At 39.7% G+C, this 57,671-nt stretch carries 51 protein-coding genes (2 of these 51 cut by a window edge); 39 read left to right on the top strand and 12 right to left on the bottom strand.

The window, feature by feature from the left end; genetic code table 11:
* From P3L37_RS17095 to yghU, 6 genes are all read right to left on the bottom strand, one after another.
* A protein-coding gene (locus tag P3L37_RS17095) for an outer membrane usher protein (RefSeq protein ID WP_162598846.1) crosses the window boundary here: on the bottom strand, positions 1 to 266 show its 5' portion. Its footprint begins 2,257 nt before the window's first position; only the first 266 of its 2,523 coding nucleotides appear in the window; its start codon is at positions 264 to 266; its stop codon lies off the left edge, out of view.
* A gap of 89 nt (positions 267 to 355) precedes the next feature.
* The gene (locus tag P3L37_RS17090; protein WP_109912800.1) at positions 356 to 793 is read right to left on the bottom strand and encodes a fimbrial protein; all 438 of its coding nucleotides are present in this window, start codon (positions 791 to 793) and stop codon (positions 356 to 358) included.
* A 167-nt stretch (positions 794 to 960) separates the two neighbouring features.
* Positions 961 to 1,497: a fimbrial protein gene (locus P3L37_RS17085; protein WP_109912761.1), complete on the bottom strand. Its 537-nt coding sequence runs from the start codon at positions 1,495 to 1,497 to the stop codon at positions 961 to 963.
* Between the two features lie 136 nt (positions 1,498 to 1,633).
* The gene (locus P3L37_RS17080; RefSeq protein WP_109912760.1) at positions 1,634 to 1,897 is read right to left on the bottom strand and encodes a helix-turn-helix domain-containing protein; all 264 of its coding nucleotides are present in this window, start codon (positions 1,895 to 1,897) and stop codon (positions 1,634 to 1,636) included.
* A gap of 38 nt (positions 1,898 to 1,935) precedes the next feature.
* A complete protein-coding gene (locus P3L37_RS17075; protein ID WP_109912759.1) occupies positions 1,936 to 2,202 on the bottom strand; it encodes a helix-turn-helix domain-containing protein in 267 nt (88 codons plus the stop codon).
* A 586-nt stretch (positions 2,203 to 2,788) separates the two neighbouring features.
* Positions 2,789 to 3,628: a glutathione-dependent disulfide-bond oxidoreductase gene (yghU, locus tag P3L37_RS17070; RefSeq protein WP_109912758.1), complete on the bottom strand. Its 840-nt coding sequence runs from the start codon at positions 3,626 to 3,628 to the stop codon at positions 2,789 to 2,791.
* Positions 3,629 to 4,124: 496 nt separating this feature from the next.
* Here yghU and P3L37_RS17065 point away from each other — a divergent pair, with 496 nt between their 5' ends.
* From P3L37_RS17065 to P3L37_RS17035, 7 genes are all read left to right on the top strand, one after another.
* Entirely contained in the window at positions 4,125 to 5,642 is a 1,518-nt protein-coding gene (locus P3L37_RS17065) for a class I adenylate-forming enzyme family protein (protein WP_109912757.1), read from the top strand.
* 67 nt (positions 5,643 to 5,709) lie between these two features.
* Positions 5,710 to 7,278, top strand: coding sequence for an acyl CoA:acetate/3-ketoacid CoA transferase (locus tag P3L37_RS17060; protein WP_109912756.1), 1,569 nt, complete (start codon positions 5,710 to 5,712; stop codon positions 7,276 to 7,278).
* Between the two features lie 26 nt (positions 7,279 to 7,304).
* Positions 7,305 to 8,042 (top strand): 3-oxoacyl-ACP reductase FabG, encoded by a 738-nt coding sequence (gene fabG, locus P3L37_RS17055; RefSeq protein ID WP_004907760.1) that lies wholly within the window; start codon positions 7,305 to 7,307, stop codon positions 8,040 to 8,042.
* Positions 8,043 to 8,051: 9 nt separating this feature from the next.
* Positions 8,052 to 9,236, top strand: coding sequence for a thiolase family protein (locus P3L37_RS17050; protein ID WP_109912755.1), 1,185 nt, complete (start codon positions 8,052 to 8,054; stop codon positions 9,234 to 9,236).
* Positions 9,237 to 9,359: 123 nt separating this feature from the next.
* Positions 9,360 to 10,700 (top strand): MFS transporter, encoded by a 1,341-nt coding sequence (locus P3L37_RS17045; RefSeq protein ID WP_109912754.1) that lies wholly within the window; start codon positions 9,360 to 9,362, stop codon positions 10,698 to 10,700.
* A gap of 33 nt (positions 10,701 to 10,733) precedes the next feature.
* Positions 10,734 to 11,897, top strand: a complete 1,164-nt coding sequence (locus tag P3L37_RS17040; protein WP_102138109.1) for a glycerate kinase — start codon at positions 10,734 to 10,736, stop codon at positions 11,895 to 11,897.
* 14 nt (positions 11,898 to 11,911) lie between these two features.
* Positions 11,912 to 13,066 (top strand): CdaR family transcriptional regulator, encoded by a 1,155-nt coding sequence (locus P3L37_RS17035; protein ID WP_004907773.1) that lies wholly within the window; start codon positions 11,912 to 11,914, stop codon positions 13,064 to 13,066.
* 12 nt (positions 13,067 to 13,078) lie between these two features.
* On the opposite strand, the gene narL is transcribed toward P3L37_RS17035, so the two are convergent.
* Together narL and narX are read right to left on the bottom strand one after the other, a co-directional pair.
* Positions 13,079 to 13,735: a two-component system response regulator NarL gene (gene narL / locus P3L37_RS17030; protein ID WP_004907776.1), complete on the bottom strand. Its 657-nt coding sequence runs from the start codon at positions 13,733 to 13,735 to the stop codon at positions 13,079 to 13,081.
* 21 nt (positions 13,736 to 13,756) lie between these two features.
* Positions 13,757 to 15,499, bottom strand: coding sequence for a nitrate/nitrite two-component system sensor histidine kinase NarX (gene narX / locus P3L37_RS17025; protein WP_109912753.1), 1,743 nt, complete (start codon positions 15,497 to 15,499; stop codon positions 13,757 to 13,759).
* A 331-nt stretch (positions 15,500 to 15,830) separates the two neighbouring features.
* Between narX and P3L37_RS17020 the strand changes: the two genes are divergently transcribed.
* From P3L37_RS17020 to narI, 5 genes are all read left to right on the top strand, one after another.
* On the top strand, positions 15,831 to 17,231 hold the full coding sequence (locus P3L37_RS17020; protein WP_102138107.1) for a NarK family nitrate/nitrite MFS transporter: 1,401 nt from the start codon (positions 15,831 to 15,833) through the stop codon (positions 17,229 to 17,231).
* A 67-nt stretch (positions 17,232 to 17,298) separates the two neighbouring features.
* Positions 17,299 to 21,060 carry a nitrate reductase subunit alpha gene (locus tag P3L37_RS17015; protein WP_272667416.1) on the top strand — a complete coding sequence of 1,254 codons (3,762 nt, stop codon included), beginning with the start codon at positions 17,299 to 17,301 and terminating at the stop codon, positions 21,058 to 21,060.
* The gene (narH, locus tag P3L37_RS17010) at positions 21,060 to 22,601 is read left to right on the top strand and encodes a nitrate reductase subunit beta (protein WP_109912751.1); all 1,542 of its coding nucleotides are present in this window, start codon (positions 21,060 to 21,062) and stop codon (positions 22,599 to 22,601) included. Before P3L37_RS17015 ends, narH begins: the two co-directional genes overlap by 1 nt.
* The gene (narJ, locus tag P3L37_RS17005; RefSeq protein ID WP_004907791.1) at positions 22,598 to 23,323 is read left to right on the top strand and encodes a nitrate reductase molybdenum cofactor assembly chaperone; all 726 of its coding nucleotides are present in this window, start codon (positions 22,598 to 22,600) and stop codon (positions 23,321 to 23,323) included. The genes narH and narJ overlap by 4 nt, the downstream gene beginning before the upstream one ends.
* Positions 23,320 to 23,997 carry a respiratory nitrate reductase subunit gamma gene (gene narI / locus P3L37_RS17000; RefSeq protein WP_004907792.1) on the top strand — a complete coding sequence of 226 codons (678 nt, stop codon included), beginning with the start codon at positions 23,320 to 23,322 and terminating at the stop codon, positions 23,995 to 23,997. The genes narJ and narI overlap by 4 nt, the downstream gene beginning before the upstream one ends.
* Positions 23,998 to 24,112: 115 nt before the next feature.
* Here narI and P3L37_RS16995 read toward each other — a convergent pair whose 3' ends face one another.
* On the bottom strand, positions 24,113 to 24,895 hold the full coding sequence (locus tag P3L37_RS16995) for an IclR family transcriptional regulator (protein ID WP_004907793.1): 783 nt from the start codon (positions 24,893 to 24,895) through the stop codon (positions 24,113 to 24,115).
* A 245-nt stretch (positions 24,896 to 25,140) separates the two neighbouring features.
* On the opposite strand from P3L37_RS16995, the gene P3L37_RS16990 reads away from it, so the two are divergent.
* The 27 genes from P3L37_RS16990 to P3L37_RS16860 all read left to right on the top strand — a co-directional run bounded on the left by P3L37_RS16990 (position 25,141) and on the right by P3L37_RS16860 (position 53,559).
* A complete protein-coding gene (locus P3L37_RS16990; RefSeq protein WP_042851494.1) occupies positions 25,141 to 26,136 on the top strand; it encodes a 2-dehydro-3-deoxygalactonokinase in 996 nt (331 codons plus the stop codon).
* Between the two features lie 33 nt (positions 26,137 to 26,169).
* On the top strand, positions 26,170 to 26,796 hold the full coding sequence (locus tag P3L37_RS16985; RefSeq protein WP_109912749.1) for a 2-dehydro-3-deoxy-6-phosphogalactonate aldolase: 627 nt from the start codon (positions 26,170 to 26,172) through the stop codon (positions 26,794 to 26,796).
* 18 nt (positions 26,797 to 26,814) lie between these two features.
* Positions 26,815 to 28,251 (top strand): N-acyl-D-amino-acid deacylase family protein, encoded by a 1,437-nt coding sequence (locus P3L37_RS16980; RefSeq protein WP_272667415.1) that lies wholly within the window; start codon positions 26,815 to 26,817, stop codon positions 28,249 to 28,251.
* 13 nt (positions 28,252 to 28,264) lie between these two features.
* Positions 28,265 to 28,657: a RidA family protein gene (locus P3L37_RS16975; protein ID WP_004259329.1), complete on the top strand. Its 393-nt coding sequence runs from the start codon at positions 28,265 to 28,267 to the stop codon at positions 28,655 to 28,657.
* 24 nt (positions 28,658 to 28,681) lie between these two features.
* The gene (locus P3L37_RS16970; protein ID WP_004907804.1) at positions 28,682 to 30,133 is read left to right on the top strand and encodes a sodium:solute symporter family protein; all 1,452 of its coding nucleotides are present in this window, start codon (positions 28,682 to 28,684) and stop codon (positions 30,131 to 30,133) included.
* A gap of 20 nt (positions 30,134 to 30,153) precedes the next feature.
* The gene (locus P3L37_RS16965; protein ID WP_109912747.1) at positions 30,154 to 31,407 is read left to right on the top strand and encodes an amino acid deaminase; all 1,254 of its coding nucleotides are present in this window, start codon (positions 30,154 to 30,156) and stop codon (positions 31,405 to 31,407) included.
* Positions 31,408 to 31,651: 244 nt separating this feature from the next.
* Positions 31,652 to 32,611: a D-2-hydroxyacid dehydrogenase gene (locus P3L37_RS16960; RefSeq protein WP_109912746.1), complete on the top strand. Its 960-nt coding sequence runs from the start codon at positions 31,652 to 31,654 to the stop codon at positions 32,609 to 32,611.
* A gap of 30 nt (positions 32,612 to 32,641) precedes the next feature.
* Complete coding sequence (locus P3L37_RS16955; protein ID WP_004259316.1) at positions 32,642 to 33,451, top strand: class I fructose-bisphosphate aldolase; 810 nt, start codon at positions 32,642 to 32,644, stop codon at positions 33,449 to 33,451.
* 36 nt (positions 33,452 to 33,487) lie between these two features.
* Positions 33,488 to 34,528, top strand: a complete 1,041-nt coding sequence (locus tag P3L37_RS16950) for a zinc-dependent dehydrogenase (protein ID WP_004907811.1) — start codon at positions 33,488 to 33,490, stop codon at positions 34,526 to 34,528.
* Positions 34,529 to 34,548: 20 nt separating this feature from the next.
* The gene (locus P3L37_RS16945; protein WP_109912745.1) at positions 34,549 to 36,051 is read left to right on the top strand and encodes a xylulokinase; all 1,503 of its coding nucleotides are present in this window, start codon (positions 34,549 to 34,551) and stop codon (positions 36,049 to 36,051) included.
* 135 nt (positions 36,052 to 36,186) lie between these two features.
* The gene (locus P3L37_RS16940) at positions 36,187 to 37,509 is read left to right on the top strand and encodes an MFS transporter (RefSeq protein WP_004907815.1); all 1,323 of its coding nucleotides are present in this window, start codon (positions 36,187 to 36,189) and stop codon (positions 37,507 to 37,509) included.
* 80 nt (positions 37,510 to 37,589) lie between these two features.
* A complete protein-coding gene (locus P3L37_RS16935; RefSeq protein ID WP_004907817.1) occupies positions 37,590 to 38,735 on the top strand; it encodes a glycerate kinase in 1,146 nt (381 codons plus the stop codon).
* A gap of 175 nt (positions 38,736 to 38,910) precedes the next feature.
* Positions 38,911 to 40,068 (top strand): sugar diacid recognition domain-containing protein, encoded by a 1,158-nt coding sequence (locus tag P3L37_RS16930; RefSeq protein ID WP_109912742.1) that lies wholly within the window; start codon positions 38,911 to 38,913, stop codon positions 40,066 to 40,068.
* A 1,485-nt stretch (positions 40,069 to 41,553) separates the two neighbouring features.
* Positions 41,554 to 42,084, top strand: a complete 531-nt coding sequence (locus tag P3L37_RS16925) for a fimbrial protein (RefSeq protein WP_004907820.1) — start codon at positions 41,554 to 41,556, stop codon at positions 42,082 to 42,084.
* A gap of 79 nt (positions 42,085 to 42,163) precedes the next feature.
* The gene (locus P3L37_RS16920) at positions 42,164 to 42,715 is read left to right on the top strand and encodes a fimbrial protein (protein WP_109912690.1); all 552 of its coding nucleotides are present in this window, start codon (positions 42,164 to 42,166) and stop codon (positions 42,713 to 42,715) included.
* Positions 42,716 to 42,735: 20 nt separating this feature from the next.
* Positions 42,736 to 45,426, top strand: a complete 2,691-nt coding sequence (locus P3L37_RS16915) for an outer membrane usher protein (protein WP_004907825.1) — start codon at positions 42,736 to 42,738, stop codon at positions 45,424 to 45,426.
* Between the two features lie 35 nt (positions 45,427 to 45,461).
* Positions 45,462 to 46,214, top strand: a complete 753-nt coding sequence (locus tag P3L37_RS16910; RefSeq protein WP_109912689.1) for a fimbria/pilus periplasmic chaperone — start codon at positions 45,462 to 45,464, stop codon at positions 46,212 to 46,214.
* Positions 46,215 to 46,227: 13 nt separating this feature from the next.
* The gene (locus P3L37_RS16905) at positions 46,228 to 46,809 is read left to right on the top strand and encodes a fimbrial protein (RefSeq protein ID WP_004907828.1); all 582 of its coding nucleotides are present in this window, start codon (positions 46,228 to 46,230) and stop codon (positions 46,807 to 46,809) included.
* A complete protein-coding gene (locus tag P3L37_RS16900; RefSeq protein WP_004907830.1) occupies positions 46,802 to 47,356 on the top strand; it encodes a fimbrial protein in 555 nt (184 codons plus the stop codon). Before P3L37_RS16905 ends, P3L37_RS16900 begins: the two co-directional genes overlap by 8 nt.
* Positions 47,357 to 47,366: 10 nt before the next feature.
* Positions 47,367 to 47,852, top strand: coding sequence for a fimbrial protein (locus P3L37_RS16895; RefSeq protein WP_227024197.1), 486 nt, complete (start codon positions 47,367 to 47,369; stop codon positions 47,850 to 47,852).
* Complete coding sequence (locus P3L37_RS16890) at positions 47,852 to 48,382, top strand: fimbrial protein (protein ID WP_272667413.1); 531 nt, start codon at positions 47,852 to 47,854, stop codon at positions 48,380 to 48,382. The genes P3L37_RS16895 and P3L37_RS16890 overlap by 1 nt, the downstream gene beginning before the upstream one ends.
* Positions 48,383 to 48,399: 17 nt before the next feature.
* Positions 48,400 to 49,242, top strand: a complete 843-nt coding sequence (locus P3L37_RS16885) for a hypothetical protein (protein ID WP_004907835.1) — start codon at positions 48,400 to 48,402, stop codon at positions 49,240 to 49,242.
* A 14-nt stretch (positions 49,243 to 49,256) separates the two neighbouring features.
* On the top strand, positions 49,257 to 49,526 hold the full coding sequence (locus P3L37_RS16880) for a helix-turn-helix domain-containing protein (protein ID WP_004907837.1): 270 nt from the start codon (positions 49,257 to 49,259) through the stop codon (positions 49,524 to 49,526).
* A 368-nt stretch (positions 49,527 to 49,894) separates the two neighbouring features.
* A complete protein-coding gene (locus P3L37_RS16875; protein WP_004907838.1) occupies positions 49,895 to 50,863 on the top strand; it encodes a siderophore ABC transporter substrate-binding protein in 969 nt (322 codons plus the stop codon).
* A gap of 3 nt (positions 50,864 to 50,866) precedes the next feature.
* Entirely contained in the window at positions 50,867 to 51,829 is a 963-nt protein-coding gene (locus P3L37_RS16870) for an ABC transporter permease (RefSeq protein WP_004907840.1), read from the top strand.
* Positions 51,816 to 52,799 (top strand): iron chelate uptake ABC transporter family permease subunit, encoded by a 984-nt coding sequence (locus tag P3L37_RS16865; RefSeq protein ID WP_109912688.1) that lies wholly within the window; start codon positions 51,816 to 51,818, stop codon positions 52,797 to 52,799. Before P3L37_RS16870 ends, P3L37_RS16865 begins: the two co-directional genes overlap by 14 nt.
* Position 52,800: 1 nt before the next feature.
* Positions 52,801 to 53,559 carry an ABC transporter ATP-binding protein gene (locus P3L37_RS16860; protein WP_004907844.1) on the top strand — a complete coding sequence of 253 codons (759 nt, stop codon included), beginning with the start codon at positions 52,801 to 52,803 and terminating at the stop codon, positions 53,557 to 53,559.
* Between the two features lie 381 nt (positions 53,560 to 53,940).
* Here P3L37_RS16860 and P3L37_RS16855 read toward each other — a convergent pair whose 3' ends face one another.
* The 3 genes from P3L37_RS16855 to P3L37_RS16845 form a co-directional block, all read right to left on the bottom strand.
* Positions 53,941 to 55,404: a hypothetical protein gene (locus P3L37_RS16855; RefSeq protein WP_109912687.1), complete on the bottom strand. Its 1,464-nt coding sequence runs from the start codon at positions 55,402 to 55,404 to the stop codon at positions 53,941 to 53,943.
* A 39-nt stretch (positions 55,405 to 55,443) separates the two neighbouring features.
* Entirely contained in the window at positions 55,444 to 57,012 is a 1,569-nt protein-coding gene (locus P3L37_RS16850) for an SLC13 family permease (protein WP_109912686.1), read from the bottom strand.
* A gap of 90 nt (positions 57,013 to 57,102) precedes the next feature.
* On the bottom strand, positions 57,103 to 57,671 hold the 3' portion of the coding sequence (locus tag P3L37_RS16845) for a hypothetical protein (protein ID WP_109912685.1). The gene runs 64 nt beyond the window's last position; only the last 569 of its 633 coding nucleotides appear in the window; the start codon falls outside the window, past its right edge; the stop codon is at positions 57,103 to 57,105.

Here is a 57,671-nt window from a genome sequence, read left to right as displayed (position 1 = left end):
TCTGAGTTATAATAAAAAATACTTTGCTCAGATAATATATTCTTGTTTACATGAACACTAAAAGTGTATTCTCCTGGCATAAAATAACCAGTTTTAGAGAAACGGCTTAGATCAATATTAGCACGATCATTTATATCTAAAATATCTGTATTAAATTCTATATTAGTAGAGGCGAATCCAGTATTACAGATGATAGTTATCATGCCAGCTAATATATATAATCGATTAGCTGATGATAATTTAATATGGATTTTATGATGCGCCATTATACTTGACCTTATTCAAACTCATTTATAATAAGAGAAGGTGTCTCCTATTTGGAAAAATGTTCATGTGGACAGCGTTATTTTCGATATTACTCATAATCTAATTTATACTTTATTAGACTAAAGTAATTACCTGGTTCTAAAACTTTATTATTTCTTATTAATCGTAGGTTGTAATTTAAATCACGATTGCCATCAGTTAATTCTTGCGATGACATTACCTTTCCTGGATAAACGACTTCACCATCAGCACTACTAATTTCAATGCCAAACCCTTCTGCTTGTCCATTGACAGTAAACAAATTACCATCATGAACTCCATCAAATGTTACTGTAAAATATTGCCAGTTTGGTTTTTTTGTTTCAGTTCTTTCGAGTACACAATTAATTAATTTTATTGAAAATTTTTTTTTGTTACTTTGGCCATCACGAATCATTTGCGATATAGATAAGCTTCCCATTTCAATGGTTTGATCTCTGCTACTTATATCAATAGAACAGGCGGTCTCAATAATACTTCCATTCATTGTAATTAATGATTCAGCCGAACAATATGATGACAAACTAGTTCCTAATAATAGAATGAATGTCAACCATGAAAATTTATATAGCATATTTTCGCTCTATCATTATGCCCAATGAACCTAAAAACCTATCCATGTGTTTTTAGGTTAAAATTAGAAGGTGGCTAATTTTATTCGTAAGATAAAGTGAAGTCTGCTACGGAACTGAATTCACCAGCAGTAATAGTTGAAACATCACCACCATTACCTTTCAGGTATGCAGAGAATTGTAATGTGTTACTACCATCCTGAATTTGTTGGAATGGCGTTGCTGTATTAATCGTAACAACTTCACCGTTACCGCTAGTGATTTGAACGCCTGCACCACTACCTGTACCTACAATACCTAACGTTTTATTATCTTCATCGAATGCAGCAGATGCACCAGTAAAGGTTAATTGAACACCTTTAGTTAAGCTGCTAACGTTACAGTTTTGTAGTGCGATCTCAAATGCCTTAGGTGATGATTTTCCGCCATCGGCTAAAGCCATATTAGAGATTTGGCCTAATTCAATTGTTTGGTCAATACTTTCTGGTGCAATTGAACATGGTGCTTCAATAATCGCACCTTTAAAAGTAACTTTACCGTGGCCTTGGTCAGCCGCATTTGCTGCAGAAGCGCCGCCTAAAACTAATAAGGTTGCCATTGCAATACTTTTGATTTTCATCAATCTTTTCCTTTACTGTTAAATATATAAATATGATTATTGTTAATCTCATTATGTTAATTTCATAGTGAGATTAATTAATAACAATCAGAGTTAATTGCTATTAATTAATAATAATTTCGTTTGTCATTGAATATTACAATAATGCTCTTGAATCATTGATATATAAGATTTCTTTTTCAATTTCTGACTTTAATTTAGATAAATCTAGGTCAATATGGATTGTTAACTCGATTAATTTTTCAAAACTTAGTTTTGTTGCTCCTCGCTCATATCTTGATACTTGTTGTTGACTTACATTTAGTTTTTTTGCTAATTCAGCTCCACTAATTCCTTTTTTCTTTCTCAATCTTTTTATTAAATATCCTAATTTTATATTTACATTTTCTTCATCATTCATTTGCTTTACCTAAATGTGAGGATTGAAAATATGATGAGTTAATCTTTTTTAAAGAAGTAACAGACATCTACCTTAAAATACACGGATATCAACATGATTTTAGATGTTGATATATCACTAAGGCCATTTTCGTAACGTGATAATTGTTGTTGAGATATACCTATAATTCTGGCTAAATCAGATCCACTTAACTGATATTCTGATCTTAGCAATTTAATTTTTTTACCAATATTCTTGGCAACTATATGCGTAATGTTTTTTTTGTTTTCTAAAACAGTTAAGCAAGTAAAAATAGAGTCCTTCATTTTATTAGGATACCAATTTAAATTTCAATTTTTGGATTGCTGTTTAATTTGTGAATATAGATTACTCTTGATAAAGGTATTTTCTAAATATAAATAATCAGTATGCTAAATCGATAAAATCGATTAATTACAATACATGTATCTAATTACAAGCTAAATAAGTGATGCTCTAATAATGACTTGTTTAATAGCTTGAATCTTAAATAAAAATAAAAAACATTATCAATTGAATGGTTATTTTTATAACATATTGTTAATATGATTTTTTTTGAAACAAAATATCAATATAAGATTATTCTTACTAAAATGGTTGTGAATTTTGCATTTATTAAGATATTTCTGTTCATTTTGGAACATTATTTTTGGAGGGATACTAATAGAATTAGTATTAATTGTATAAATAAGACTATCTGAATGTGATTTATTACCTTCATATTTAGATATTTTAATGGGGATATGTTATTTAAACAGTTGTGACTTTAACCAAGGGTATTTGGTTTTAGGGGAATAATACTGTGCTAGTTGGGGAATACTGAGACTTAAAATCGATAAATCTCAGTATTGGTAATGGTAATAAACTTAATAACTAGCTTATATCACTCGCATCGTGGCGTTCGCGTACTTGTTGTGCAGGGTCACCTTGTAGGCGATTAACCCGGCGACCTCGCTGTACTGCTGGGCGTGCATAGATTTCATCAGCCCAACGAATAACATTTTTATATTCATGGACAGATAGAAATTCTGCGGCATCATAAAGCCAACCTTTCACTAATGCACCGTACCATGGCCAGATGGCGATATCAGCGATGCTGTAGTTTTCCCCTGCAACATATTTATGTTCTGCTAAACGCTTGTCTAACACATCTAATTGACGTTTAGTTTCCATGGCAAAGCGGTTAATTGGGTATTCAAACTTTTCAGGTGCGTAGGCATAAAAATGCCCAAAACCGCCACCAGCAAAAGGTGCTGAGCCCATTTGCCAAAATAACCAGGATAAGGTTTCAGCTCGTTCCGGCTGAGTTGTGGGTAAAAAAGCAGAAAATTTTTCGGCTAAATAGGTCAGAATCGAGCCTGACTCAAATACTCGGATAGGCTCCTTGCCGCTTCTGTCGACTAAAGCGGGAATTTTTGAGTTAGGGTTAATTTCAACAAAACCAGAACTAAATTGGTCGCCTTCACCAATGTTAATTAACCAAGCGTCATATTCTGCCTCTTTAATGCCAAGGGCTAATAACTCCTCTAACATGATAGTGACTTTTTGCCCGTTCGGCGTTCCTAAGGAATATAGCTGTAGTGGGTGCTTACCTATAGGTAAAGATTTTTCGTGAGTTGCACCGGAAACTGGACGATTAATATTGGCGAATTTTCCGCCGTTACCTTGCTCCCATTGCCAGACTTTTGGGGGAATATAGGGGGTGTTTGCCATGAGTTATCTCCTTAACCGTTTGCAAAGGTGGCGATTTTTTTCTCATCAATTTTTTCATTATGAAGGTCTTACACTGTAGCAATCTCTAGTGAATTCTCCACTGTTTTTATCGTATTTGGTTTGGTGGGAGGGCTAAATAGCACAGAGTGCAAGAACATATAGAGGATAAGCAGATGAGTTAAGTATTACTGCTGAGCGACTTTTTAGTCTGGGGGGCATTGTTTATACGCACAATCATAGTTGAGTTATTCATCGAAATTAATATGTATTTTGAATGGTTAGATAATAACAAAAGGTAAATATCTTCATGTTCAATAAAAACCAGCGCTTAAAATAAGACGTAAGTAACAAAATTGTTAACAAATTCGTTGTGCAGATCACTAATTCAAATAAAAAAAGGGTGTGAATAATTTGTGAAGATTGGCACTAATTTGCTGGAGTGTATTTTATACATTGATAGCATATCAGTCATATTCAGGTGTATCGGAGTGTGTCCATGCTTGCGCCAAATTCAAACATCTACCAAAGCTTATTACAAAGAGCAAAAGTGCAGCCAGACGCTGTTGCGATTGTATTTGAAGAGCAAAGTTGGAGTTATCACCAATTACTTGAGAAAGTAAACCAAACAATGTTGTGGCTAACTACAGCCGCACAGTTGAAAAAAAGTGATCGGATAGTACTCGGCTGGGGAAATACGATTGAATTTTGCCAATTATTTTATGCTGCTGTAGGGCTGGGCATTCAGGTCATTCCTTTAAGTACTAAAATGAAAGAGTTTGAAGGCAAAGAGCATTTATCTTGTATTAATGCGGATGCTATTTTTTGGGATGACACATATCAACCATGGTTAGCTCAGTTCAGTACAAAAGGGATGAGTCTTTCTCAGTGGCGTAATCTAATACTTATTGAAGAAATTAACTTTACCAACCAAGTTAATGAGGAAGACCCCGCGGTTGTGATATTTACTTCGGGTACAACAGGTGCACCAAAAGGTGCGGTGATCACACACAAGAATATATTGTCTGCAGTATATGCCTATCAGGAAACATTAAAGTTATCTGAACACGATAAAACAATTTTAGCAGTACCGATTTATCATATTACTGGGCTTTCTGCTATTTTAGCGTTATTTATTCATATTGGTGGGACGGTTTATCTTCAAAAGAAATTTAATGCAAAAGATATTATTTCAACAATTGCAAAAGAAAAAATCACATTCTTACATGGTTCTCCAACTGTGTTTATATTATTAATTCAAAAAATAAAAGAAAATAAAAGTATTAATCTGGAAAGATTTAATTCATTAAAAATGATTGCTTGTGGTGCAGGTCATTTGAATGAAGGCACGATTAAAGAGCTTTCTTATCTATTCGCTAAAACATCCATTCATTCTATTTATGGTTTGACAGAGACATCATCCCCAGCCACCGTATTTCGTGAAGATATTCGGTACAGTGATAAAAAGGCGAGCTCAGGCACTCCGGTTCCTGGGTTACAGGTGGCCATAAGAGATGATAAAGGTGAAGATAAACCTGCTAACAGTACTGGCAATATCTGGGTTAAGGGGGATGTTGTTATCCAACGTTATTGGCCTGATAGCCCTGCGAATAGCACGTCGTTTAATGATGGTTGGTTTTTTACCGGCGATATTGGTTATAGGGATGATGATGGTTTCCTTTATATTCAAGATCGAATTAAAGACATGATTAACCGTGGTGGAGAAAAAATATATTCTATTGAAATCGAAGATTTGATTTCTAATTACCCAGGCGTTAATGAGGTCGCGGTCATTCCAATTGAAAGTACAATATATGGCGAAGAACCCATTGCATTTATTATTCCTGAGAACCAAGTATGTTTAACCAGTAAAGAAATTATTGAATGGTTAAAAGATAGAGTGCCAACGTATAAAGTTCCAGTAAGAATTATGTTTACACGTAATTTCCCTAGAACTTGGAATGGGAAAATAAGTAAGAAAGATTTGAAATTACGCTATTACTCTTTAAATAACTAAAATCTAAATTAGTTTTTAATTAATCAAAAAGGGGCTATGAAATATTAGCCTTCAGGTAGGTTTTATCATGAATAATAAATTTATTTCTAAACAAGATGCCGCTAAATTAATTAATAATGGCGATACAATTTGTACTGTGGGAATGACATTAACCAGTGCTGCTGAATCTATTTTATCGGCAATTGAACAACGTTTTTTATCCGAGGGCGTACCAAATCAATTAACTCTCGTTCATGCGGCTGGGCAATGTAACCGTATTCGCGGGAATCAACACTTTGCCCATGAAGGAATGGTGAAACGGATTATTGGTTCTCATTGGGGGTTAGCGCCTAGATGGATGCAGATGATTAATGACAATCAAGTCGAAGCGTATTGTCTTCCGCAAGGGCAAATGGTGCATTTATATGGCGCAATGGCCGCAGGCTTACCAGGACGCTTATCCAAAGTGGGGTTAGGGACATTTATCGACCCTGATCTTGAAGGCGGGAGGATGAACGTTAAAACGTTGGCGCTTCCTCCTTTAGTTGAAAAAGTGAATTTCAAAGGGGAAGAATGGTTATGGTACCCAGAAATTCCTTTAGATGTGGTGGTGATCAGAGGAACCCATGCGGATAGTAAAGGTAACCTCACCACCGATGAAGAAGCCATGGCGTTAGAAGTTTTACATGCGGTACTGGCTGCTAAACGCTTTGGTGCCAAAGTAATTGCACAAGTGAAGTATTGTGTTGAAGAAGGGACTTTACATCCTAAGCGTGTCACGGTTCCCGCCAGCTTTATTGACCACATTGTCGTGTGTGATAACCCTGAAGAAGACCATCGCCAATCCTCAAGCTGGTTTTTTGACCCAACGCTATGCGGTGATATTCGTACGCCTATCCAACAAACTACGCCATTACCTTTAGATATTCGCAAATTGATTGGGCGAATTGCATGCCGTTATCTATATGAAAACTGTGTGATTAATTTAGGAACGGGAATTCCAAACGATGTTATTGGTTCAATTATTCAGGAAGAAAATGCAACCAAGCGGGTTGATATTACCGTGGAGTCAGGGATCTGGGGGGGCGTTCAAGCCGGCGGTATTGATTTTGGCATAGGCCGTAACTTGTCAGCGATGATTAGTCACCAAGACCAAATGTTGTACTACAACGGGGCAGGCGTTGATATCACCTATATGGGCGCAGGGGAAATGGATGCCAGTGGTCATGTCAATGCGACATTGTTAGGCAATATTTGCCCTGGTGCAGGTGGGTTTATTGATATTACCCAAAATGCTCGGCACGTAGTGTTTTGCTCGACGTTCACGGCAAAAGGGTTAGATATTCGTTGTGAAAATGGGCAATTAACTATTGTGCGGGAAGGGGATATTAGAAAGTTAGTTAACCAAGTACGGCAAATTTCATGGAATGCGGATGTCGCACGAAATATCAACCAAACCATGCATTTTGTCACGGAGCGTGCGGTGTTCACTTTAGGGGGGAAAACACCAGTACTGGTTGAAATTGCCCCCGGTATTGACCTAGAGCGTGACATTCTTGCCCATATGGACTTCGTACCTGAAATTTCGCCTGATCTGAAAGTGATGGACTCTTCATTATTTGAAGAGGCGCCTTTTGGTCTGATTTCGTATTTGTAGTTTCAATATTAAAGAGGAATTTATCCATGTTAGTAAAAGATAAAGTTGCCATTGTGACGGGTTCTGCAAGAGGTATTGGTTTTGCGATTGCTCAGGTACTTGCAGAAGAAGGGGCAAAAGTTGTTATTTCTGATTTAGCCATGTCATCAGGTGAAGAAAGTGCAAAACAGCTACAAGAACAAGGCCATCAAGCCATTTTCATTCCTTGCGACATTGCTAAACGTGAAGAGGTGAATGCCTTATTTTCTAACGCATTAGCACATTTTGGGGCGATTGATGTACTGGTGAATAATGCGGGGATCAACCGAGATGGCATGCTGCATAAATTAACGGAAGATGATTGGGACAAAGTGATTGATATCAATCTGAAAGGGACATTTAACTGCATGCAAGAAGCGGCAAAATTAATGCGTGAGCAAGGAAGTGGCCGAATTGTCAATATTTCCTCGGCGAGTTGGCTTGGGAATGTTGGGCAAGCCAACTATGCCGCGTCCAAAGCCGGGGTTATTGGTCTGACTAAAACGGCTTGCCGTGAACTAGCCCGTAAAGGTGTCACAGTAAATGCGATTTGCCCAGGATTTATTGATACAGATATGACTCGTGGTGTACCTGAAAAAGTTTGGGACATCATGATTAGCAAGATCCCTGCGGGTTTTGCTGGCGATCCACGTGATGTCGGCCAATGTGTTGCATTCTTAGCCTCTGATAAAGCGCGTTATATCAATGGGGAAGTGATCAATGTTGGCGGCGGAATGGTGTTATAGGGGGAAATAATGAAACAAGCGAATGATATTGTCATTGTCAGTGGTGTGAGAACAGCAATTGGCACGATGGGAGGAAGCTTTGCAAATACGCATCAACACGACCTTGGGGCCGCGGTTATTCGTGAAGCCGTGAAAAGAGCTGGAATTGCTCCCGAAGATGTCGATGAAGTCATTGTGGGTAATGTTGGGCAAATTGCAGAAAGTGGTTTTATCGCCCGTATTTGCCAGCTGCGAGCTGGGCTACCAAAAGAAACTACAGCATATTCGGTTAACCGCCAATGTGGTTCCGGGTTACAAGCTTTAGCCGATGGCATGATGTTACTGCAGACTGGTCAATCCGATGTTGTGGTGGCATGCGGTACAGAAAATATGACGATGCTGCCGTACTACTTACGCAAAGCGCGTTATGGCTACCGCATGGGGAATGATGTGCTCGAGGATGGATTAACGTCCATCCTAACTTGGCCAGAGGGCCCTTATCACAACGGAATGACTGCAGAAAACGTTGCAGAACAGTTCAATATTACCCGCGAAGAGATGGACGATTTTGCATGGGACAGCCAGCAAAAAGCGTTAAAAGCGATTCAAGCGGGTTATTTTGCTGACCAGATATTGCCAGTAGAAATACCGGAAGGCCGTAAAGGCACACGTATTTTTGATACCGATGAACATCCACGTGATACACCACGTGACAAATTGGCTAAGTTGCGCCCTGCATTTAAAGCCGACGGTGTGATCACGGCGGCAAACTCGTCAGGGATTAATGATGGCGCTGCGGCATTAGTGATGATGCGACGTGAAGAAGCAGAAAAACGTGGTCTGAAACCAAAAATGAAAGTGGTCGATTGGGCAGTTGCGGGTTGTGAAGCTGCCATTATGGGCTTTGGGCCTGCACCAGCGACGCGCCGACTCATGGAAAAGCTCAAGATGAATGTAAAAGACATTGACTTAATTGAGCTAAATGAAGCATTTGCGGCACAAGCTATCGCAGTTATGAATGATTTATCTCTTGATAGCACTAAGGTGAATGTGAATGGTGGCGCAATTGCTTTGGGTCACCCAGTGGGTGCCAGTGGGGCTATTTTGCCCGTGAAGTTAATGTATGAAATGGAACGCCGTCAGGTTGCCACCGGGTTAGTCACGATGTGTATTGGTGGTGGCCAAGGGATTTCAATGTTGTTCGAAAGAGAATAAGAAAAACTGCAAGCAGAAAGCCCGACGTGGGGCGTCGGGCTGTTGCTGAAGTAAAAGCTACAGGTATGGGTCACTTAGAACCAAGAGCCGTACCTGTTTCACTACAACATGAGGATCTTATCTATGTTTTCTACAAATGCAAAGTTAGATTATGCGGCTCAGGGGAAAAAAACCAACGCAAAGATATACCGTAACCTGATGCCGTTGTTGATTTTAGCGTACATTATTAGCTTTATTGACCGAACGAATATTGGCATGGCAAAAAATGCGATGTCGATTGATTTAGGATTATCTGCAACCGCATTTGGTATCGGAGCAGGGCTTTTTTTCCTAACCTACTCAATTCTTGAGATCCCAAGTAATTTGATCATGGAAAAAGTAGGCGCGCGTTTTTGGATCACGCGGATCATGATCACGTGGGGGTTATTATCTGCGGCGATGGCATTTGTGACAGGGCCGACTTCTTTTTATATCTTACGGTTATTACTGGGAGCAGCTGAAGCGGGTTTATATCCCGGGGTTATTTTATATATGACATATTGGTTTAGCCAAGAGGAACGAGCTAAAGCAACGGGGTTATTTTTACTTGGGGTCTGTCTTGCGAATATTATTGGAGCACCGCTAAGTGGCTTATTGCTGAGTATGGATGGCTTATTAGGTTTCCATGGTTGGCAATGGATGTTTGTTATTGAAGGTTTACCCGCGGTGATCCTCGCATTTGTTGTGTGGTTTGTGTTGCCGAATAAACCGGAAGATGCGAAATGGTTAGATGAGGATGATCGGAATTATATTAAATATAAACACGACCAAGATAAAAACAGCATTAGTGTGAGTAATAGTAAATTCTCACTTAAGGCGGCATTTAAAAATAAAGCCTTTATGATGATTGTTGCTATCTATTTTACTCACCAGTTCTCCGTCTATGGTTTAAGTTACTTTTTGCCTACTATTATAGGTGAGTATGGCAAACTGACACCGATTCAAATTGGCTTATTAACGGCGATCCCTTGGATTTCAGCTGCAATTGGTGGCATTTTTGTGGCGAGAAAAGCCAATACACCGCGTCGTTCATCACGTATTTTAATTTCAGGTTATGCCGTGATGGCGGTTGGATTAGTGATAGGTGCACTGGGAGGCCCAGTTGTCGGCTTAATAGGCTTTTGCTTGACTGCATTTATGTTTTTTGTGGTTCAATCGATTATTTTCTCTCTTCCACCCACTTATATGAGTGGCAGTATGCTGGCGGGAAGTTTAGCATTATTGAACTGCTTAGGATTATTTGGTGGTTTCCTCGGCCCGTTTATTCTTGGTTTTTTTGAGGATTACACTGGAACAGCGACTTCTGGATTATGGTTTGGTGTCGGTTTGTTAGTTATCGGAACGATTATTGCTTCACGAGTGAATACTAACGGTATGAGCGAACCTCAACCATTACAAGTATCGGCTTCAGTGCAAAGCAAATAATTCAACATCGCCATTTACAATAGGAAAGTCTGCATGAAAATTGTTATCGCACTTGATTCCTTTAAGGGAAGTTGTTCTGCAAGGTTAGCATGTCAAGCCGTTGCTGAGGGTTTCAAGCGTGTATCCTCTGAATTAGATATGACGTTATTACCCATATCTGATGGCGGAGAAGGTTTGTTGGAGTCACTGGAACATAGCCCGGCGCTTTCTGGTGTAACACCTTACATTTTTAGCTGTACTGGACCTTATGGTAGTAAGGTTGATGCAGGATTATTAGTGCTGGAGGAAAAAACTGCTTTTATTGAAATGGCACAATGCTGTGGGCTGGAATTAGTTCAACGCGAGCACCGTCGCGTTGAAAATGCCTCGACTTATGGTTTGGGGGAAATGGTCAAGCATGCACTCGATATGGGTTGCTCTCGTATTGTCATAGGGATAGGAGGAAGTGCAACTAATGATGGTGGTGCAGGGTTTGCTCAAGCATTAGGTGCTTTGTTTTATGATAAAAATTCTCAGCTTATTGAGGCGCCAATTTGCGGTAAAGACCTCATTAATATTGCAAAGATTAATTTTGATAAATTTGACTCGCGAGCCGCTAAGGTTGAATTTAATGTTTCTTGCGATGTTGAAAACCCTTTATTAGGCAATAACGGCGCGACTTATATTTATGGTCCTCAAAAGGGAGCGGACAAAGCCACACTTGATCAGCTTGAAATGGGAATGGCTCACTATGCGAAATTAATGTCAGCAATAACGGGAAAAGATGTTTCGCTGGAGGCGGGCAGTGGCGCTGCGGGTGGATTAGGTGCGGGGCTTCGTTGGTTTGTTTCGGCAAAGCTCGAAAAAGGAATCGATCTCGTTTTGGGGCTCCTTGGTGCGAAATCCTATATTCAACAAGCGGACTTAGTCATTGTAGGAGAAGGGCGGCTTGATAGCCAAAGTGCGAACGGTAAGGCTCCTGTGGGAGTGGCTCGTATGGCCAGTCATTATGGTGTGCCTGTTATTGCGCTTTGCGGAGGATACAGTGAAGATAGCCGTATCCTATATCAACATGGTATTAGCGCAATGTGGTCATTGTGCCCTGGGCCGATTTCCCTTGAGCAAGCCATGACAAATGGTGAGCGTTACTTGGCAGATACAGCAGAAAATTTGCTGCGAACCGTACTAGCGAATCCGAATAAGCAAATAAAACCCTAAAGTGAGGCGGTAAGATGCTACTGACTGAAAAATTAGCCAATGATATTGTCACGCGTGCAATGGGGATTATCCATCACAACGTCAATGTGATTAATAGTCAGGGCGTGATTATCGCCTCAGGGGAAAAAAAGCGTATTGGTGAAATTCATGAAGCCGCAGTGGAAGTGATTCGCTGCGGCAAACGGATCACTATTTACAATGAAAATGAAGCACGAGCTTATTCGAATGTAGCTCCGGGGATAAACCATCCGATTGTTGTGGCAGATAAAGTGGAATTAGTCATTGGGGTGAGTGGTGACCCTGTTGTGATCCAGCGTTATGCCGAGCTTGCCATACTGACGGCTGAGCTGCTAATTCAACAAGAAATTGAGCGGCGTAGTATTAACTGGCAGCACCGTTTGCGAGATATGTTATTTGTCCAGTTTATAGAAAGTACAACGCAAGCACAGGGGCGCAGTGCGTTACTCAAACTGCATAACTCTGGTTTTGCATTCACTTTACCGACTATTCCTGTGATTATTAATATTGAAGCTATTCAGTATCGTCCTGAAATACTCGATACGATCATTACTGAATTATCAGCCATGGAAAAAAGTGATGTGTTATTGCTTAATAGCCGCGAAATTTTGATGCTATTTCCATCAACTCATTATCAAAATGAATCATTTATTCCTAATCTTCATTTCATTCTAGATAGCCAGCTTAGCCAATATTATATTGGTGTTGGTGTCCAGGCAGATACGCAGGAACATGTGAGGGATGCCGTTCATTTCGCACGTTCAGTCATTGAAGTTGGCCGGCTAACTGTGCCCGATAAACAAGTTTTTCTATTTAAAGAAATGGCATCTTTATGCCTCTTTAATGAATTGGAAAATAGCTATCTATTTAATTTCTTTTTGGATATTTGCCATAAAATATTGTTGCATGATTCGGGGGATATTTTAATTGAAACCCTTGAGTTATTCCTATCGCAAAATGGGGAAATAGGCAGTACCGCACAGCAATTAGGCATTCACAGAAATACATTAAGTTATCGGTTACAGCAAATTAAAAAGCAAACCAGTTTGGACCCGACAAGGTTTACGGATCTGATTCAATTATCTGTTGCTATGCATGGCTATCGTCGACGTTACCCAAAACAACAGCCATGGCTTGATGCATTAAGTTAAGGTGCAGTGTCATTACTTTTGTTGTAAAACCCAAATAGCCGCTTCAACGCGTGATTTTAAATTGAGTTTCTTTAGTAGGTGTTTGACATGGACTTTGACGGTGCTCTCTGTGATTTGTAATTTATTAGCAATCATCTTATTTGATAGCCCCTGAGAGATTAAATCTAAGATATGGGTTTCTCTTGGGGTTAATGCCGATAAATTATGCTCTGTAGAGGCTCGGTTATCTCTTAAGGATTCAGCTAAAATAGAGGCGAGCGTTGGGCTAACGACCATTTTACCACTTGCTGCTTCTTTTAATGCAATAATTAATTTTTCGGGTTCCATGTCTTTCAGTAAATAGCCATCAGCACCTCGTTTTAATGCATTAATTAAGTCTTCACCGTAATTGGATACTGTAAATAAGATAATACGGCCTGAAAGTTCGCGGCTACGTAAACTATCGAGTACTTCAAAGCCATTCATACCCGGCATATTGAGATCTAATAGGATTAAATCGGGGTCTTGCTCTTCAGCAATTTTAATACCCGTTATTCCATCGTCGGCTTCACCAATTACTTTTAATGTGGGTTCTAAACTAATTAATTGTTTAACTCCGTTACGTAGCATCGGGTGGTCATCAATCAGTAAAATGGTGGATTGCCCAGTTAGTTTATTTTCATTTTTCATTAATGAGTTACTCCAATTCAATTAAGCCACAGTCAGTGGAAATTCGACATTAACAGTAGTGCCTCCTTGAACTCTTGGCGAAATTTGATATTTCCCATTTAGGCTCAGAGCTCTCTCTCTCATAATAATCAATCCGTAATGGTTATTTTTTGTTGGCTGAGGCTGAATCCCTTCCCCATTATCTTCTATCGTCATGGTGATTAATCCGTTATTTTCAATTAATGAGACTTGTGACCAGTTTGCATTAGCATGTTTGAGAATATTGCTTAAAGCTTCTCGGATTATCTGGATAATATGGATAGATTGATGTGGGGAGAGGCTTTTTGCTGGAATTTGGTAATTCAATCCAATTTGAAAACCAAGGCGCTGACTGAATTCTTGGATTGTGCTTTCTAAAGCCGGGAATAAGCCGGGTTCAGTTAATTTTAGCCTGAAGGTTGTTAAAAGTTCACGTAATTGGCTATAAGCGGAATTTATTTCATTACGCATTTCGTTTAATAGTTCTTGGTGCTTAGTTGGCAATGTTTTAGGTTGCATTTGCAGATAACTAATTTGCATTTTGAGACAAGATAATGATTGTGCGATTGAATCATGCAATTCTCTCGCAATCGCCGAGCGTTCATCCATAATCAGTAACTGCTGTTGTTGTTCTAATTGGTGCTCCATCGCTAGCATTCCAGCAATTTGTTTAACTAGCATCAGCACTAAATTATTTTGCTCTTCAGATAATGGCTGATTTATATCTATTTCAGCCAAAATCATGCCATAACGCTGTAAGTTATCGGAAATCTCCCATGATATTACTTTAAGTTGTTCAGTTACCTTGGGTGACTTGAGAGAGTGCTCTTCGTTTTCTGGGCAATGAATTTCATGAAAGTAGGTATCATTATTTTCTTCGTATAGTCTCAAGCTGATATTCTGTAGCGGTATTAAGCTTTTAAGCTCAGATAATACTTTTTCTAACCTGACTGATAATGGCCCAATGGCATGTAAGGTGCGATTAGATTGGTATAAATAGAGTAATACTTTATTTTTATTTTGCAGGTCAGCCGTTTTTTCGATAACTCGGGATTCTAATTGATGGTAACTTTGTGCAAGCTCATCCGACATTTGATTTAACGTTTGGCCCAGTGAATTTAGCTCATCTTGTTTTTTGCCTGCAGGAAAGCGCTGACTAAAATCTTGGTGACTAATCGCATTCACCATATGAAGTAACTTAAGCCAAGGTGTATAAATTTTCTTTCTAAAATGGCAGATAGCAAAAATAAGTAGCAACGAAACGAGGCTAATAAATACCATTTGAGTGATTGCTACATAGGTTATCTTTCGTTCTGTTTTTTCATCAATATTGCGAACTAATGCATCAAGCTTATTAACAAAAGTAACGACCGCAAGCCGTGCATCATTAGGCGAAACTGCATGGTTAAGTGCAGGTTTTAATTCTGTAACCCAATATTGATAAATCTCAGAAAATTGCTGTTTTAAATCTTCTATTTCGACGACTTGTGTCAGTTCATCGCTTAATAAATTTTTCTCAAGTTCACTTACATATACGTCAGAATATTGGTTGAGTGGTACTAATGAAAGTAAATGATAGCTTTGCATCCGCAATGAGCCTGATTTATTAATTGCATGTGCATTTCCTTGCACACTAATGATCATACTATTTGAGATTGTCATGCCAATAATACCGAGTACGGCAATCAATAACATTAAACCAATAACTTGGTTAATGATTGAAAATCGGTGATAAGCAATAGACATAAATAATCCTTTCTACGGTACATGTTTATTCATTATTTTTGATAACGTAGATATTGTTTCTCTATTATATAAAATTGAATATGCCACTTCGGTATTACTCCTTAATATCCCATTAAAATATTCGCTTTAAATTCCAATACATAAAATTACCGAGTAATAAATTTTTTTGTTTTAATTCAATTTGTTATTGGCTTGTACTCCTAATACCCCTCTAGTGGTTAACGAAAAAAAACGCGAATATTTCATTTAAGTCTCTCTTGATTTAGATCAGCTTCACGGTGGTCTATTCGCCACACACTGCGAACAGAAATTGTATTTATCGGGGTGATTTATGTCTCAACGAGATAATGTTAATAACGTAGTTGCACCGTCAAATAACGGAGTTATACAGGATTGGCGTCCTGAAGATACTCGGTTTTGGCAGCAAACAGGGCAGCGTATTGCAAATCGTAATTTATGGATTTCTATTCCATGTTTATTGCTCGCATTTTGCGTATGGATGTTATTTAGTGCAGTTGCAGTTAACTTAAATAAAGTGGGTTTTAATTTTACGACAGACCAATTATTTTTATTAACCGCATTACCTTCCGTTTCAGGCGCTTTATTAAGAGTCCCTTATTCATTTGTTATTCCTATTTTTGGTGGGCGTCGCTGGACGGCGATTAGTACACTATTTTTAGTGATCCCATGTATTTGGCTAGGTTATGCGATTCAAAACCCTGCCACGCCTTATCAAGTCTTTGTCATTATTTCCCTACTTTGTGGTTTTGCTGGCGCTAACTTTGCGTCCAGTATGGCCAACATCAGCTTCTTCTTTCCTAAAGCTCGCCAAGGCGGGGCACTTGGTCTAAATGGTGGGTTAGGTAATTTAGGGGTCAGTGTCATGCAATTGGTGGCTCCTTTCATTGTAGGTGTTGGCGTATTTACTTTTGTGGGTGGAGCTGGAGCGGCTCAGCCGGATGGCTCAACGTTGTGGTTAGAAAATGCCGCTTGGATTTGGGTGCCATTTCTGCTGCTTTTTACTGTGATGGCTTGGTTTGGCATGAATGATTTAGCGGCGAATAAGGCATCTCTTAAAGCGCAGTTACCTGTTTTGAAACGGGGTCATCTATGGGTATTAAGCCTGTTATATCTGGCAACATTCGGCTCATTTATCGGTTTTTCTGCCGGTTTTGCTATGTTATCGAAAACGCAGTTCCCAGACGTCATTATTTTGAAGTTTGCCTTTTTTGGCCCTTTCCTCGGAGCTCTAGCTCGTCCAGTCGGCGGCATGTTGTCTGACCGTTTTGGTGGTGTGAAAGTCACATTACTGAACTTTGTGGTCATGGCGGTTTTCTCCGGCTTGCTATTTTTTACGTTACCAGAAAACGGCCAAGGAGGCTCTTTTGGAGCATTTTATGGCGTATTTATGGTGTTGTTTTTAACGGCAGGGCTAGGTAGTGGCTCAACCTTCCAAATGATTGCTGTCGTTTTCCGTAAATTAACTATGGACAAAGCCATCTTAAGAGGAGCTTCAGAGCAAGAAGCCCAAAAAGAGGCGGTAACAGAAAGTGCTGCGGCTCTAGGGTTTATTTCTGCAATTGGGGCAATAGGTGGCTTCTTTATTCCAAAAGCGTTCGGTACATCACTAACACTGACGGGGTCACCGGCAGATGCGATGAAAGTGTTTTTTGTATTTTATCTTTCCTGTGTGTTTATCACATGGCTGGTATATGGCCGTAAACACAAATAATAACAAGTCATAAAAATCAATTTTAGCAATGTACGGCGCCGGTCGCCGTCTCTTTGGAGGCAATCCGATGAGCAAGTTTTTAGATAGATTTCGGTATTTTAAGCAGTTAGGCGAGACCTTTTCAGGTGATCACGGGCAAGAATTAAATATAAACCGTGATTGGGAAGATGGTTATCGTAGCCGTTGGCAGCATGACAAAGTCGTGCGTTCCACCCATGGTGTTAATTGTACTGGCTCTTGTAGTTGGAAAATTTATGTCAAAAATGGGTTAGTCACTTGGGAGACCCAACAGACGGATTACCCACGCACTCGCCCAGACCTACCTGATCATGAACCAAGAGGATGCCCTCGTGGGGCGAGCTACTCTTGGTATTTATATAGCGCAAACCGTGTTAAATACCCAATGATGCGTAAGCGCTTACTTAAATTGTGGCGTGAAGCAAAAGCAGAGCATCAAGACCCTGTTGCAGCGTGGCTATCTATTATCAATGATCCGCAAAAGGCACAAAGCTATAAACAAGCTCGTGGTCGCGGTGGTTTTGTTCGTTCAAGTTGGCAGGAAGTGAATGAACTGATTGCAGCGGCAAACGTCGCGACGATTAAAGAATTTGGTCCTGACCGCATTGTTGGCTTTTCACCAATTCCTGCGATGTCGATGGTTTCCTATGCCTCGGGCGCGCGCTATTTATCATTAATTGGTGGCTCATGCTTGAGCTTTTATGACTGGTATTGTGACTTGCCACCTGCATCCCCAATGACGTGGGGCGAACAGACTGATGTACCTGAATCTGCGGACTGGTACAACTCATCCTACATTATTGCTTGGGGTTCTAACGTTCCGCAAACCCGTACGCCAGATGCTCACTTCTTTGCAGAAGTCCGCTACAAAGGGACTAAAACAGTCGCGGTGACGCCGGATTACGCGGAAATTGCCAAATTATGTGACCATTGGTTGAACCCGAAACAAGGAACAGATAGCGCCATGGCAATGGCGATGGGGCATGTGATCCTCAATGAGTTCCATGTAAAACGTGAAGCAGAATACTTCCGTGAATATGTGCGAACTTACACCGATATGCCTATGTTGGTGATGCTCGATAAGCACGAAAATGGTGCCTATGTTGCTGGCCGTATGCTACGCGCATCCGATTTACACAATTCATTAGGCGAAGAGAAAAATGCCGAATGGAAAACCATCGCGATTGATGAAGAGACGGGCGAATTATGTGCTCCACAAGGTTCAATGGGATTCCGTTGGGATGATAGCCAAAAATGGAATTTAGAGCCGCGTGCGGGACAAGATGCACATGACATAAAAATGAAACTCAGCTTGGCAGATAGCCATGATGAATTTGTTGAGGTTGGCTTCCCATACTTTGGTGGTTTAGAAAGTGAGCATTTTCAAAGCGTTGAACTGAAAGACGTCTTACTGCATAAATTACCTGCGAAACGTATTCAGCTTGCCGATGGCAGCGAGTCACTGGTTACTAGTGTGTATGATTTGATGCTTGCTAACTACGGTATTGACCGTGGTTTTGGTGATGAAAACTGTGCGGTTGATTACGATGATATGAAAGCGTATTCACCGGCGTGGGCAGAAAAAGTCACTGGGGTTAGCCGCCAAAATATCATTCGTATCGCCCGTGAATTTGCGGATACCGCAGAGAAAACTCACGGTCGTGCGATGGTGATTGTCGGGGCAGGGATTAACCACTGGTACCACATGGATATGACCTACCGTGCGATTATTAATATGTTGATTTTCTGTGGTTGTGTTGGGCAAAGTGGCGGCGGCTGGTCTCACTATGTTGGGCAGGAAAAATTACGTCCACAAACGGGTTGGTTACCTTTAGCATTCGGTTTGGACTGGCAGCGCCCACCTCGTCATATGAATAGCACCTCTTTTTTCTATAACCATTCAAGCCAATGGCGTTACGAAACGGTGGGAACAGAAGAGTTGCTGTCGCCTCTAGCCGATAAACACGCCTTTAGCGGCAGTTTAGTTGATATGAATGTACGTGCAGAACGCATGGGGTGGCTGCCGTCAGCGCCACAATTAAATGTAAACCCATTAAATATTGCGAAGAATGCACAAAATGCAGGTATGTCACCCACAGACTATACTGTTAAGCAATTGAAAGAAGGGAATATTCGCTTTGCAGCAGAGCAACCTGATGATCCTCAAAATTTCCCACGTAACCTGTTTATTTGGCGTTCAAATTTATTGGGGTCTGCAGGGAAAGGTCATGAATATTTATTGAAATATTTATTGGGTACTGAAAATGGTATTCAAGGCAAAGACTTAGGCCAACAAGGCGGCGTCAAACCTGAAGAAGTGGAATGGCAAGATAAAGCGGCAGAAGGGAAAGTTGACTTAGTGGTGACTCTCGACTTCAGAATGTCGAGCACCTGCCTGTTCTCGGACGTTATCTTACCGACCGCTACTTGGTATGAAAAAGACGATATGAATACCTCGGATATGCATCCATTTATTCACCCATTGTCAGCTGCGGTCGACCCAGCTTGGGAATCCAAAAGCGACTGGGAAATTTATAAGGGGATTGCCAAAGCATTTTCTGAGGTCAGCGTTGGGCACTTAGGCAAAGAAACGGATGTGGTGACGTTGCCGATTCAACATGATAGTGCAGCCGAGATGGCACAACCGTTTGATGTTAGAGATTGGAAAAAAGGGCAGTGTGAGCTTATTCCAGGGAAAACAGCGCCACATATTATCTGTGTTGAGCGTGACTACCCAAACACTTATGCACGTTTTACCTCTCTTGGCCCACTCATGGATAAACTGGGTAATGGTGGTAAGGGCATCAGTTGGAATACGCAAGATGAAATTGATTTCCTGAAAAAGCTCAATAAAACTCAGCCTGAGGGGGCTAATGCAGGGCGACCAAAAATTGAAACAGCGATTGATGCCGCAGAAGTCATTTTAACACTCGCGCCTGAAACTAATGGGCAAGTGGCAGTAAAAGCATGGGATGCGTTAAGCAAAGTAACGGGCCGCGACCATACTCATCTTGCTCGTTATAAAGAAGACGAAAAAATCCGTTTTCGCGATATTGTTGCGCAGCCGCGTAAAATTATATCGAGCCCTACATGGTCAGGGCTGGAAGATGAACATGTTTCCTACAACGCCTGTTATACCAACGTACATGAAATGATCCCATGGCGGACGCTCAGTGGTCGTCAGCAATTGTATCAAGATCACGAATGGATGCGCGCCTTTGGGGAAAGCCTTGTGGTGTATCGCCCACCGATTGACACTCGAGCGGCTCAGCCTCTTATGGGGAAAAAATCGAATGGATTTCCTGAAAAAGCACTGAACTTTTTAACACCGCACCAAAAATGGGGGATCCACTCTACTTACAGCGACAACTTATTAATGTTGACGTTAGGCCGCGGTGGTCCAGTTGTTTGGCTTAGCGAAGAAGATGCTCGTGAACTGGGTGTTGAAGATAACGATTGGGTTGAAGCTTTTAACAGTAATGGGGCATTAACCGCCAAAGCGATCGTTAGCCAACGTATTCCTGATGGCATGATCATGATGTACCACGCCCAAGAACGGCTGATCAACTTACCCGGCTCTGAAATTACGGCTCAACGTGGTGGAATTCATAACTCGGTCACGCGTGTTTGCCCGAAACCGACCCATATGATCGGTGGCTATGCGCACCTTGCCTATAGCTTCAATTATTACGGAACAGTAGGTTCTAATCGTGATGAATTTGTGGTTGTTCGCAAAATGAAACAGGTTGACTGGCTGGATGGTGAAGGTGATGCCTACCAGCAGACCTTGAGCGGAAAGGAGAAAGCATAATGAAAATTCGTTCTCAAGTCGGCATGGTGCTAAACCTTGATAAATGTATTGGTTGTCACACTTGCTCAGTGACCTGTAAAAATGTGTGGACTAGCCGCGAAGGGGTAGAATACGCATGGTTTAATAACGTCGAAACCAAACCGGGTATTGGTTATCCCCAAAATTGGGAAGACCAAGAGAAATGGAAAGGCGGCTGGATCCGCACTATTAAGGGAAAATTGGTTCCACGGATGGGAAACAAAGTGGGTGTTTTATCGAAAATCTTCGCTAACCCAGATGTACCTGCCTTGGATGATTATTATGAGCCGTTTAATTATGACTACGGCCATTTAAAAAATGCCAAAGAAGGCAAGCACGTACCGACAGCACGTCCTCGTTCATTAATTACGGGTGAGCGAATGAGTAATGTCAAAATGGGACCAAACTGGGAAGATGATTTAGGTGGTGAATTCGCCAAGCGAGCCCAAGATAAAAACTTTGAACATATTCAAAAAGAGATGTATGGGCAGTTTGAAAATACATTCATGATGTATTTACCACGCCTTTGTGAACATTGTTTAAACCCAGCGTGTGTCGCGACCTGCCCAAGTGGGGCAATTTATAAGCGCTCAGAAGACGGTATTGTGTTGATTGACCAAGATAAATGCCGCGGCTGGCGTATGTGTTTAACCGGTTGCCCGTATAAAAAAATCTATTTCAATTGGAAAAGTGGTAAATCAGAAAAATGCATTTTCTGTTATCCACGTATTGAGTCAGGCATGCCAACGGTCTGCTCTGAAACCTGTGTTGGTCGTATCCGTTATTTAGGGGTATTGCTGTATGACGCGGACAAAATTGAGTCAGCGGCCAGTGTAGAAAAGGAAACTGACCTTTACCAGAGCCAACTTGATGTTTTCCTTGATCCTCATGATCCAAAAGTGATTGAAGAAGCGCAAAAACAAGGGATCCCATTAAGTGTGATCGATGCGGCACAGAAATCCCCAGTGTACAAAATGGCGATGGAATGGCGCTTAGCTCTGCCACTGCATCCTGAATATCGCACGTTACCAATGGTGTGGTATGTGCCACCTTTGTCACCGATCCAGTCAGTGGCAGATTCAGGGCTCTTAGCCAATAACGGTGTATTGCCGGATGTAGAAAGCTTACGTATTCCAGTGCAATACCTTGCGAATTTGTTAACGGCGGGGGATACCGAGCCGGTGTTATTGGCGTTAAAACGTATGTTAGCGATGCGTCATTTCAAACGGGCAGAAACCGTGGAAAACCAATGTGATACCAGCGCGTTAGAGCAAGTTGGCTTAACACAAGCTCAGGCACAAGAAATGTACCGCTATTTAGCCATTGCTAACTATGAAGACCGTTTTGTCATTCCATCCAGCCATCGAGAATTGGCACGCGAAGCGTTCCCTGAAGCCAAAGCTTGTGGCTTTAGTTTTGGTGATGGTTGCCATGGCAGCGATAGCAAAGCGAATTTATTTAATAGCAGGCGCATTGATGCCATTGATATCACACCAAAAAATAATCAGGAGAAAGCACTATGATGACACTAAAAGTGATTTCTCGGTTATTGGAATACCCTTCTGAAGCGCTTTGGTTACATCGCGATGAGCTCATTGAAGCACTAGAACAGGCTGATGAGCTGCCTGTCACACGGGCTGTTCAATTGATGGTGTTTGTGCGCGAGTATCTTAACGAAGACTTACTTGATATGCAGGCGCAATATTGTGAGCTGTTTGATAGAGGCCGCGCAACATCATTATTGCTATTTGAGCATGTGCACGGTGAGTCCCGAGACCGAGGACAAGCGATGGTGGATTTAATGGCTCAATATCAGCAACACGGTTTGCAAATTGATTGCCGTGAATTACCTGACCATTTGCCCATTTATTTGGAATATCTAACGGTATTACCGACCAATGAAACTATCGAGGGGTTGCAGGATATTGCGCCAATTTTAGCGTTGTTAGGGGAAAGGCTGAAACAGCGAGAAAGCCGTTTCTCTGTTTTATTTGATTTTTTACTTGAGCTTTCTCATAGCGATATTGCGGCGGAGCAATTAAGCAAACAAGTGGCAACCGAAGTACGGGATGACACCCCAGAGGCATTAGATGCGGTTTGGGAAGAGGAGCAAGTGAAATTTTTTGCCGATGAAAAAACATGTGGTAGCGAAGTGGCGGCACATCAACATCGCTTCGCTAATGCGGTGGTACCACAGTATTTGGATCTCAGTGTGGGCAGCAGCCATGTAGGAGTTCAAAAATGAATTTTATCAATCAATTTTTCTTCGATATTTACCCCTATATCGCTGGGACGGTATTTATTGTCGGTAGTTGGTTACGTTACGATTATGGGCAATACACGTGGCGAGCGGGTTCCAGCCAAATGTTGGATAAAAAGAATATGCGTTTGGCATCAAACTTATTTCATTTGGGGATTATTGGGATTTTTGTCGGCCACTTTTTAGGTATGCTAACGCCTCACTGGATGTATGAATCTTTCTTGCCAATGCATATTAAGCAGTTAATGGCAATGATTGGTGGGGGCGCAGCAGGTGTGATGATGTTAATTGGTGGTGCGATGCTATTGAAGCGCCGCCTAACGAACCCACGAGTGAGGGCAACTTCATCCTTCGGTGACATCATGATTTTAACCTTGCTGGTGGTGCAAGTTTGCTTAGGATTACTTACCATTCCATTCTCAGCACAACATATGGATGGCAGCGAAATGCTGAAATTAGTGGGATGGGCGCAGTCTATTGTGACATTCCATTGGGGGGCATCCAATTACCTTGAAGGTGTTGGCATCGTTTTTAAACTGCATATTGTGTTGGGTATGACGATATTTTTACTCTTCCCATTCTGCCGTTTAGTGCACATTTGGAGTGCACCTATCGAATACCTGACTCGTCGGTATCAATTGGTGAGAAATCGCCATTAGGTTGGGTTCCACAAGGAGGTGGGCCAGTACATTGCTTTTGTACAACTTGTTCTTGTGTAAACAACAAATATTGCTATTTTGGCACCCCATCTCATATGAGATGGGGTTTTTTGTTTTATTTAGTGCTGGTTGGCTCGATATAGCCAAGGCGGCGGGAAATCAGTAAGCAAACGTGGGCAAGTTCTTCATTAACACGGTCTATTTTGGAAACCATTCTGTGAGTCGGCCCAGCGACACTAATCGCGCCGATCACATTACCGGTATAATTAAATATCGGCCTAGCTACACAGGTAAGCCCTTCTTCATTTTCTTCATCATCTAAAGAAAAACCTTTTATACGGATATCAGCCAAAACTTCATACAGTTTCATGCGGTCGATAACTGTTTTTTCAGTGTATTTGGTTAACGGTTTATCCAGTACTGCATCAATTTCTTCTAACGGTTGGAAGGCTAATAAAGCTTTCCCTATACCAGTACAATAAGCGGGTAGTCGAGCACCCAGTTTTGCGGAAGTTTGAATGGATAGCGTTCCTTCACTTTTATAGAGATAGACCACATGGCCACTGTTATAAACCCCTAAAAAGCAAGTTTCAAACGTTGAACTCGACAACGTTTTTAAATAAGGGATTGAAACTTCGACTAAATTAACATTCATTAAGCCTTTAATGCCTAATTCGAGGCTTTTTAAGTCAAGGTTATAGCGTTCTGTAAGATGGTCTAAGCTGACATATTGGCGTTCTTTTAGTGTTTCTAATACGCGAAAAGCCGTGGTTTTTGGAATTTCCGTATTCTTGACCAATTCGGCCAAAGAAATTCCGTCAGAATGGTTACTAATCTCTTCAAGTATGGTCAGTACTCTGTCGATACTCGACGAGTTTGCTTGACTTTCTTTCGTCATCGTAGGCTCCTCACTCACGCTAAGCTCTTTCATTGTACTCATTATTTAAACGTCGTTCCATTTTTACCTCGATGCAATTTTTTTCTCTGAAAAAACATGCAGTACGTAATGTATTGATCTTCATTGAATTTGATTTTTTGATTGTGATCGCTGTCGTTATTCTTATAAAAACGGAACGACATTCCTATATTTTAATGTATGTTATTAGAAAAGGAACGGCGTTCCGTTATTTTAAAGGGATAAACATGTTGATAGTGACCATTGATACAGGGACAACGAATACCCGAGTTAGAGCATGGAAAAATAACGCGGTTGTTCGTGAACAAAGTGTTGAAGTTGGTATTAGGGATTGTGCAAAAAATGGCGATAAAACGCTGTTAATTCAATCAATAAAAATAGTACTAGATAAGCTGTTGTTAGGAGTGAGTGCTGAAGAAAGAGAAAATTATCAGCTCGTTGCATCTGGCATGATTACATCCGAAATTGGGCTGTGTCACTTACCTCACCAAGTGACCCCGGTTTCAATGCAGCAACTTGCTAAAGCCACAATGCCTTGTGTTATCAAGGAGATCAGTGAAAAACCGATTATTTTTATACCAGGCGTTAAAAATAACGTGGCAAATATGACGTTTGATTCAATTGAAAGTATAGATGTAATGCGTGGTGAAGAAGTTGAAGTTTTTGGCATTCTAACACAGCAACCGGATCTTGGCCCTGCCTTAGTCATTTTGCCCGGCTCGCATTCTAAGTTTGTACGTCTTGATGAAAATAATAATGTGGTTGCATTGGCAACAACGATGGCAGGGGAAATCTTCGATACATTAACGCACCAGACTATCTTAGCCAGTTCTTTAGAACACCAATTTGTTCAATGTTTAGATAAAGAATATTTACGCAAAGGTGCTGAGCTTAGTCTGCAAGTAGGGATTGCGAGAAGTTGTTTTTCGGTGAGGCTACTAGACCTTTTCACGGAAGCGACACTTGACCAACGCTCAAGTTTTTTATTGGGAGCTATTTTGGCGTCAGATTTACTCGCAATAAAACATAGCCAAGCTCTTAATATTACTAGCGATATAAAAATTGTTATTAGTGGAAAACCTATTTTAGCGGATGCACTTAAAGAGTTAATTAAAAATGATAGTTACTTCACTGGGGAAATACACCTATTAGACGATAAAAAGGAACAGCCTTTTTCTGGATTGGGTGCAATTTCAATATTAAAAGAAACGCAATGCAAATAAATATTATTAATGGTTTTTTATTAGGTGATTGTTATGAATTCTAAAAATGAAATACCGCTTATTGCAATATTACGGGGAATAAAACCTGACGAAGTTTTAGAACATATCGCTATCCTTGCAGATGAAGGTTTTAATTATATAGAAATTCCTCTTAACTCTCCCGAGTGGGAAAAAAGTATTCCATTAGCGATTGAAAACTACGGCGATAAATTAAAAATCGGTGCCGGTACTGTGCTCAATAAAAGCAATGTTGAAAAGTTGGCAATAATGAACGCTAAAATTATTGTCACACCTAACATTAACGTTTCTGTGATCACGACTGCTCTTGAAAATAAGATGGAAATATTTCCAGGTTGTGCAACAGCAACAGAAGCTTTTACCGCGATTGACGCTGGTGCTGTTAATTTAAAAATCTTTCCTACTGCGCCTTTTGGGGTTAATTATGTGAAATCGCTGATGTCAGTGATCCCAAAAAATATTGCCATTTATGCGGTAGGAGGTATCACGCCGAATAACTTGCATGAATACCTAAGTATTGGCTGCCATGGTGCAGGGTTGGGAAATGATCTTTATCGAATAGGCCAAACACCAGAGAAAACCAGAGAAAAAGCGAAAGCATTTATATCTGAATATATCGCATTTAAAAATCAAACTAATTAATCTTAAAGAGATATTCAAATGAAATACGATTATGTTTTTAAAAATGCCACTGTAATAGATGGTAGTGGTAAAAGTGAGTTTGTCAGTGATATTGCCGTTAAAGATGAACGGATTATTAAAATATCAAAAAATATAAGTGAAGATGCTGAAAAAATAATTGATTGCTCAGGTTTAATTTTATCACCTGGATTTATTGATGTGCATACTCATGACGATTTAATTGTGATTGATAAGCCTGAATATATCGAAAAAACATCACAAGGTGTAACGACAATTATTGTCGGTAATTATGGTATCAGTGCAGCGTGTGCAACATTAAAGGACGAAGTTCCTGACCCAATTAATTTATTAGGTGAATTAAGCGAATTTCAATTTGCTGATTTAGCCAGTTATAAACAAAAAATTAATAATGTGAAGCCAACTGTTAATGTCGCGACATTAATAGGGCATACAACCTTAAGAAATAATTGTGTAACAGACTTATTAAAGCCCGCGACGCCAGACAATATCGCTCATATGAAGCAAGTATTGGCCTGTGCGTTAGATGAAGGGGCTTTAGGGCTAAGCACTGGTTTATCTTACGGTAACGCGATTAATTCTTCGACCGAAGAAATTTGTGAGTTGGCTGAATTATTAGCAGAGCATCAGGGAATTTATACCACTCATATGCGAACTGAATATGACGGTATCATTGATGCGATGCATGAAGCCTTCCATATTGGTCGTCATGCAAAAGTTCCTGTGCAAATTTCCCACCATAAGTGTGCTGGGGCAAAAAACTGGGGACGCACAAAAGAAACGCTGGCTCTCATTGAAAAATACCAAGTCATGCAGGATATCAATTGCGATTGTTATCCATATCGTGCGGGTTCATCAAACTTAGATATCACACAAATTACTGAAGACTATGACATTCTAGTAACTTGGTCGACACCATTTCCTGAAGTCGCGGGCAAGACATTAAAAGAAATAGCCGCAATGTGGAGTAGCGATATTTTCCAAGTTGCAGAAAAAATTGTTCCTGCGGGAGCTATTTATTTCCAAATGCACGAAGACGATGTGCGTCGTGTGTTACAGCACCCAAGCAGTATGGTGGGTTCTGATGGCTTACCACGTGACCCTAATCCACATCCTCGTCTTTGGGGAACTTTCCCTCGAGTTATTAGCCACTATAGCCGTGATGAGCAGCTTTTCCCAATGACCACCGCGATTTACAAAATGACAGGCATGTCAGCACAACGTTTTTCTTTAAAGGATAGGGGCCTTATTCAAGAAAATTATTTCGCAGATATCGTTGTATTTGACCCTGAAAAAATTAATGAAACAGCCACATTCCAAGACCCAAAACAAAAAGCAGATGGCATTGAATATGTGTTTGTTAATGGTGTTCTGACCTATACCAAAAAAGAAATGACAGGGAATAGAGCAGGTAAATTCTTAGAAAGAAATAAATAAAAGAGAGATAAAAATGATTAAAAGATTCGGAATTGAAGGCTCAAAAGGTACTGGCGGGCAATCATTGCCTTTTGCTAAAGCGGTGTTAGCTGACGGATGGCTGTATGTTTCAGGGCAAACACCCATGATTGACGGGGAAGTGATTGATGGCGGAATTATCGCGCAATCTAAATTGGCTATCGAGAATTGTTTAAATATTATGAAAGATGCGGGATTTGCTACGCAAGATATTGTGCATATGAAAGTGGTATTAAGTGATGCGCGCTATTTCCAATCTTTTAATAAAGTATTTCAGCAATTCTTTGCAGATAACCCACCTGCGCGGGTGTGCTTTGTCGCTGACCTTGTCGTCGATTGTATGGTTGAAGTGGATATCACCTGCTTCAACAGCAAATTCAAATCTTAATTGCTAAGGCGATGAGAGGCTACTATGGAACATAATAATTTCTTAATGTGGTTTTTGTTATATGCATTTGTGATGATGTTTGTGGGTTGGTACGTCACAAGGCATCAAAAAACCGGTGAAGACTTCATTCTTGGGGGCAGAAAGCTCCCTATGCTACTCACTCTCGGTTCAACTGTCGGTACGATGGTGGGAACGGGCTCAAGTATTGGTGCAGTCAGTTTTGGTTATTCCAATGGTTGGGCGGGAATGTTGTATGGGATTGGTGGAGCGACGGGGATCTTACTAACGGCTTGGTTATTTGCGCCAGTAAGAAATTATCGCTTTATGACCATGAGTGAAGAGATCTGCTATTACACAGGCGGCAGCCGTTTAGTGAAAAACTTGGTTGCGTTATTAATATTTTTAGCATCGATAGGCTGGCTGGGCGCTCATATTCTTGGCGGCGGTTTATACCTAGCATGGGCGGCAGATATTGATATTACTGTTGCGAAGATCATTATCGCAGTTGGCTTTGTTTTTTACGTGGGGATTGGTGGCTATAAAGCGGTTTCATGGATTGATACACTGCAATCAATTGTTTTATTCCTCGGGTTTATCATTCTAGCGGTTGCTTCGGTAAGCTATGTTGGTGGTTGGGATGTTGTTGTTAAGAGTACAGACCCTGACGCCTTTACTTTATTCGGTATTGGTAAATTAGGCGTTTTACCTGCGATATCATTGGCTGTGGTCATTGGCATTGGTGTATTAGCGACACCGTCATATCGCCAACGTATTTATTCAGCAGCATCAACTAAAGCTATCCGCCAGTCCTTTATTATTACAGGGTTACTGTATATGGGGTTTTCGTTCCTACCTGCGATTATCGGGATGGCAACGCATGTGATGGAGCCGAATTTAGAAAACAGCAGCTTTGCTTTCTTATATGCAACTAATGCTTTACCGCACGTGTTAGCGATGGTGGTATTGATTGCAGGTATGTCTGCCAATATGTCATCAGGTAGCTCAGATGCTATCGCGGGTGTTTCTATTATCCTACGTGATATCTATACGATGGTAACAGGTAGGATGCCTCCACCTGAGAAAGCGATCAATTTATCTCGTATCTTCTTACTTGGCGTCATCTTGTTAGCACTTGTCTTTGCATTAACTTCGAATGACATTATCGGCTACATTACCAAAATGATATCAATGATTATGTCAGGCCTGTGTGTAACCGTGTTATTGGGTAAATTCTGGCATCGTTTTAACTGGCAAGGCTGTATTGCTGCATTGGTTGCGGGGAGTTCAACATCATTAACGATTATCTTGACGCCAGAGTGGTCTGCAAAATTAGGCAACCCAGTAATCCCTGCATTAGCCATCAGTTTGGTCTGCGCGGTTGTTGTGACATTGATAACACCAAAAAATAAACTCAGTCGTGAAGAAGTACTAGAAAATATTACTCACGAGAGAGAAAACACAGCCAAAAGCCAGTAACCAGCAAGTTGAGGAAAAAAATGACGAAACTGAATGTGTTAGCAGGCGTAGGGCATAAATCAGCCACATTAAATCAAGAGGGTATTTCGGTAAACATTCTACATGAGGATGTGTGTTTGCCTGCGGTGGTAGTGAAGCGTAATGAGCTGGAAAATAATATTGCATGGATGCAGCATTATTCGAATGTGGCGAATGTTTCGTTGTCTCCACATGGTAAAACCACCATGACGCCTGCCATTTTTAAACGACAAATTGCTCAAGGTGCATGGGGGCTAAGTGTAGGAACAGCTTATCAAGCCAAGGTGGCAGTGGAGTCAGGTGTTCAGAATATCATTATTGCGAATCAAGTCGTGGGTAAAACCAATATTCGATTACTTGCAGAGTTAGTGCTATTAAATCAAGCCAATATTTATTGTTGTGTTGATAGCGTGATTCATGCAAAACAGCTGGCGGCTATTTTTTCATCGTTAGATTTAACCATAAATGTGCTGATTGAGTTAGGGGTTAATGGTGGACGCTGTGGATGTCGAAGTGAAGAAGAAGCCATCATATTGGCAAATGAGTTAACCAAACTCCCTTCTTTAATGATTGCTGGCATTGAATTCTATGAAGGCGTTATTCATAGTGATGATGCTCAAAAGGATATTGAAGAGATACAGCAATTTTTACAGCGAGTGTTAACCACCAGTCAAAAACTGGATAACTTAGGTGTATTTGCACGTTATTCAGGGCAGCTATTAATAACTGGGGCAGGTTCAGTTTGGTATGATCTGGTCAGTAAAAAAATGGCAGAGTTTCATCTTTCTAAACCTATTCGGTTTGTGATCCGCCCTGGATGTTATATTACACATGACCACGGTATTTATGATGAAGCTCAGAACGCATTGAAAGTTAGAGATAGTATGGCCTGCCAGTTAGATGGCGATTTGATGCCAGCGATGGAAATTGTGGCATTAATTCAGTCAGTACCTGAGAGGGGACGAGCGATTGTTAATTTTGGCAAAAGAGATGTCGCCTTTGATGCAGGTTTGCCTCAGCCTCTAATGCAATACCGAGAGGGGAAGCCAGTCTATTTTCAAACTAATAGTGCGAAAACAGTTGGTTTAATGGACCAACATGCCATTTTATCTTTTGATGAAAATTGTGATTTCCAAGTTGGTGATATACTGGTATTTGGGACATCTCATCCCTGTATTACATTTGATAAATGGAAAGTGATTTATCTTGTTGATGATAAATATGATGTTATAGAGGAAATGCCAACCTTTTTCTAATGTTGAGTTATTAACTCACTTTATTTTAAATCGGTCACCTGTTTTAAGTGGCCGATTTTTTTATTCATCACATTCTTGTGATCGAATTCATAACAAATTGTGCATTTGCACAATTATATTCAATTTTTAACATTGAAAACTAGTCATTCTTACAATGCCTTCCTGATAAGTGAATTATATAATTTTATTAAATCAAAAAGTCTAATTGATATTAATTTTGTTGATTAATTGGGTGGTAATAAAAATGACAGTTAAAATCGTGTTTCTCGATCATGAAACTTTCCCCGAAGGAATAAATATTAAGAAAATAAATAAAGAATATAGTTTAGAACGGTATGGGAAAACATCGGAAGATGAAATTATTGAGCGAGTAAAAAATGCAGACATTATTATTACCAATAAAGTAAGAATAACTAAAAAAGTTATTGAAGCTGCAAAGAGACTTAAATTTATTTCTGTCGCTGCAACAGGAACGGATGTGATTGATATTGGTGCTTGCAATGAGCGTAATATATTAGTTTCTAATATCAGGAATTATGCAATAAATACAGTTCCTGAGCATACGTTTACCTTGATTTTAGCCTTACGTCGTAGCTTATTAGCCTATGCACAATCAGTACGAAATGGTCGCTGGCAAGAATCAGGTCAATTTTGTTATTTTGATTATAAAATTAATAACTTAGCTGGCTCGACGCTTGGTATTATTGGTGATGGTGTCTTAGGTAAGGCAGTTGCTGATATCGCAAAAGTTTTTGGTATGAAGGTGTTATTTTCCACATACAAGGGCACGAATAATATGGGCCCACTATATACACCTTTTGAAGATGTTATTGCGAAAAGCGATATTATTTCTATTCATTGTCCATTACTCAAATCCACCAAGGATTTAATTAGCTTTCCAGAATTCGAACAGATGAAACCGTCTTGTATTTTAATTAATACTGCACGAGGTGGGATCGTTAATGAAGAAGCATTATATGGCGCTCTAATAAATAATAAAATATTAGGTGCTGGGTTTGATGTTTGTATTTCAGAACCACCTGAAAAAGAAAGTTATATGATGAAATTAACTCAGTTATCAAATTTTATTCTTACTCCTCATATCTCATGGGCTAGTTTTGAAGCCATACAAACCTTATCAGACATGATGATGGACAATATCGAAGCCTTTTTATCTGGCCATCCTCAAAATTTAGTTAATTAATTCACTCATTGATTTAAAGAGGTCATCAATATGTTTTTAGGAAAAGAAATCCGTTTAAAAAGATTATTAAATAAAAAATCTGGCCGTCTTCTTGCAATTACCATGGATCATCCGATTACACGTGGTGTATTACCGGGAATTGGTGATATTAAATCCGTCATGAAACAGGTTGTTGCGGGTGCACCTGATGCTATTACGATGCATAAAGGTATTATTGAAAAAGTTTATCCTCCATATGTTGCTTCCGATGTTTCTATCATCATGAAAGCGACAAGTTACTCCATACCTTACCATGAAGCTTATGACACACCCGTTGCTGACGTTGAAGAAGCCATTCGTTTAGGAGCAGACGCAATTTCAGTCGGCTGTATTATGGGCGGGCCAGAACAGGCACAGCAATTGACATTTTTAGGCCAAGTATCGAAAGCCGCTGCTTCCGCAGGACTGCCTTTAGTCGCACACATTTATCCAAAAGGCCCAATGATTGAAGACAGTTTTGATGCGAAAAATCTCGCTTACTGTGTTCGCGCAGGCGCTGAGCTAGGTGTCGATATCATCAAAACACTCTGGTCTGGTTCCCCTGAGACATTTAAATCTGTCGTTGATAGTTGCCCAGCTATGGTTGCTTTAGCTGGTGGTGATATGGGGAGCGATCTTGTTAGCTTCCTAACAAATACACGTAAAGCATTAGATATTGGTGTTGGTGGTGTGACATACGGGCGCTTTGTATGGCAGCACGAAAACCCAACAGCAGTCATTAAGGCTCTGAATGCATTAATCAATGATGATTGTTCGGTTGACCAAGCTATCGCGGAATATAAGCAAGCGGGTGGCAAATAACCAACGTTCATAGCTGTCATGCATGGGGAGGAAAAAATGAAAGCAGCGGTATTGTATGCGCCTAATGAACTTAGAGTGGCAGACGTTAAATATCCACAAGTTGGTAAAGGCGATGTGGTTATTAAAGTCAAGGCAGCCGCGATTTGTGGAACTGACGGACGGATTATTTCCGGTAAAAAAACCAAAGGCGTGCGTTACCCTTCTGTAATAGGGCATGAATTTTCAGGGGAAATTGTCGAAGTCGGTGAAAATGTGACTGACCTAAACGTCGGGGACGCAATCGCTGTTGACCCTGTCGTGCCATGCCGTTCTTGTGTTTATTGTCGTATCGGTAAAGAAAATGTCTGTTTAAACCGCCAAGCAATCGGTTATGAATTTGATGGCGCTTTTGCGGAATATGTTCGAATACCAGAGGTTGCTTTGTCATCGGGTAATGTCTTTAAGATACCGAAAGGGATGTCTTTTGAAGCCGCAGCATTAGCTGAGCCGTTAGCTTGCTGTATCAATGGACAAAAAAATGTGGGTATTGAGCTTGGTGATACGGTGGTCATTATTGGTGCGGGGCCTATCGGGTTAATGCATGTGCAACTTGCGCGTTTCTCAGGTGCGACAAATATTGTTGTTAGTGAACTCAATGAACAACGCCAACAGGCTGCGTTAAATTGCGGTGCCACACGTGTCGTCAATAGCCAGCAAGAAAACTTACTGGATGTAGTAAAAGGCTTGACGGAAGGGGTGGGCGCAGATGTGGTGATTATTGCTATTGGCATTCCTGGATTAGTTAATCCCGCATTGGAACTCGCTAGAAAAGGAGGACGAGTTAACTTGTTTGCCGGCTTTTCAAAGGATGATATGGCGCAAATTGATGTCAATATTATTCACTACAACGAGCTTATTCTTACAGGAGCCAGTGCGTTAAGTCGAGAAGGCTACCAGCAAGCCTTGACACTGATTTCTTCGGGCTTAATTGATATCGAGAAATTAGTGACTCACCGATTTGCTTTAGATGAGATCAACGAGGCCATGGCAACCGCTCAAAAAGGTGACGCGATTAAAATTATTATACATAACAATTAAAAGCAGGCGTTGGAGGCAGCATGATGGACAGTGTCTATTTGGGAATTGATGCAGGTAGCAGTAGCGTGAAAGTTTGTGCATTTAATTTCCATGGAGAATTATTGGCAAAGGCTTCACGTGATACCAATATTATTTCCAAATCTCCCAAAAATCATGAAATTGACTTAAATGACTTTTGGAAAAAGACCGCAGATGCAGTTAAAGAAGTGACTTCTCAAGTAAAGAATATCGTATCTGTGAGTTTTTCTGTTGCTTGCCCAACGCTGGTTTTATTGGATAAACATCATAAGCCTGTTGCAAATGGGATTACTTATCTTGATGGGCGTTCCGAAGGTTTCATACAGCAAACACTCGGGGAAAATATAACGCATGTTCGGGCACTTTCTTGTAATAGTCCAAGTCCGTCTGCATGTTGGGTGGGAACGTTAGGATGGCTACAAGAACAACAGCCGGAATTAATGCAAAAAGTTCATAAGGTCGTTCTACTTAATAGCTTTTTATCTTTAAAGTTAGGAAGTCAAAAAGCCGCCATTGACCCGACCCAAGCCGCGTATTCTGGCGCAGTCGTTTTGTCTAAAGCACCTAAGTGGTCAAAAGAACTATTAAGGTATTGGAAGTTTAATCACGATATTTTACCGCCAATTTACCAGTGCACTTCTGTGGTTGGTAAGGTGAGTAAAGAAGCCGCTCAAGAAACGGGGTTGAAAGAAAATACGCCAATTATTTTAGGGTCGGCAGATACTGCTGCTGCTGCATTTGCCGTTGGGTTACTTGACCCTGAAACAGCTTTTGAATCAACAGGAACATCAGGAGTCATTACGTTTTGCTTAGAAGAGCCGAACTTTGATCCTCGTTTTATGAACCGATATCACATCGTTCCCAATCAATGGTTGGCCCATGGAGCGATGTCGACAACTGGGGGGACATTCAGTTGGCTAAACCAGGCGGTTTGGCCGGAAGTTAATGACCATGAACAGTTGGAGATATTTTCAAAATCATCAGTACCTGGTGCTAATGGCTTAATTTATCTGCCTTATTTAGCTGGAGAACGTAGTCCTATTTGGGATGTTAATGCATCGGGGGCATGGATAGGCTTACGGCTAAATCATACTCGCGATGATATGGTCAGGGCGGCATTTGAAGGTACAGCATATGGTTTAAAACAGATTTTGAATATTGCTAATGAAAAATGGGGAGTGATATTAGATGAATTACTCAGCGTAGGGGGAGGATCACGTAATACGTTATGGACTCAAATTAAAGCGGATATTCTTCAGGTTGAATATAATATTGCCCAAACAGCAGATGCAGCGGCTTTTGGCGCGGCAATGGTTGGTGCGACAGGAGCCGGTTTTTTCTGTGGCATTAATGACCCTGATTTACCGATTATAAAAACAGAAGATATCACATTCACACCAAATCAAGATAAAAAAACACAAGATACTTATAACAAGCAGTTTAATATTTACAATGGGCTGTATCCTTTATTAAAAGAAACAATGCATAGCTTGTCGAGTAAATAAAATTAGTTGAAGTAAGTTTAAATTAAATAACGTTCCTAAATGTTAATTTTAATGAATTAGCAGGGATCGTTTCATTCTTAAAAAAGCAGGTAATAAAACGTGTATTAAATAATAAACTGCTCTGGAGCGAAAATAATGATAAATTCAAATCCGATTAGGCCAAAGACGAATTATCGTTGGGTGGTATTAGCCCTGATTTTTATCGTCTATGCTGTAAATTATGCAGACAGAAGTAATATTGGTGCGGTTCTACCTTTTATTACTGATGAGTTTAAATTAACTAATTTAGAAGCGGGCTCTCTCGCGAGTATGTTTTTCCTCGGTTATGCTTTATGTCAAATACCCGCAGGCTTTTGGATGGCGAAACGTGGGATAAGAGGTATGGTGTCATTATCCATTCTCGGTTTTTCTGCCATGACTTGGTTTATTGGCTTAGCCCAATCTGCCTTTGCAATTAAGTGGTTGCGTCTTGGCCTAGGTATGGCCGAAGCACCAACTCCTGTCGGGCTAACGTCGACAATTAATAACTGGTTTCCAGCAAAAGAAAAAGCAACCGCCACTGGCGTTTATATTGCTTCAACGATGTTTGCTCCGATTATTGTTCCACCATTAGTTGTTTGGATTGCATTAACTTATGGATGGCGTTGGGTCTTTATTCTGTTCGCTATTCCCGGTATTTTTCTTGCAATTATTTGGTATTTATTTGTTAGAACAAAACCAGAGGAAAGTCGTTTTGTTTCGCAAAGTGAATTAGATTATATTCGTGCCGATAATTCAGAAATTGCAGAAAAGAAAATAGAAGGCAATATTGTTCTGAGTCCTAAATTTAATACGCTAGATAAATTTATTCGTGTTAAATCAGTCACTCCATTAAGTTCAGCTTCCCAAATATTTAAATCTAAAAATATTTGGTGTAATACTATTTCTTATTTCATGATGGTCAGTATTTTATATGGAATATTAACCTGGATACCTTCTTATCTGGTAAATGAAAAAGGCTTTTCATTTATGAAAATGGGCTTTGTTGCATCAATGCCATTTGTTGGTGGGTTTATCGGCTCGATTTTTGGTGGCTGGATCTCTGATAAAGTTTTTGGTCGTCGTCGCAAACCCACCATGCTTTTTACCGCAGTAGCGACGATTGCGATGATGTTAGTGATGTTGAATGTACCCGAAAGCACGAGCGCAGTTGCACTTGCCCTTTTCTCGGTTGGTTTGTTCTTGAATATTGGCTGGCCTGCATTTACTGCTTATCCAATGGGAGTCGCTGATAATAATAACTATCCAATTGCGATATCTGTTGTAAATAGTGGAGGAAACTTAGGTGGCTTCGTTTCACCTATGATGGCAGGGTTATTGTTAGATATGACCGGTAAGTTTGATGCTGTTTTCTCTTACTTTGGTATCTGTGCGGTGATTGGCTTAATTATGATCCTCTTACTCGATGAACCGAAATAATAAAAAGTCGTATCAGGTGGGCGAGTACCCACCTGAATTTTTAACTTATTGATAATAAAAATTTCTAAAGGATTATTTTTATGAAAATAGTCATTGCACCTGACTCATTTAAAGAGAGTTTATCTGCATTGAAAGTCGCAACGGTTATTGAAAACGGGTTCAAAGAGGTTTTTCCGCATGCAACTTATGTTAAGTGCCCTATTGCGGATGGTGGTGAGGGTACAGTTGTCACGATGGTTGAGGCTACCAATGGGGAAATCTATCATCTTGATGTTATTGGTCCTTTAGGTACGAGTGTTCAGGCATTCTATGGTTTATCTCAAAATAAACAGCAAGCATTTATTGAAATGGCTGCGGCAAGTGGGCTAGAGCTAGTCCCTATTGAATTAAGAAATCCATTACTAACGACATCATATGGCACAGGAGAGTTGATAAAGGCCTGCCTAGATACTGGGGTAAAGCAGATTATTATTGGTATAGGTGGAAGTGCAACCAATGATGGCGGAGCAGGAATGTTGCAAGCACTTGGGGCCAAATTATTAGATTCTCATGGGCAACAAATCAAATTAGGAGGGCAAGCACTTGCCGATTTAGCGAGTATTGATGTCAGCACAATGGACCCGAGGATAAAAGCGTGCCAATTTAGTATTGCTTGTGATGTTTCGAACCCATTAATAGGGAGAAATGGCGCATCTGTGATATTTGGCCCTCAAAAGGGGGCGACAAATGAACATGTTGAAATGTTAGACAAAAATTTAGAACATTTTGCAGATATCATTAAGCGAGATTTGCATGTTGAAGTTCATTATATTGCAGGAGCCGGTGCTGCAGGAGGAATGGGAGCAGCCTTACTTGCTTTTCTCAAAGCGGAACTCAAGCCTGGCTTCGATATTATTGCACAAACCTTGAACCTTGAATCACACATGGTAGGAGCAAATTTAGTTATTACAGGTGAAGGGCGGTTAGATAGCCAAAGTTTAAATGGCAAAGTGCCTTTTGGCGTCGCTCAGTTAGCGAGAAAACATAAAATACCCGTTATTGCCATTGTTGGAAGCCTTGGTGATGATCTCAGTCATTTACAACAATATGGTATTGATTCAGCGTTTAGTATTTTGCATAAAATTAGTTCACTAAAAGAAGCTTTAAATAATGCTGAAAGTAATTTATTTAATTGTACTAAAAATATTGCGAATACGCTGAATATTAAAATAGATAATAAAAATTGAAATAATAGTTTTAAAATTTAGCTTTGTTTGCTGTATTTTAAATGAAATTTATTTTTCTTGATTTTTTCAAGGAATATTGAATACTGGAGTTAATTAAATTAAAAATAAACATTATTGAAATTTATGATTGGAAAGTTTATTTCTATTTTACAGCACCAGTAAAAGAGGTTGAAATATGTATGATTATTGTCTTACCTCCAAATTAGCGCAAGAAATTGTTGATAGAACCATGAAAATTATTGATTGTAATATTAATGTTATGGATGAAACTGGATGTATTATAGGAAGTGGAGATAGTAATAGATTGGGTGAATTCCATGAAGGTGCATTACTCGCAATAAAGCAAAAGCGAACAGTTGTTATTGATGACGCCACTGCGAATCATTTACATGGGGTTAAACCAGGTGTTAATTTACCTCTTTATTTGAATAGTAAAATTATTGGTGTAATAGGATTAACCGGAGAGCCAACCCAAATTAAACAATTTGGGGAGCTGGTTTCCATGACGGCAGTAATGATGTTAGAGCAGGCAGAGATTTATAACCATTTGAATTTAAACGATCGTTTTAAAGAAGAAATTATTCTAGCGTATATTGAAAATGGAACCATTCCTGATAACATAACTGAATGGTCTAAAAAGCTTAATATTAATTTTTCTATTCCACGAGTCGCTATTATTATTGAAGTAGATAGCGGACAATTAGGTGTAAATAGTGCATTTAGTGAATTACAAGAAATTAAAAAATTAATAGAGTATAATAATCCTGATAACTTAGTCGCTATTCAATCTTTGACGGAAATTGTCTGCTTAACTCCTGCATTAAATAAGTTCAATCGCTGGGATATTGACACTGCAAAAAAGAAAATTTTAAAATTAGAATCGGATATTCTTAAATTATTTAAATTACAAGTGAAAATATCATTAGGTAATTTCTTTTTAGATCCTGCAGAGGAATCAATTAAAAAATCATATGAGACAGCTAAAATTACCATGCAAGTAGGGAAAGCTAAAAAACCCCAGTTAAAAATTTATTGTTACCAAGATATCATGCTACCGGTATTATTATACGGGTTAAATTTTAAATGGTCTTCAGAAGAACTATTAAAACCATTGAATACATTATTACATGAAGATTCTAATGGTGTATTGATTAAAACATTAACAGTCTGGTTTAAAAATAATTTATTATCTCGTGAAACAGCTAAAGAATTATTTATTCATAGAAATACATTAGATTATCGTTTAAAAAGAATATCTGAGATAACAAAATTAGATCTACTAACGATTGAAAGTAAGGTTCTATTGTATGTTGCTCTACAGCTGAAAAATTAATCCAATAACACTATTGATGATCATCTCTCATGGAGTAAGAGAAGAATATGTTAGCCTTGTTGGCAATCGCCTCAAACTCTGACGCCACGAAGTGGCAGTAAAATTTCTACTTCTTATCTTATATTTTGACTAGTTAGAGACTATCTGCCGACCCACCGATGCTTAGAGCATGATATGGCTTCTTGCCTACTCACATGTACCATCTCAATGAATACCCTATCAAGAAAATAAAGACGTATTGACATCAAACTAAGCTAGCATAGATTGTTCTTAATCTGATTGAGATCAATCTATTTTATATTTGACTCAATAATATCTACTTTCATCATATTTTAGTTCCTTTGTTCTTGAGTAGTACATTAAGTTTTTAGCTACCTACAAATGCGAAAATAAGTATGTCGATAATGTTAAAAATAAAGATGAATTATGTTTTACTTGATTAGTGTTTTTACTTAAATGTAGGGTCTCTATATTTAATTTCACTATTATGTCAGTGATGTAATTATCGATAACAATTTAAGATATCATACTTACTCATTGTGAGTTTTCTAATAAATTATTTTATCTAACTTATCTTAATTAAATGGGTTAATTTCATTATAAAATAATTCAATTGTTATTGAAAATATTTTTTTTGAAATTTTCAGGTCTTAAGATAAGGTTTTTGTATTTATAAATTAATTAAAAATTACCTTTAATTACCTTTTGAAATATTTTGTAATGCCAAGGTTTTTCTCGATCATGCCTTTTTTTAAATTTTCACTTAATTGTTTCTATTTTTATTTTAATTTAAAAAAATGTTTTATGATATTGTTCTTTTTTCGCTGATTTCTATATTTTTATGTATGTTAATTGTTGGCTATATATTTGATATTACTACCATTATTTTTATTTTTTAATTTTCAAGATAAATGTAACAATTAATGAATTAAGAAATATTATGAAATTATTTAATTCTTTTTTTTGGGATATTTCTGATTAATTATCCACCGATAAAAATTTCGTTTTAATAATTTAGGCTTGTTTTAATGTTAGCGTTATTTTCCGAACCATTTTTTTTCACTAATAAGAACCCGTTTTATGAGTATAAAAAACTTTATTAATATTGAATGGGTTTATTTTGTGGTTTTTTATTAAGAAAAAATCAATTTAATTAGGTATGCATCACTTGTTTATCCTGTAATGGTGTATTCAAAATAGAGTATATTGTGGATATTATATATATATCACTAACTTACAGTGAAGGTTGTTAATTAATTGGTGGATTTGACATAATTAAAATGAGATATAATAATGGCAACGCATTGATACATTGTTTAATTGTCTTATTTATTAATGGAGTTTGATAAATAGGAATGGTTATTAGTGTCAATCCTTAATGTTTACTAACCGAATATATTTTAAGAAAAAAATTAAAATAATCAGATTAATAATAACTTGTTATTTTAATTTGTGTTGTCTTTTTATCTAATGGAAATGTATAAAATGAAATTAAATAAACTTGCTTTAGTATTAGGTTTAGGTCTGGCAGTGGTTGCTGGTTCTGCTTCTGCAAACCAAGGTGGCGGCCAAGTCACTTTTAAAGGTTCAATCATTGATGCTCCTTGCTCAATTCCACCAGGTTCTCAAGCATTTGAAGTACCAATGGGTGCTATCGCAACATCTGCATTAAACGGTGGCGGTAAAAGTATTGCTCGCGATTTCAACATCCAATTAGAACAGTGTGATATCACGACTCTGAAAACTGTTCAAACTACATTTACTGGTACGCCAAGTGCTTCTGTAACTGATGGTTTAGCTATCGCTGGTACTGCAAAAAACGCAGGTATCGTGATCACTGATTTCAACGGTACTAAAATTGCTTTAGGTGCTAAATCTCCATCTCAAGCTTTATTCACTGGTGCAAACACACTGCGCTTCCAAGCGTATTTGCAAGGTGATGCTGATGCAACAAATAAACCAGCTGTACCAGGTGAATTTGACGCAATCGCAACATTTGCTCTGAGCTACCAGTAATTGGTACCGCCCGTACAAGGATGTATGGGCACTAATTTTAATGCGTTGAAATTGGTTATTAAGTTGAAATGGAGTCGCTATGAATCACTTTGGCATCATTGTCATGGTGCTTTCAGGAATGATATTTGCCCCGATAGCGAGTGCGCAAAATCAAAATTCTCGGGCACAAAGTCAGTTCAAAGGAACTGTCACTATGGGTGGTTCAATTATTGAGAGCCCTTGTGCAATTGATGCAGATAGCCGAGATCAATCAGTTAACATAACAACTGTACCGGTTAGCCAGATAATTAACGATAGAGAAAGCCCTGCAAGTAATTTCTCTATACGCCTTATCAATTGTGTTCTAACACCGGTAACTCCTGGAACTCCTAATTGGCAAACTTTCAATATTACATTTGATGGCCCGACAGATGGCCGCAGCTTCGATGTTTTCGGGCATGCAAACGGATTGTCAGTAAAAATTTCTGACACAGCTGGAAATGTTGCAATACCTGGTAAGGCAATGCCGGATTTACCCATCAGAGCAGGGGAGACAACTCTGCACTATAAGGTGCAGGTAGTACCTAATAATAAACGCTTAAAACCAGGAAATTATCAGACAACTATCCGTTTTAAAATGGATTATTACTGAGTTATTACTAAGGGACTATTATGGCTCTGCGATTAAAAAGTAAAAATAAAGTATTTAATAACTCAGTAAGTTATTTTTTAACGCCTGTTGCTACCATGGTGTTTATAGCTATTGCTCATATAAATTTAGCTAATGCGAATAATGATAATATTGAGTTTAATACGGATGTTTTAGACCTTCAGGATAAAAGCAATATTTCCTTAAATGAGTTCTCTCGAGCAGGCTATGTCATGCCAGGGAAGTATCCATTTAAAATTAATTTAAATAGTCGCGACTTAGCTGACACTTTTGATATTGAATATATCGCGGATCCTAATGATCCAAGTATGACAGAGCCTTGTTTAACGCCAGATGTTGTCGACCATATCGCTTTGCGTGATGAATGGAAACAGAAGGTTGAGTTTTCTAACAATGGCCAATGTTTAATTCCAGAAACGATTCCTGGAATGACAATAAATGGCTCTTTAGCTAAAGAAACTATCACAATTACGGTACCTCAGGCTTATATTGAGTTTACTTCTGATAACTGGGATCCACCATCTCGTTGGGATGAAGGGGTGCCCGCTCTAATTTTTGACTATAACTTGAATGCTAACGTGACAAGGCCTGCGGATTCAGCCAATACCCAGTCGGTTACTGGTAATGGTACAACAGGTTTTAACCTCGGCGCGTGGCGTTTTAGGGCTGATTGGCAAGCTAGTTATAATCGGACTAATGGGCAGTCAACCGATCGTAAATGGGATTGGAGCCAGTATTATGCTTATCGAGCAATCAAAGAGTTAAATGCAAAGCTAACGATGGGTGAGCAATTTTTACGCTCAGGTTTGTTTGACTCATTCCGTTATATGGGGGTGAGCCTGATCTCAGATGAGAGAATGCTACCACCAAATCTACGTGGTTATGCACCTGAGGTAACAGGTGTTGCAAGAACCAACGCAAAAGTGATTGTAACTCAGCAAGGGCGCGTTATTTATGAAACGCAAGTCGCTCCGGGACCTTTCCGTATTCAAGATTTAAGTGATGCGGTTAGCGGTAAGTTAGATGTACGAGTAGAAGAGCAAGATGGCTCTGTACAAGAGTTTCAAATGAATACCGCCTCTATTCCTTATTTAACACGTCCAGGCTCAGTGCTATTTAAGATAGCGGGTGGTCGACCGAATAATATGGAACATGAAACCGAAGGGCAAGGGTTTGTTACGGGGGAGTTTAGTTGGGGGGTTTCTAACGGTTGGTCATTATTTGGTGGTGGTATAGCAGCGGGTGATTATAACGCGTTATCACTGGGTGTTGGTCGAGATTTACTTGCCTTCGGTGCAATTTCATTCGATATCACCGAGTCACGAGCAAAACTGAAAACAGATAACAAAATCTATACGGGTGCATCGTATCGCTTAAGTTATTCAAAACGTTTTGAAGAATATGATAGCCAAGTAACCTTTGCTGGATACCGATTCTCTGAACGTGACTTTATGAGTATGAACCAATACCTCGATCGTCGTTATAGAGGTGTGGAGTTCGATAATAGTAAAGAGCTATATACGATTACATTTAATAAGTATTTCACGAATGCAGACCTAACCGCGTATCTGAACTATAACCACGAAACCTATTGGAATAAGCCAGCGGCAAAACGTTATAACGTTTCTATTGCGAAATATTTCAATATCGGTCGTTTTAAAAATATCAATTTAAGTTTAACGGCATTCCGCAACAAATTTGATAATAGAAATAATGACGATGGGCTATACATGAACCTCTCTTTGCCATGGGCAGATAGAGCATCAATTAGCTACAACAATATGATAACGAGAGATGGTAACTCACACACTGTCAGCTATTTCGACTCCGTTGATGATAAGACCAACTATCGTGTTGGTACTGGGGTGAGTAGCCGAGGTCGTGGAACTATTGATGGCTTCTATACGCGTTACGCTGATTTAGCAACAGTAACTGCAAGTACCAGCTATATCAATGGTGATACTTCTTCAGCCGCCTTTTCTCTACAAGGTGGTGCAACAGTCACAGGGCATGGTGCCGCACTGCACCGTATTAATACCCCAGGTGGTAGCCGTGTGATGGTGGGTACTGAAGGTGTGAAAAATGTGCCTATTCAAGGTTTCGGGCCGACCACGGAAACCAATATTTTTGGTAAAGCGGTAGTTGCTGATATCAGTGATTATTACCGTACTAATACACATATTGATGTGACTCAATTGCCTGACAATGTGGAAGCTATTCGGACATCTCAGCCAATTACGCTGACCGAAGGGGCGGTTGCTTATCGTGAGTTTGAAGTGTTATCGGGTATTAAAACTATGGTGAGATTGGCATTGGCCGATGGAAGTTATCCGCCATTTGGCGCCACAGTGAGAAATGAAAAAAATAGAGAGCTCGGTATCGTGACTGATAATGGCTCTGTGTATATCTCTGGTGTCAATCCAAATGAAGTTTTAGATGTGCATTGGGATGGAAGCACGCAGTGCAAAATTCAGGTTCCAGAAAATATTACAACGGCTGAATTTAACTCACTGTTATTACCGTGTACAAGCAGCCCCAGTGTTGAACCTGGGTATATGCCAGCAAAAGCCGTTCCTGTTGGGCAGCCAGCACCAGTTTACAAGCCTGCACCGATTAAACAGGGCGTAGCACCCAGTCAGCGTTGGTTATTGAAACCACCGGATATTGCTTACAGCGTAGATTATACCGAGTAACCCAAATTGCTTGATTTTATAACTAGTTGGTACATATGAACATTAAGAAAATTGCATTTTTTACTACAACAATCACGTTATCCGCGGTGCTATGTGGGCAGGCTTTGGCCGCGATTGCCCTCGATAGAACACGCGTCATTTATAATGGGGCTGAAAAGACCATTAGCTTGAATATTAAGAATGAAAACACAGAGTTACCATACCTTGCACAGGGGTGGATTGAAGATGCAAATGGTAACAAAATTGAAAGCCCACTCACAGTTTTACCCCCGGTTCAACGTGTAGAAGCGGGTGAAGGTAGCCAAGTTAAAATTCAAGCTCTTCCTGATATCGCGACATTGCCTCAGGACAGAGAGAGTGTTTATTACTTTAATTTACGTGAAATTCCACCACGTAGTAAAGAAGCGAACGTATTACAAATTGCATTACAGACGCGAATTAAATTGTTTTATCGACCAAAAGCGTTATATGCCACACGCACGGATTTAGAGAATCCATGGCAAGAGAAAATTACGCTAACACGTAAAGGTGATGCCTACGAAGTCACGAATCCAACCCCTTATTTCGTCACCATTGTAGACGCAAGTACAAAAGTGGGCGGAGACACGGTGAAACAGTTTGAGCCTGTCATGATCTCACCAAAAAGTAATGGAATGCTTAAAGGTAGTGCAAGTGCGATGGGGGCAAAACCCGTTCTAACTTATATCAACGATTATGGTGGAAGGCCTAAACTGACGTTTGGTTGCGCTGGTACAACTTGCAAAGTTGAATCTTCGACGGATAGATAACGGGGAATAACGTATGAAAAGGACTCTCCTGTTCAGCACTATCTTATTCGGTTTAGTTCCAGTGTTCACCTTTGGAGCAGACAGTTGGGATATTGATGGATTACATGGAACATTGACAGTCAATGGCATGATGACCGAAGCACCTTGTACGATGGATGTGACTAATTCAATGCGCCAAGAAGTGTCTCTAGGGGAGATTCCTTCTTATTCACTGCGTAAACCTGGTGATAGAGCTGAGCCAGTTTCATTCGAATTAGAATTTAGACATTGCATTCGCACGGAAAGCCGAATGAAAGACACAAGAACGGGAAGATCGCTTTGGGATGCAATGCAACCGGTGATAACTGTCTCTTTTGTTGCCGTATCGGATCAACATTTTCCAGAAATGTTAAGTGTAAAAGGCGTCTCTGGCTTGGCGTTAGAAGTGACAGATGCACAACGAGAAGACATCAGGCTAGGAAGCCGAGGTCGTCCTCAATTTCTCGATGCACCGCAGGGTACTCTTCAATACTTTGTAACGCCAGTGAGAACCCCTGAAAAATTGACTGAAGGAAGTTTCAGCGCCGTAATGGACTTTAAGGTGGATTATGAGTGATTTAAACAAGCAGCGGTACCTGCTGGCATCTTGTCTCGCTGGACTATTTTTTACATCGGTTTCTTATGCAGGATTACCTGATTCACGTATTAGCCCATCGGGAAATACACGGGCAACAGTTACACCCGGTATGATAACTGTACCGATTAAAGGGGTTGTTTTGGCTCCACCGCCTTGCAAAATTAATGGTGGAAATATAATCAAAGTTAATTTTGATGAGATCATGAGTACCCGAATTGACGGTAACGCCTATTCGAAGCCCATAAATTACAATATTAATTGTGAAAAAAGGCCAACATCACAAATGAAAATGACGTTGATTGGTATTCCTGCATCTTTTGATAGTGGGGCAATTGAAACAGATCTTCCGGGTTTAGGGATTGCTTTTCGTTATAACGGAAGCAAGCTTCGATTGAACCAAGAGGTCAAGTTTGTGTACCCAAATGCGCCTCAATTTGAAGCCATACCTGTTCGTGATTTATCCACAACTCTGACAAAGGGTGGGGTTTTTCATGCAGGCGTCACTATCAAACTTGATTATCAGTGAGGGAAAAATAATGCAAAGAATAATGAAAAGACTTCCTCTGATAATGAGTTTGTTAGTTATACCTAGCAGTGCCGTGATGGCAAATGATGTGGAGTTTACTGGAACCTTGCTAATTCCACCGCCTTGCACTGTTTTTGAAGATAAAGTCCACGTTATTGAATACAAAGATATTGGTTTACATAAGATTGATGGTATCAGATTTACGAAACCTATTAATTACGCTTTGAAGTGTGAAGACAATTTAAAAGGTTGGGACTTAATGCTAACTATCAAAGGGACAGCAACAGATTTTGATAAGTCGGCACTGGAAACCAATATTCGAGATCTTGGCATGCGTATTACCCAAAATGGTTTAGGTTTTGAAATCAATAAACCATTGAAAATTACTTATGGGCAACCGCCTGTTTTAGAGGTTGTTCCTGTCAAGCGATTGGGAGTGACGTTGCCTGAAGGGGGCTTTACTGCAACAGGCACATTGCTAGCGGAGTACCAATAATGAACAAAGTAATCCAATGTGCAGTAGCAGGCGCCTTAATTATTAACTTTAATGCTGCTTTTGCTGTGCCTGATAATTTAAGAGTTATCGGTAATTTAGTGGAGGAGCCTTGCACTATTTTACCGGGTGATGAAAACATTCCGATGGATTTTTTTGATACACCGGAGAAAAACTTTTATGCCTATGGTGAAACTCCGCCTAAAGAGTTTGTGATTAAGTTGTCTGACTGTGACACGACAATAGGCAAATTTGTGGAAGTGACTTTTTCAGGGACACCTAATCTTGCACTTCCTGGTTTTTTAGCATTATCAACAAGTAGTGTTGCATCGGGTTTCGCGGTGGGGCTGCAAAATTCAGATAAAACACCACTGGCTATTGAACAGAAAGGCTCGAAGCTAACGCTACAAGATGGCGCTAACCAATTGCGGTTCTATGCCTATTTAAAAGGTGAACCGGATGCTATTGCTGATAAGACAATAAAAGTAGGGCCTTACAGTGCTGTAGCAACATTTAAATTAGATTATGAATAATAAGGCTGTGAACTAATATGAAAGTATTTTTATCGCTATTAATTGGTGCAGTCATGTTTTCGCCTTCTGCATCAGCTTATATTTTTTCCTATATCACTGAATCAAGACCCGGTAATAATCCAAATAACGGAGATGCAGATTATAAATATGTGATTGCTCGTTGGGATCCTGAATCGCCGAGTACGCCTAATCCTTGTTATGGGTGGTCGACATGCTATCTCACCATAAGTCATAAGCATACCGCTGATGGAACACCGGGGGCTGCAACAGTCAATTTGGCCGAAATTTCTAAGTATCGATATATGATAGATGTTCAGAATATCCCCGGGGTTTTGGCAAGAGCGACAGCTCCAGCAACACAGTGGGCTGTTCATACCGGAGTTAGGTTACAGAATAATCAAGAGTGTGTGGGGCTGTTTTACCAAGATCGCACTGGTGTTACAAGCAGAGGAGGTCTACTTCCTGGTTCTCAATGTGGTATAGCTCCGCCACCAATAGGAGCTTGTAAGATCAACAATAACATCCCGGATATTAACTTTGGCCCAATTAGCGAAGCTGATCTCGCTGGCCAATCAAAACAAGTGAACGTTAGTGTGACATGTAACTTAGCGATGGATGTTTTGGTGATTGCCACTGGTGTGAACGTGACAAATGGACGTGTAAATTTACGAGCAGATAATAGCTTATATGCGAATTTGTATTTAGGTGGGAATGATACTCCAGGGGAAAATGGTTACAAAATCCATGTGCCTGCAGGTGGAACAAACTCGGTATCCCTAAAAGCCGTATTAGGTACCAATGGCCGAGTTCAAGCTGGTCAGTTTGAAGGTGCCGCAGCCCTTATTTTAACTGTGCCTTAATAAATGGTGATAATATGTATTCAGAAAATGGCAGCGAAAAAATCCATTATATGGTAGGTCAGAGGATCTTAGAAAAACGTAGAGAACTGGGATATACAGGGTTTCAGTTAGCTCAATTGTTAGGTGTTAGTCAACAGCAAATCTCACGCTATGAAAGAGGTAAAATCAAGATTGATTTGTTTCATTTATTTAAACTTGCATTTTTGATGAAAACGCCAATTGATTGGTTTCTGGAAGATATTAGTTCTCAGCTCAATGAAAATGGGCAATTAGATGACATGTAATCATGCGCATTTAAATGGGAATTAATGGTATATAGGTTGAGATTACGGATTTATATCGTCTGCTGTCATAAAAATAGTTAAGCAAGCAAATACAGTCGCAGGCTCAACCTATTTATTTTAACCAATGAAGTGCAATCAAATCACGTTTTACTCTATTTTCCTGATTTTCTATATCTATCCTCTTTGTTTAAACATTAAAACCTACGTGGTCAATTCATTGAATTGATGTTTTTGTGCGTTAAGACAACTTTTTAGTGAATGCAAATGCAAACTAATATCATTTGCGCTTGTTTGCGTGTAAGATACGCCAAATTGTGAATCACAAAATTTAATCATCAGTACTTTTATCGATGGACGGAGGAAATTAGATGTTTGCAAAATCATTAGTTTCGGGTATTGCTTTGTTATCTGCGTTAGTATTAGCCGGTTGTGATAACGCGAAAGACACGACAGAAACAACACAAGTTGCAGAAAAACAAACTATCACGATAGAACATGCCCAAGGCAAAACTGAAATTCCTCGTCATCCTCAAAAAGTCATTGTGATGAACATGGAAACATTGGACATCATGGATGCACTCGGAGCCCCAGTTGCGGGTGTTCCACAAACCAACGTTCGCTTCCCTGAATTCTTAACGAAATATAGTGGTTCTGAATACGTCAATGGCGGAACATTATTTGAACCCGCTTATGAAACATTAAGTAATGCTAAACCTGACCTGATTTTAGGTGGAAGCCGTGCCCGTGATGCCTATGACAAACTCAGTGGCGTTGCTCCAACTATCTCATTAGACATTGATAACAAAAACTTTATTGGTAGCTTAACTGAGCGTACTAATGAACTTGGTGCATTGTTTGGTAAAGAAGAACAAGCCAAAAAATTGATTGCTGACTTCAATACTAAAATTGAAGGTATCAAAACTAAAGCACCTACCGCGGGTAAAGCGATGGTGATCTTAGTCAGTGGCGGTAAAATTTCCGCATACGGTCCGGGTTCTCGTTTCGGCTTTATCTTTGATGTATTAGGTTTTGAACCTGCTTATGTATTTGAAGAAAACACGGGTCGCCACGGTAACATCGTTAATGCAGAGTTACTGGTGAAATTAAACCCAGATTGGTTATTTGTTATCGACCGTGATAGCGCGATTGGTAAAACAGATGCACAGCCAGCAGCAGAAGTATTAGATAACGCATTAGTGAGAAAAACCGCAGCGTGGGAAAAAGGCCAAATTACTTACCTTGACCCAACTGCCGTATATATTGCAGGTGGTATTCAAACTTACTCTAAGTTAATGGACGATATCAATACAGCATTAGAGAAGAGCCAAGCAAAATAACCGATGAAAACGCTTTATCTTTTTTGTGGAATTATCGCGTTATTGGTTTTAGCGGTATTAAGCTTGTTTATTGGAGCGGGTGACGTGTCACCCGTTTCGCTTTTCACCGACCCAGAGATGCAAGACATCTTTTTTATTAGCCGAATTCCCCGAACCGTCTCTTTGATTTTAGCAGGTAGCGCCATGAGCGTTGCTGGGCTAATCATGCAATTATTAACACAAAACCGCTTTGTTGAACCTTCTCTTGCAGGGACAACCCAGTCAGCCAGTTTAGGTTTATTGGTCGTTATGGTGCTTTTCCCTGCAGCAAGTATTATGACTAAGATGGTGGTCGCTAGCGGTTTTGCGCTTCTTGGCACCATGTTGTTTATGGTGCTATTGCGTCGTGTCATTTTAAAATCCGCCCTGATAGTCCCACTGGTAGGGATTATGTTGGGTGCAGTGATTAGCGCATTGACCATTTTTACTGCTTATTATTTCGACTTATTACAATCACTTGGTGCATGGATGAGCGGTGACTTTTCTAGCATCATTCAAGGCCGATATGAACTATTGTGGTTAGTAGGAATATTAACGTTAATTGCTTGCTGGATTGCCGATAGCTTTACGGTTGCCGGTATGGGGCGTGAATTTTCAATTAATGTTGGCCTAAATTATCGCAAAGTAATGACCATCGGTTTATCGATTATCGCTTTAATTAGCGGCGTAGTGGTCGTGGTGGTCGGGGCGTTACCTTTCCTAGGCTTAATTATTCCAAACCTCGTGAGCTTAGTGATGGGGGATAACATACGTAAAACCATCCCTTGGATTTGTATTGCTGGTGGTGGTTTAGTTTTACTGTGTGACATTATTGGGCGTTTAATTCGCTATCCATTTGAAATCCCTGCAAGTGTGATTTTAGGTGTTGTTGGCGCGGTGATTTTTTTATATTTATTGTTGAAGCAACAACGTTATGCAAAAAGTTAATACATCAATAGCGTTACCGAAGAAAAGGGTAACGCCGTTGCAAAGAATATGGATACTACTGGCTTTGTCATTGTTATCCATTATTCTTTATATGACGGTCAATTTGGGCAGTAACCTTGCCTATATTTTGCCGCATCGAGGCTATATTGTTCTCACGATGATCGTGGTGGCTTTCGCTGCTGGGGTTTCAACAGTTCTCTTTCAAACCATTGCTAATAATAAGATACTGACCCCATCTATCATGGGGTTAGAAGCATTATTTATATTATTACAAACCATTTTTGTCTTCTATACCGATAGCTTTCCATCCTCTTGGTTATTGAATATTGGTAAATTTTTATTAGAGTCCACATTACTTGTGTTGTTCTCTGTTCTGCTTTATCGCTGGTTATTTGTGTCAGTTAAAATGAATATCAACCTAGTATTGATGGTAGGTATCATTCTTGGCACATTATTTCGCAGTGTAGCGACATTACTACAGCGTTTAATGGACCCCAATGAATTTTCCATTTTACAAAGCCGGATGTTTGCCACCTTTACGAAGGGGACGCCTGAGCTGATTGTATTCACACTGCTGATTACAGCGGTGGTAGGGGTTTTGTTGTGGCGCATGCGCTATTGTTTTGATGTTATCGCGTTAGGGCAAGCCAATGCGGTGAACTTAGGGATTAATTATCGCCAGCAAGTCACGGTTATTTTGTTACTTATTTCAATCTTGGTTGCTGTTTCTACAGCACTGGTTGGCCCTTTAACATTCTTAGGCTTGATGGTCGCGAACTTAGCTTATTTAGTGGCTGGCAGTAGCCAACACCGCTATTTGCTCCCCGTTTCCTTTCTACTTGGTGTCATTGCGCTGATTGGTGGCCAGTTGATTCTTGAGTACGGTTTAAATATGGCGGGAACATTATCAGTCGTTATCGAATTTGTCGGCGGAATTTTCTTTATTTATATGGTGTTAAGAAGGTTTTAGTATGATTGAAATTAGTCAGATATCGAAAAGTTATCAAGATACTAAAGTCTTAGATAACGTGACAACAACAATTAAAAATAGCGGTATTACCTCAATCATCGGGCCTAATGGTGCAGGTAAATCAACACTGCTGTCGATTATTGGGCGTTTGTTACAGCCCGATGATGGCGGTTATGTCAAAGTGAATGAGCTTGATGTTTCAACAACACCCAGTGATAAATTAGCAAAATGCTTATCGGTTTTGCGCCAAGAGAACCAATTTGCGAGTCGATTAACCGTCGAGGAGCTGGTTGGCTTTGGGCGTTATCCGTACACGAAAGGCCGTTTAACTATTGATGATAAAAAGAAAATTGATGAGTCACTCTCTTTTCTCAATTTGTCAGATTTGCGCCACCGCTATTTAGATGAGTTATCGGGTGGCCAGCGCCAACGAGCTTATGTTGCAATGGTTTTATGCCAAGATACAGAATATGTTTTACTGGATGAACCACTCAATAATCTCGATATGAAGCATGCGGTGATTATGATGAAGTTATTACGTAAAGCGGCTGATGAACTAGGGAAAACCATTATCCTAGTGATCCACGATATAAACTTCGCTTCTGTTTATTCAGATTACATTGTTGCACTGAGAAACGGGCGTCTGTCTTATCATGGCAAACCAGAAGACATCATGAAATCTGAAATTATTGAGGATATTTTTGATACGCCAGTGGATATTAAGCGGGTGGATGATCAGTATATTGCTCTCTACTACTAAATTTGCGTCATCTTTCGCACTGTAGTTGTGTTGGCTACGTTTAGCTACTCCGGGTCACATACTTTTGTATGTTCCCAATTTTCGTCATCCTTCGAGCTGTAGCGGTGTTGGCTACGTTCAGCTACTCGGGTCACATACCTTTGTATGCTCCCCGAGATATCTTCTCTTGCCGCCTTGCTGCCGTTCGAATGGTTTAGAAAATTAAATTTTCGTCATCCTTCGAGCTGTAGCGGTGTTGGCTACGTTCAGCTACTCGGGTCACATACCTTTGTATGCTCCCCGAGATATCTTCTCTTGCCGCCTTGCTACAGTTCGAATGATTTAGAAAATTATCGTGAATTAGAATATTTTTCTTGAGAAGAAAATAAAAAAACAAAATATTTATGGTGAAATTTCAATATCTTCATCGGTTGTCAGTAAATCTAGTGACTGCAACACTTCTAAGCGTTTAATTCCATCGGCATTCACCACTAAACGAGCTAGCTCATTATAAGTTTTTTTGTTAATTGTGACGCGACGGCAAAGGTAAATGTGATACACCTTTTCACCAATAATCGCAGGCTCATCATCATTCACAGTGAGTTCTTCATAGCTAATATCAATATATTTTAGGAAATCCGAAATATTAAAACGCGTAATATCTGCGATTGATGATTGGTTTTTTTCAAACACGGATTGGCGGTTATGTAGCAATACATCTTTGCGGTAATACAGAATATCTTCCATTCGCTGGACGTTAACTAAATTGACCCAATGCGATTTTTGCCGCATTTCACGGATATCTGGGGAAAGCATATTTTCATTAATAAAACGAAAAGACTCTTTACAAATACCGACTGGTGCTTTCACTCCTTCGCGGTAAATACGTAATTGCCGGTCAGGGATCCATTTTTGAAATAAGCGATACAGCTGCTCTCGACCTACTTCTTTCAGCCTATCTTTGAAGATATAGCCGATGACCATAGCCAAAAATAAGTTGGCACTTAAAGCCCCATATTTTCCTTGCCAGAAAAAGGCGATAACAGTTGCGAAAAGCATTGAAATTGCAGCAGCAATACCATAAATAGAGTGTAATAACAGGGGAAGTCCTCGCTTGTGGCGAATTTCTAAATAGAGATAGCGATTGATATATTTTTTCAATAAATTACGGCGATATGTGACTAATTCAGCATCCGTCTCATCACTAGGAAAACAATCAGGGTATTGTTTCTTTAGGTAACGCATTTCTTGATACCAGAAATGACGTATTTCTTCGCGCAATGGCATTTGCTTATCGGCTAATAAATCACGTAAATAATTCATGGTGTAATACGTCATGAATTCGTCACAATAAGAAAATGCATTGGAATGGATTGCTTCTTCAATTTTGGTTGACTGTGTTGCTAATTCCCGATAAGTACAGAGACATTTTGCGATGTTTGCCATGAACTCAGCTAAGTATTCAGGCGTTTGCCGTTGGGGATTTTGGCTTACCATTTTAACATTCAAACGAACGGTTCTTTTGAAGGTTAAAGCATAGCGCTTTAGCCTATTTTCATACTCGTCTAATGAAGGTAAGTTTTGTGGCGTACATTGTTGTAACCACTGTTTTAGTTCATCTAATGCCCCGTTTTCATCAGTCAGTGATGATAATTTTACGGTCGGTGGGCGCAGCCGAATATAGTTTTTGAGGCTGCGCTGGAGGTTTGATGCTGTGTAGAGGTCTGGGTTAATCTGTAATGATGAAGGCAAAAAGAAAAAGGTCTCTACTTGGTAACGGATCTCTTTAGACTTACGTGGAAACAACACTTTTTGTTTGATTTCAAACTGTTTTTTTCCATGGATCTTGAGAGATTCTTTAATCATATTTTCCTTCACACTGTTCTTTTGGCCAATATTCTATCTTTACCAAAGATAACTATTAAATCCCATGAGTGGCATAATGTAATGTGTCCATAGTATTAGTAGTATCCAGATAAGAATGAGTTGAATCATACCATATTTAAATGAGTCACCGGTTGAATATTGGTCAGTCAAATAACTGATATTAGCAGGCTTAGAGTTAAAATAGAGAACATAAACCTGATTAATCATAAACGCCATTGGTAAACAGAAGCCAACTAAATCCCAGTTATATCGTTGAGCAATGGCAATAATAATAGGGAATAAAATAATTGTACGTGCTGTTTTACTTTCACTAATCAATGTGGTGAGTGCAAATACTGCGCTTAATACAGCGAAAACAAGCAGTTTTCCAGCACCTTGAGGGTCTATGTTCCAATGGTCAAAGGCTTTGTGGACATAAAGGCCGACAATATCCGTCTGGTCCATCATACCGCCTAATACGTAAGCACCAAAACTAAACATTAACATGTGCCATGGAATATCAGCATCATTCCATTTCATGACACCCATTGCTGGCAGCCGTGAAAAAGAGGGCATCAGGACAATACAAGCACCTGCTAATGCGACAACTTCAGCTCGTAAGCCTGTCCATTTACCCGTGGACCATAATAGTAAAACAAGAATAAATACGACCCCTGCTTTAATTTCACTGATTTTGACTTTACCTAATGCATTATATTCCGAGCGTAAGCGGTCCATGCCACCTTCGAGTTTCGGTGTTTTTTCTTCATCTGTAATCCTAAAAATAAACCGAGTCCCAGTCCACCATGCGACTAAACATTGAATGACAGCCAATGGGAATAGTGCAATAAACCAATCTTGATAAGTGACTAATGCACCTGCTTTTTCTAGCATTGCTGCCGCTAATAAATTGGCCGCAGAACCTGTTAAGAATGCGCTAGCGGAGACATTATTCGCCAGTAAGTTAAGGAGCACCATATTACGGCCAACATTGTTACGCTGAGCACCACCAGTGGCACCGTAGATAGCCGAAATCACCATAAATAATGGCAGCAGTAGTGCCGTTTTTGCCGAGGTTGCACTAATAAATGCACCAAAAATCAAGTTTAATGCCACAAAGCATAGGAATAACATGGTTAAATGATTTTTAGTTTTGAGTACTAGCATGAGTGAAATACGTTTTGCCAAACCTGTCGTAACTAATGCGCTCGCTAGGATAAAGCTGGCAATATTTAGAATCATGACGGGTTCACCCAGCATCGCGAAGGCAGGGCGCATTTTCATCACACCAGTAATGATAACGACAACAACGACAATTAATGACGTGAGATAATTTGGAATAGCTTCAGTGAGCCATAAAATCAGTGAAGCAACAAAAATCCCCATTGCACTATAGCAATGAGCTGCGGGAACTTTTGTTTGTGCTTCAAATACATCGATTGTCCCACACCATTGTAATTCGAAAAATAGAAATGAGAGAATAGCTAAAGGTACACCAATGAGTTTGAGATTTTGCATTAGTGCGCCAGCTTTGATATCACGGAATTTTTCTAATGAATAATTACGCATATCAAGTGGGTCAAAGCTTGGCTTACTATTTGCTGACATACATATCTCCTTTTATTATTATCATTCAAGGGTCGGTGTTATTTGACTCGACCCATATAGATGAACAACGATATGCATTACATAAAAGAGTTACATGCCAACAACACGCTTGGCGGCTTTCAAATAATTTGTATTAGGTAATTTGTTGATACCTAAGGCATTAACGACGGCTTGCATTTTTTCGTAATCTTCACTTTCACAACAAGCGGTTTCCATTAGTGCCCCATTGAACCAAACGCGTGCAAACTCACAAATAATGCCATCGACCATAAAGCCATAGCGTATTTTTTCAACGGTGACTGCATTGAGACAAGGGTGTTGGCGCACAATAGCTTTGAATTCCTCAATTTCATAGCTGTCTTTATCGAGAGGAATATCAACTTCAAGGTGAGATAAAATAATATTTAATTCTTCTTTTTTTACTGGAAATTGGAATTTGCCTCTCGGTTGGAATATTTCATAGCCCTCTTTTGTTTCACCAACTTTAACTTTAATATCTAATAATCCATCACGTACTTTTACATTGGCATCATTCGTTTTTTCAGATAAAAAATAGGTTTCTATTGGCATTTTTCGCGCAGCGTATAAGGTTGCTTTGACATCCCAAATTTTAGTTTCTATTTCGTTAATAAGGTCATGTCCAAATATTCTAAATTCTG

It is taken from the genome of Providencia sp. PROV114, assembly GCF_032704305.1.
GTDB classification, from domain to species: Bacteria; Pseudomonadota; Gammaproteobacteria; order Enterobacterales; family Enterobacteriaceae; genus Providencia; species Providencia rettgeri.
The sequence above is the reverse complement of the archived record's forward strand: the minus strand, read 5'-3'. Positions and strand labels throughout refer to the sequence as shown.

Excerpts from the sequence above, each read along its gene's own strand:
- P3L37_RS17090 (WP_109912800.1), bottom strand. The coding sequence starts at position 793 with ATGAATGGAAGTATTATTGAGACCGCCTGTTCTATTGATATAAGTAGC.
- P3L37_RS17085 (WP_109912761.1), bottom strand. The coding sequence starts at position 1,497 with ATGAAAATCAAAAGTATTGCAATGGCAACCTTATTAGTTTTAGGCGGC.
- P3L37_RS17080 (WP_109912760.1), bottom strand. The coding sequence starts at position 1,897 with ATGAATGATGAAGAAAATGTAAATATAAAATTAGGATATTTAATAAAA.
- P3L37_RS17075 (WP_109912759.1), bottom strand. The coding sequence starts at position 2,202 with ATGAAGGACTCTATTTTTACTTGCTTAACTGTTTTAGAAAACAAAAAA.
- yghU (WP_109912758.1), bottom strand. The coding sequence starts at position 3,628 with ATGGCAAACACCCCCTATATTCCCCCAAAAGTCTGGCAATGGGAGCAA.
- P3L37_RS17065 (WP_109912757.1), top strand. The coding sequence starts at position 4,125 with ATGCTTGCGCCAAATTCAAACATCTACCAAAGCTTATTACAAAGAGCA.
- P3L37_RS17060 (WP_109912756.1), top strand. The coding sequence starts at position 5,710 with ATGAATAATAAATTTATTTCTAAACAAGATGCCGCTAAATTAATTAAT.
- fabG (WP_004907760.1), top strand. The coding sequence starts at position 7,305 with ATGTTAGTAAAAGATAAAGTTGCCATTGTGACGGGTTCTGCAAGAGGT.
- P3L37_RS17050 (WP_109912755.1), top strand. The coding sequence starts at position 8,052 with ATGAAACAAGCGAATGATATTGTCATTGTCAGTGGTGTGAGAACAGCA.
- P3L37_RS17045 (WP_109912754.1), top strand. The coding sequence starts at position 9,360 with ATGTTTTCTACAAATGCAAAGTTAGATTATGCGGCTCAGGGGAAAAAA.
- P3L37_RS17040 (WP_102138109.1), top strand. The coding sequence starts at position 10,734 with ATGAAAATTGTTATCGCACTTGATTCCTTTAAGGGAAGTTGTTCTGCA.
- P3L37_RS17035 (WP_004907773.1), top strand. The coding sequence starts at position 11,912 with ATGCTACTGACTGAAAAATTAGCCAATGATATTGTCACGCGTGCAATG.
- narL (WP_004907776.1), bottom strand. The coding sequence starts at position 13,735 with ATGAAAAATGAAAATAAACTAACTGGGCAATCCACCATTTTACTGATT.
- narX (WP_109912753.1), bottom strand. The coding sequence starts at position 15,499 with ATGTCTATTGCTTATCACCGATTTTCAATCATTAACCAAGTTATTGGT.
- P3L37_RS17020 (WP_102138107.1), top strand. The coding sequence starts at position 15,831 with ATGTCTCAACGAGATAATGTTAATAACGTAGTTGCACCGTCAAATAAC.
- P3L37_RS17015 (WP_272667416.1), top strand. The coding sequence starts at position 17,299 with ATGAGCAAGTTTTTAGATAGATTTCGGTATTTTAAGCAGTTAGGCGAG.
- narH (WP_109912751.1), top strand. The coding sequence starts at position 21,060 with ATGAAAATTCGTTCTCAAGTCGGCATGGTGCTAAACCTTGATAAATGT.
- narJ (WP_004907791.1), top strand. The coding sequence starts at position 22,598 with ATGATGACACTAAAAGTGATTTCTCGGTTATTGGAATACCCTTCTGAA.
- narI (WP_004907792.1), top strand. The coding sequence starts at position 23,320 with ATGAATTTTATCAATCAATTTTTCTTCGATATTTACCCCTATATCGCT.
- P3L37_RS16995 (WP_004907793.1), bottom strand. The coding sequence starts at position 24,895 with ATGACGAAAGAAAGTCAAGCAAACTCGTCGAGTATCGACAGAGTACTG.
- P3L37_RS16990 (WP_042851494.1), top strand. The coding sequence starts at position 25,141 with ATGTTGATAGTGACCATTGATACAGGGACAACGAATACCCGAGTTAGA.
- P3L37_RS16985 (WP_109912749.1), top strand. The coding sequence starts at position 26,170 with ATGAATTCTAAAAATGAAATACCGCTTATTGCAATATTACGGGGAATA.
- P3L37_RS16980 (WP_272667415.1), top strand. The coding sequence starts at position 26,815 with ATGAAATACGATTATGTTTTTAAAAATGCCACTGTAATAGATGGTAGT.
- P3L37_RS16975 (WP_004259329.1), top strand. The coding sequence starts at position 28,265 with ATGATTAAAAGATTCGGAATTGAAGGCTCAAAAGGTACTGGCGGGCAA.
- P3L37_RS16970 (WP_004907804.1), top strand. The coding sequence starts at position 28,682 with ATGGAACATAATAATTTCTTAATGTGGTTTTTGTTATATGCATTTGTG.
- P3L37_RS16965 (WP_109912747.1), top strand. The coding sequence starts at position 30,154 with ATGACGAAACTGAATGTGTTAGCAGGCGTAGGGCATAAATCAGCCACA.
- P3L37_RS16960 (WP_109912746.1), top strand. The coding sequence starts at position 31,652 with ATGACAGTTAAAATCGTGTTTCTCGATCATGAAACTTTCCCCGAAGGA.
- P3L37_RS16955 (WP_004259316.1), top strand. The coding sequence starts at position 32,642 with ATGTTTTTAGGAAAAGAAATCCGTTTAAAAAGATTATTAAATAAAAAA.
- P3L37_RS16950 (WP_004907811.1), top strand. The coding sequence starts at position 33,488 with ATGAAAGCAGCGGTATTGTATGCGCCTAATGAACTTAGAGTGGCAGAC.
- P3L37_RS16945 (WP_109912745.1), top strand. The coding sequence starts at position 34,549 with ATGATGGACAGTGTCTATTTGGGAATTGATGCAGGTAGCAGTAGCGTG.
- P3L37_RS16940 (WP_004907815.1), top strand. The coding sequence starts at position 36,187 with ATGATAAATTCAAATCCGATTAGGCCAAAGACGAATTATCGTTGGGTG.
- P3L37_RS16935 (WP_004907817.1), top strand. The coding sequence starts at position 37,590 with ATGAAAATAGTCATTGCACCTGACTCATTTAAAGAGAGTTTATCTGCA.
- P3L37_RS16930 (WP_109912742.1), top strand. The coding sequence starts at position 38,911 with ATGTATGATTATTGTCTTACCTCCAAATTAGCGCAAGAAATTGTTGAT.
- P3L37_RS16925 (WP_004907820.1), top strand. The coding sequence starts at position 41,554 with ATGAAATTAAATAAACTTGCTTTAGTATTAGGTTTAGGTCTGGCAGTG.
- P3L37_RS16920 (WP_109912690.1), top strand. The coding sequence starts at position 42,164 with ATGAATCACTTTGGCATCATTGTCATGGTGCTTTCAGGAATGATATTT.
- P3L37_RS16915 (WP_004907825.1), top strand. The coding sequence starts at position 42,736 with ATGGCTCTGCGATTAAAAAGTAAAAATAAAGTATTTAATAACTCAGTA.
- P3L37_RS16910 (WP_109912689.1), top strand. The coding sequence starts at position 45,462 with ATGAACATTAAGAAAATTGCATTTTTTACTACAACAATCACGTTATCC.
- P3L37_RS16905 (WP_004907828.1), top strand. The coding sequence starts at position 46,228 with ATGAAAAGGACTCTCCTGTTCAGCACTATCTTATTCGGTTTAGTTCCA.
- P3L37_RS16900 (WP_004907830.1), top strand. The coding sequence starts at position 46,802 with ATGAGTGATTTAAACAAGCAGCGGTACCTGCTGGCATCTTGTCTCGCT.
- P3L37_RS16895 (WP_227024197.1), top strand. The coding sequence starts at position 47,367 with ATGCAAAGAATAATGAAAAGACTTCCTCTGATAATGAGTTTGTTAGTT.
- P3L37_RS16890 (WP_272667413.1), top strand. The coding sequence starts at position 47,852 with ATGAACAAAGTAATCCAATGTGCAGTAGCAGGCGCCTTAATTATTAAC.
- P3L37_RS16885 (WP_004907835.1), top strand. The coding sequence starts at position 48,400 with ATGAAAGTATTTTTATCGCTATTAATTGGTGCAGTCATGTTTTCGCCT.
- P3L37_RS16880 (WP_004907837.1), top strand. The coding sequence starts at position 49,257 with ATGTATTCAGAAAATGGCAGCGAAAAAATCCATTATATGGTAGGTCAG.
- P3L37_RS16875 (WP_004907838.1), top strand. The coding sequence starts at position 49,895 with ATGTTTGCAAAATCATTAGTTTCGGGTATTGCTTTGTTATCTGCGTTA.
- P3L37_RS16870 (WP_004907840.1), top strand. The coding sequence starts at position 50,867 with ATGAAAACGCTTTATCTTTTTTGTGGAATTATCGCGTTATTGGTTTTA.
- P3L37_RS16865 (WP_109912688.1), top strand. The coding sequence starts at position 51,816 with ATGCAAAAAGTTAATACATCAATAGCGTTACCGAAGAAAAGGGTAACG.
- P3L37_RS16860 (WP_004907844.1), top strand. The coding sequence starts at position 52,801 with ATGATTGAAATTAGTCAGATATCGAAAAGTTATCAAGATACTAAAGTC.
- P3L37_RS16855 (WP_109912687.1), bottom strand. The coding sequence starts at position 55,404 with ATGATTAAAGAATCTCTCAAGATCCATGGAAAAAAACAGTTTGAAATC.
- P3L37_RS16850 (WP_109912686.1), bottom strand. The coding sequence starts at position 57,012 with ATGTCAGCAAATAGTAAGCCAAGCTTTGACCCACTTGATATGCGTAAT.